Genomic DNA, 57,671 nt, shown 5'->3' on the forward strand with positions numbered 1-57,671 from the left:
GCATGACCTTCGTAGATAATGCGAGTGATCTTTTGATCACCACCAAGATCAAAACCGCACTGATGTTTGATGGCGATGTGTTCGCGATCAATTACAGCGTCGAGACCGTAAACGGGACAGTTCATCTTATGGGGATCGCGCAGGACGAACTTGAACGCAATCGCGTGATTTCGCATGCCCGAGACACCAGTTACGTCAAACGGGTTGTCAGTCACATCCGTCTGAAAGACGACGCCATCCGACAAGGAACCTGAACCATCAGCAGCGTCAGCCACATAACAGCACCGACCGATGCGGATCGCCAATGGCTTGTCGATTATGGCAAGGGCAAAAAGCCTGATGCCAGCGTGGCCGAGGCAGCCCTGCATTTTGCCCGCCTCAATCAGTCGAATGGAACACACAAGCGCGATATCGTGCCGTTTCTTGCCATCCTTGACGATCTGGCCGATCAGGTCCGGTCCGAGTTGGCGGGGCTTACCCTGCAACCCGATCTGGCAGTTGATGGCGGCAATCAGCCGCTTCCGGTCGATGACAAGGAAGCCGAACCGACCATTGATCAGGTTGTCCGCGCCCTGCAAACCGTGATTGCCGAACGCAATGGTTTTCAGGGGGATGCGGAAAACTACGACGACCTGGCCAATGCCGACCTGATGCAGGTGATTGAGCGCAAGCGCGGCCTGCCGGTTGCGCTTGGCATGCTGTATATCCACGCGGCACGGCGTTGTGGCATTGCCGTAACCGGAATTGATTTTCCGGGTCACTTTCTGCTGCGTGTTCAGGCCAATGGCAAACGCAAGATGATCGACCCGTTCCATGGCGCAATCAGCCTTGGTCCAGCGGAATTGCGCGAACTGCTGAAGTCTTTCAGTGGGCTGGATGCCGAATTGGCCCCGGAACACTACAAGCCATCATCCGACATCGATATTTTGTTGCGACTTCAAAACAATATAAAGGTACGGGCCCTTCGCGCCGGTGAATTGGAGCTCGCAACCCGTGTTATCGAGCACAGTCTGCTGATTGATCCGGAACATGAAGGCCTTTGGCACCAGCTTGGTGCGCTTTATGCCCGCCTTGATCAGGACCATATGGCCCTTGGTGCGTTTGAACAGTTCGTCAAACGTTGTGATGACCCGCTTCATCGCGCCCGGATCGAAGCCGTGATCGAAGAATTGCGGGATAGACTAACCCACAATACGGCCCACCAGAACGCCAATGGCAAATCCGGCGACGATGCGGCAAACCTGACCGCCGAGGACAGCACGGAACCACGGGAAAACAACGATCCGATCCCGCTTTTCCCCGATAAGTAGTCGCCGACTTCCCCCGGAAAATCCCCTGATTCATACTGGAACACCCCTTTTTGCGGGATGCTCATCATGGCGTCCTGTCGATGCTCCCGCACGCTTAAACTGCTATTTATCCAATATAGACATAATCATCATTGCCTATTAATAGATAATTAGCTGACTACATTTAGCTCTATTTCAAGACAAAACGGTTTGTCTTGAACACTGCTCTGCTGCGAAACGCCGAAATTGGCCTTTCAAAAACATGTAAGTTTGCTTGTTATGGTATTTTTGGCCACTTTTCCGGCGCCATGCGCGCCCTTATCTTCGAAAAGACTGAATAAAGCGCGACCCGTTGATTTCTGCGGCTTTGCGGCGGGTGGCTTTTGAACAGGCGAGCTCAGAAGCGATTTCCTCGACCCATGGTTTCAATTTCAAATCGCTCCGGGATCGAATTTCGTTGATCAACGCCCCAAAAAACATCTTTTGTAGTTTTTCCGGAGGTTAATGACCGGTTAAACGACCGGGGACGAAACAGTTGCAAGGCTTGCACCGCACAATGCATTCCCTATACTCCGCATCAGACAATATAGAAGGCAATCGAGCACGGCCTTGTGCTGTCTCTCTCGCCGCACGGCTTACCGGGAATATCACGGTGCCGTTCACACCGACTAACCGCAGGAAATTACTACATGAACGACACCAAATTCGACGTCGTTGGGATCGGCAACGCCATCGTTGATGTCCTTGCCCATTGCAAGGAAGAAGACCTTGTGCGCCTCGACCTTGTCAAAAACGCCATGACCCTGATTGATGCCGACAAGGCAGATGCGCTTTATGACCAGATGGGGCCGGGCCTTGAAATGTCGGGCGGTTCGGCTGGCAACACCATGGCAGGCATCGCAGCCCTTGGCGGCAAGGGTGCCTATATCGGCAAGGTCCGCGATGATCAGCTTGGTCAGGTTTTCCGCCACGATATCCGCGCGATTGGTGTCGCATTCGACACGGCAGCTGCCACCGAAGGTTCGCCGACGGCACGCTGCCTGATCTTTGTCACCCCGGATGGTCACCGCACCATGAACACCTTCCTTGGCGCCTGCACAGAGCTTGGCCCGGATGACATTGATGAAGATCTGATCAAATCCGCCAAGGTCACCTATATGGAGGGTTATCTTTGGGATCGCCCCGAAGCCAAGGACGCCTTCATCAAGGCTGCCAAGGTCGCCCATGATGCTGGCCGTCAGGTTTCGATCAGCTTGTCTGACTCTTTCTGCGTTGATCGCCATCGCGAATCCTTCCGCGAACTGGTCGATGACCATATCGACGTGCTGTTTGCCAACGAAGACGAGATCAAGTCGCTTTACGAAGTCGAGACCTTTGAAGAAGCGCTGGCCGAAGTCCGCAAGCATTGCCGTGTCGCGGCCCTGACCCGCAGTGAAAAGGGTGCCGTTATCGTAAGCCAGGACGAACTTTACGAAATCAGCGCCGAGCCGGTCACCAAAGTGGTCGATACCACCGGTGCCGGTGATCTGTTTGCTTCGGGCTTCCTGTTTGGCTACACGCAGGGTCATACCCTTGAGATTTGTGGTCAGCTTGGCGCGATCTGTGCGGCAGAAGTGATTTCGCATATGGGTGCGCGCCCGGATGCGGACCTTAAGGAGCTGATCGCAAAGGCGATCTGATCACTCTTTTATATAGAGCGTGCAAACGCTCGTAAGATTTCACGGGACGGCAACAATTCAATGCCGTCCCGTTTTTTGCTCACAAATGCAGGGTTTGCGCGGCGCTGCAGCGCAACACAAGCATTGACTTTGTCCAGAGTTTGGCGCAAACAGCCCGCATTGCAGAATAATCAACCCGACATGGCGCTTACAACGCTGGCCTTTCGCCTTCACATTGGCTATGACAGGGCGGCCTTCGGGCATATCTGCACGATTACGATCCGGGCCAGTAAACATTCAGCACATATGTTGATGTCGGGTTCCCGCCGGTGATACCGGCGTGTGGCAACCCCAAACCGTTTTGCTGAATATCTACTGGCCTTGAAACACTTACTTATTGACCGATGCGCATGGGCGTTTCCCGGCGCGCGGCATTTTTATTTCTGGAGTCCGCGCCAATGAGCTTGCGCAATATCGCCATCATCGCCCACGTTGACCACGGCAAAACCACGCTGGTCGATTCCATGTTCCGTCAGTCCGGTGTCTATCGTGACAACCAGCGCGTTGACGAACGCGCCATGGACAGCAACGACCTGGAACGTGAACGTGGCATTACCATCGTCGCAAAACCGACGGCTGTTCAGTGGGGCGACACCCGTGTGAACATCGTTGATACCCCGGGCCACGCCGATTTCGGCGGTGAGGTCGAACGTATCCTGTCCATGGTTGAAGGCGTTGTCTTGCTGGTGGATTCGGCCGAAGGCCCGATGCCGCAGACCAAATTCGTTCTGGGCAAGGCGCTTAAACTCGGTCTGCGCCCGATTGTCGTCATTAACAAGATTGACCGTCCGGACCAGCGCGCCGAAGAAGTTCTCGACGAGATTTTTGATCTGTTCGTATCGCTTGAAGCATCTGACGAACAGCTCGACTTCCCGGTTCTGTATGCATCCGGTCGTGACGGCTGGGCGGCTGAAAGCCCGGAAGGCCCGAAAGACAACCTGACCCCGCTGATGGAACTCGTTCTCAAACATGTTCCGGCACCCGACGTTGATGAAAACGCCCCGTTCGCCATGCTGACCACCATGCTGCATGCCGATAACTTCCTGGGCCGCATTCTGACCGGTCGTGTTTATCAGGGTCGTGCGAAACTCAACATGCCGGTGAAGGTCCTTCGCGAAGATGGCACGGTTGAAACCGGCCGCCTGTCCAAACTGATGGGCTTCCGCGGTCTGGAACGTGTCCCGCAGGACGAAGCCGTTGCTGGTGACATCATCGCGATTGCCGGTCTGACCGAAGCAACCGTGGCCGACACCATCTGTTCGACCGAAGTCACCAAGTCCATCGAAAGCCAGCCGATCGATCCGCCGACCCTGGCGATGACCTTCTCGGTCAACAACTCGCCGCTGGCCGGCCAGGAAGGTGACAAGGTTACCTCGCGCATGATCCGTGCGCGTCTGGAACGCGAAGCCGAAGGCAACATCGCGATCAAGATTGGCGAAACCGCCGACAAGGATGCGTTCGAAGTTGCCGGTCGTGGTGAATTGCAGCTTGGCGTTCTGGTCGAAACCATGCGCCGCGAAGGCTTCGAGCTTTCCATCTCGCGTCCGCGCGTTCTGTTCCAGGAAATCGACGGCGTCCTGTCCGAGCCGTTCGAAGAAGTCCAGGTTGACGTCGACGAGGAATATTCCGGCGTCGTGGTCGAGAAAATGAGCCTGCGCAAGGCTGAAATGACCGACATGCGCTCCAGCGGTGGCGGCAAGACCCGTATCATCTTCATCGCGCCGTCGCGCGGCCTGATCGGTTATCACGGTGAATTCCTGACCGATACCCGCGGTACCGGCGTTATGAACCGCGTGTTCCATTCCTATGGCCCGGTCAAGGGTTCCATTGCGGGTCGTCGTAACGGTGCGCTGATTTCCAACGATCAGGGCGATGCGGTTGCCTATGCGCTGTTTAACCTTGAAGATCGCGGCATCATGTTCATCGAGCCGGGCGAGCGTGTCTATCAGGGCATGATCGTTGGCGAACATAACCGTGACAACGATCTCGAGATCAACGTACTCAAGGGCAAGAAGCTGACCAACGTCCGCGCATCGGGCAAGGATGACGCCATCCTGCTGACCCCGCCGCGCCGCATGTCGCTTGAAGAAGCCCTGTCCTATATTCAGGACGACGAACTGGTCGAAGTGACCCCGCAAAGTGTGCGTATCCGCAAGCAACACCTTGACCCGAACGTTCGTAAGCGCGAAAGCCGCAAAAAAGAAGGCTAAGCCTTTCTTTCAAAACCACATGCAAAAAGGGCCGGTCCAAAAGGATCGGCCTTTTTTCTTGTCTGCCCGTCCAACGGGCATCCGCCCTTGGTTTCGGCTTTCATTAACCTGTTTGGCCTAGCTTCGTGCCAGCGTATTTCAACTCGGGGGAAATCAATGAACAGCATGGAAAAGCGAAGCTGGGGCGAGGCCTTTGGCGCCTTTATTCATCCGCGCGTGATTACGATGCTGTTTTTGGGATTGTCGGCGGGCATTCCCATCCTTTTGATTTTCTCGACCCTGTCGATCTGGCTGCGCGAAGCTGGCGTCGATCGCTCTACGGTGACCTATTTCAGTTGGGCCGCCCTTGGCTATTCCTTCAAGTTTGTCTGGGCACCGCTGATTGACCGGCTGCCCTTCCCGGTCCTGCACAGCCTTATGGGCAGAAGGCGCTCCTGGCTGATCATTTCCCAGATCGCGATCATTGCCGCCATCCTGTGGATGGGCCTGACCGACCCGGCGCAAAACCTGACCATGATGGCCTTTGCCGCCGTTGCCCTTGGTTTCGCCTCTGCCACACAGGATATCGTCATTGATGCCTACCGGATCGAGGCCGCAGATACCGACCTGCAGGCAATGATGAGTTCGGCCTATATTGGCGGATATCGCATCGGCATGATCGTCGCCGGTGCCGGGGCACTCACCATTGCTGGCCTGTTTGAGGCCGAAGGCGCCTATCAGCACTTTGCGTGGACCATGGCCTATGGCTGCATGGCGCTTGCCATGTGTATCGGGGTGATCACCACCCTCCTCGTCAGTGAACCCAGGTCGGTTAAGCTCGACAGCAAATATTTCCACGAAACATCTGACTATGTCCGGTTTCTTGCGATGTTTGCACTTACCGTGATCGCCTTCATCCTTGCCAATGTCTATGCGGGAAACATCACCGATCCACTCAAAACGGCCCTGACCGACAACGGGATGATCCGCGAACTGGCCGGCTTTATCGCAGGAACCCTCAAACTTGCGGTTTCGGTGGTATTTGCTGTCTTTGTCGCCTGGCTCACCACGCGGGTTGGCCTGACCCCGACCGGCATGGTTCAGGAAACCTATATTTCGCCGGTGAGGGACTTCATTGATCGCTATGGCAAGGCCGCCATCGTCATCCTCGCCCTGATCGGGGTGTATCGCATTGCCGACATCGTCATGGGCGTGATGGCCAACGTGTTTTACACCGACCTTGGTTTCTCCAAGGAAGAAATCGCCGCCGTTTCCAAGACATTTGGCCTGTTCATGACCATTGGCGGCAGTTTCCTGGGCGGGGTGCTGTCGGTTCGCTATGGCGTGGTACGGATCCTGTTTCTTGGCGCGTTGTTATCGGCAATCACCAATATCCTGTTTGCCTTCATGGCGCAGCTTGGCCCCGACACCACAATGTTTGTCGTGGTGATCATGGCCGACAACATGTCGGGTGGTCTCGCAACCGCAGCCTTCATCGCCTATCTGTCGGGCCTGACCAATATCTCGTTCACGGCCATGCAATACGCGATCTTCAGTTCGATCATGACCCTGTTTCCCAAAATCCTTGCAGGGTTCTCCGGCACGGTGGTCGATATGGTCGGCTATAGCTGGTTCTTTATCGGCACGGCCGTGATCGGCATTCCAGTTCTGTATCTTGTTGTTCTTGCCGGGCGCCTGACAAAGGTCAAGGAAGCAGAGGACGCCAGACAGGCCGGAGTCTGAGCCGCCAGGATGCCTGTAACCTGTAGCTGGTCAGAAACATCAATGACCCAAAACAAAACCGGACGCCTGATATGGCGTCCGGTTTTTTAAATCTTGTATCTGTTACGGGGACTACCCGCCGCTCACTGACCGTTTCACGCGGCCTGTTCGGCCTCGTCCTGGGTCAGCAGTGCGTAGATCGCGTCGGCTGAGCCAGCCCCGCGCAGTTTGTCACACATGCCCTGGTTACGCAGCAGGCGGGAAATCCGCGCCAGTGCTTTCAGGTGATCGGCCCCGGCTTCTTCAGGTGCAATCAGCATGCAGAACAGGTCGACCGGATGTTCATCCACGGCATCGAACTCGATCGGATTGCCTGCACGGGCAAAGACCATATGCAGACGGTCCAGATCATTGAGCTTGCCATGTGGAATTGCCACACCGCCACCAACGCCGGTGCTGCCAAGCTTTTCACGGTCAAGCAGGACAGAGAAAATCTCGCTCGCAGGGCGTCCGGTAACTTCGGCAGCCTTTTCGGCAAGTTCCTCAAGCACAGCCTTCTTCGCGCCGGAACGCAGTGCCGGGATAACTCCGGACGGAGTAAGAATCGATGATATGTCCATTTTTCGCGTTGCGTTGTTTGGCTCGGAATCTGTGTCAGTCACCCGCCGCTCGCCTCGCTATCGTTTGGATCCAGCCATCCGATATTACCGTCCGAGCGACGATAGACAACATTCAGTCCGCCATGTTTGCCATTCCGGAACATAAGTGCCGGAATGTCCCCCAAGTCGAGCCGCATGACAGCCTCCCCAACGGAAAGCGTATCGATGCGATCGGGTGTCTCGGCCACAATCACCGGTTCATAGCCGTTTACGTGATTGTCATCCGTTTGATCTTCATCTTCCTGTTCGATCACATAATGGATCGCTTCCAGGCGAGCCTCCTCATAGTGGTCCCGGGTTGCGTGATGATCACGCAGGCGTCGTTTATAACGCCGCAACTGTTTGGCTACTCTGTCACAGGCGGCATCAAATGCGGGATAAACCTCATTTGCTGATGCTTTTGCCTGAATCATCATGCCTTTGCCGACATGGACCGATATCTGCGCGTGAAAGAGATGTGCCTGTTTGGTGACGGTCACCGTGGCTTCGATCGCGTGATCGAAATATTTCTCTACTGCAGGGTCCAAGGTCTCGACGACGTGTTGGCGAAACGCTTCGCCTACGTCAAGTTGCTTACCGATAACCGTAATTTGCATGGATCGCCTATCCCCGGTTGAGTGACTTACCAGTACATTTGAATGTTCGGTGCCCCTCAGTCAGGTGGGCGCACCATATTCCCTCGTCATTACCAAGTCAAGATATGGGTATGTTCCCTTGAATTACAGCACCTTAAGGTACATTTTTTCGATAAAATCGTGCTAGGACGCACGTGATTTTTTCTCGCGCCGACGCTGGACTGACGAAGGAATGCGCATAGCTTCCCTGTATTTTGCCACTGTTCGGCGCGCAATGTCGATTCCTTCCTTGCCCAGAAGCTCAACCAGTTTGTCATCAGACAAAATCTTCTTAGGTTCTTCGTTGTCGATCAATGACTTGATCCGATGGCGCACGGCCTCTGATGAATAGGCGTCACCACCGTCAGAAGACGAGATGGCTGTGGTAAAGAAGTATTTCAGTTCGAACATCCCACGCGGGGTCGACATGAACTTGCCATTGGTCACGCGTGAAACCGTACTTTCATGCATGCCGATCGCCTCGGCAATGTCGCGCAGAATAAGCGGACGCAGATGCCCGACCCCGTGGGTAAAGAATCCGTCCTGCTGGCGCACGATCTCGCTGGCGACCTTCATGATGGTGGTTGCACGCTGATGCAGCGCCTTGACCAGCCAGTTGGCACTCTGCAGTTTTTCGCTCATGAAGCCGCGTTCTTCGCGGTCACGCAGCCCGGATCCGATTTGGGCGACATAGTCCTCATTGACCAGAACCCGTGGCAGGGCCTCGGAATTCAGTTCCAGATGCCAGTTGCCATTCCCTGCCGAACGCATCAGAACATCCGGGATCACAGGGGTTGCGATTTCGCCATCAGCGGTTTTACCCGGTCGCGGATCAAGGGTTTTGATCTCGTCGATCATGTCGTAAAGGTCATCCGAATCGACCCCGCAGACACGCCGCAAACGATCAAAATCACGCTTGGCCAGCAATTCCAGATTGGCCAGAAGGGCGGCCATCGCCGGATCAAAGCGGTTGAGTTCCCGCAACTGCAGTTCCAGACATTCCGCCAGATCACGGGCAAAGATGCCGACCGGATCAAAGCCCTGCATGATTTTCAGAACGCGCTCGACATCGGTCAAATCGCATTCAAGCGCCTCGGAAACTTCATCAAGCGCGCCGCTGATATAGCCATTCTCATCAAGCATATCGATCAGATAGCTTCCGATCATGCGCGACGTGGCATCGGCAAAGGCAATGTTGAGCTGATCATCAAGTGACTGGCGCAGTGTCGCCTCGTCCGCAAGGGTCTGTTCCAGCCCCGGCAGGTCATCGCCCCCGGCTGCCGAACCGCCGACACCGCCACCTGTCCCGCCGCCATAGGGCGCGGAATAATCGTGGCTGCCCGAAACCGGTTCGCCATTGCGGGTGATTTCGCCCTCGCCGCCATACAGCGCGTCACTTGAAACATCAAGCGGGCCATCATCGCTGCCCATGGATTCACTCGATGTCAGACGATCCGTGCCAAACTGGTCATCGCGATCTGCGAAATTGTCGTTGGAGCGACTATCAAGGCCTTCATCGCCATTGCCCACCGCACCGTCGCCGGCCTCGGCATAGGTTTGGCCGGGATCGGCCCGCTCGAGCAGCGGGTTTTCCATCAGTTCACTGTCGATGAAATTGGAAAGCTCAATATTATTGAATTGCAGCAGTTTGATAGCCTGCTGCAGCTGGGGAGTCATGACAAGTGACTGGGACTGGCGTAGATCCAGACGCGCCTTCAGGGCCATTTATGCACTACCCCGTGTCAATCCGAACTCTCCCCCCAAGACTTCATTGACGGCTGGCGGCGTTATCAAAGGCTGAAACGATCGCCCAGATAAACCCTGCGTACATCGTCATTTCGAACGATTTCCTCAGGTCCACCTTCCATCAAAACCCGACCATCATGCAAGATATATGCCCGGTCGATAATGTCTAGAGTCTCGCGCACATTGTGGTCAGTAATCAAGACCCCAATGCCACGATCTTTCAGATGACGTACAAGATCGCGAATATCACCCACTGCAATCGGGTCAATCCCGGCAAGTGGTTCATCAAGCAGAACAAAATTCGGATGGGCCGCAAGCGCACGCGCAATCTCGCAACGGCGGCGTTCCCCGCCCGAAAGGGCAAGTGCGGGTGTACGGCGCAAATGTTCGATCGCAAATTCTGCCAGAAGGTCTTCAAGGGATTGTTCGCGCTTAAGGCGGTCATCCTCGACCACTTCAAGAACAGCCATGATATTCTGTTCGACGGTCATACCGCGAAAGATCGAGGCTTCCTGTGGCAAATAGCCGATTCCCATGCGTGCGCGCTGATACATCGGCATCATGGTGATGTCACGCCCATCAAGGGAAATCGTGCCGCGATCTGCGGCAATAAGGCCGGTAATGATATAGAAACTGGTGGTTTTGCCTGCGCCGTTCGGGCCCAGAAGGCCAACCGCTTCACCGCGCTGTACCGACACCGAGACATCTTTGAGCACCGGACGCTTCTTGAAGCTTTTGCCAAGATTATGCGCCACAAGACCCTTGTTCGTGCTGATCAGGCGCGGACCGGTTGTCCCGCCGTCAGTTGGCTGTGCGCTGCCAGATGCAGCTGTCGCCTTGGCGTTGTCGGATTTTACGCTTTTGCGCGACCAGAACAAATGACCGACCTTTCTCAGTTACCGGTCCCGGCATCGGCCGGGCTGTTGTTTTCGTCTTTTTGCGGAACCAGAAGGCCCCGAACACGGGTTTTGCCATCGCCACTACCGTCGGCCGTCAGACGACTGATCCCGGTATTCAGGTCCACAACGGCACGATCCCCGTTCAACTGGTTTTCCCCGCGGGTGATCTTAACCGATCCAATAAGGGTCGCGATACCTGTTTTCGCATCATAAACACCCTGGTCGCCGACAACAAACTCTGTCGCTGTGCGAATATTCACATTGCCCTGGCCATCGATGCGGCGCAATTCGTTGGCCCCGCCCTCGCCGGCCTCAAAGCGCGCGGTCAATACATCCCCGCGCAGCGTGCGATCTTCGGCCACGGCAACCGCATCACCGCGTGCCACCGCCACACGCTCTGTTTCCCAATATTCAAGGCTGTCGCGTGCGGTCAGGGTTTCAGTGGGGGTGGTGTATTTAAGGTTATCCCCAGTCAGCACGACCACGGCCTCGTCAATGTCATAAACGGCGCGATCGCCAATGGCGACGTCGGTATCGGATGAAAGCTTCACATTGCCGGTCGCGATGATGCGGTAAATCTCGCTATTGCCGTCGCGGTCGCGATAAAGTGCCTGCAACTCGTCGGCATCAACACGCGATCCGCCACGTTTGGCCACCGCATTGCCACGCGCGATCAGAACCTGCTCGTTGCGGCGCCATTCGATGCCGTTATCAGACTCGACTTCAAGCCCGCCACTGCCATTCTGGGCCAAACCCAACGGATTGGCCGCAGCATCCTTGACCGTGCTGGACAGGCCGATCACGGCCGCACCCAGCATAAGCCCCCCCAGCACAAGGGGTGTCAGAACCGTTCCAGTCTTGCGGGCGAGATGCGGCATCGCAATCATGACTTCCCTCTCATTGCTCCGTCGAATTCATTGCACTGTCGAAAATCACCAGACGGGATTTCCCCAAAAAGCGGATCACCGCCCCCTTGTCTTCAAGCTCAAACCCGGAATCGGATGCAATGGTGCCAAACGGCCCCTGCCCGTCAACCGGCACATCACCGCTGGCACTGCCGGAATTCATGGCAATTTCAGCTTCTTCCGTATGAATTTCAAAGCCCTGATCGTGGTACATGTTCACCGTGCCCACCAGATCAAGTATCCCGTCAGCTTCAGTATAGAACCCCTCATTGGCGGTCATCGCGATCCACGATCCGTCATTAAGCGTGATATCGGCCTGCGGCGCTGACAGGTAAATATGGTCGGGTCGCGTTTCGGTTTCTGCGGTTTCAACGGCCTCACTGGCCGTGACGGTAAAGGGCTGTCGATTGCCATCCACGCCAAAGAAGCGGGGTTTGCTCATCGCAACATTTTCCATCAGATCTTCGGGCGAGGTGGAAAAGCCCAGCCGAAAGCCGCTTTCCTGCACCTGTTCGATCTGCGGCCACAGCACCACAAGGGCGAGGATCGTCATCGCGATCAGCGGCAGGACGAATTTCAGCATATTGACGATGACACGGCGGAACGGATTGATCCGCACATTACGCCGCGCCGAGGGCATGCGATCACGCGAAAAGCCGCGTGCGTGGCGTTGCTCACGTGCTTCGGCCTTCTGGCTTTCGTCGTGATCCTCGACCTGTGGCGTGCCCTCTGTGCTCATGCGTCAGGCCACTCCGACACGCAAAAGATCGTGGATATGAACCAGTCCGACCGGCACACCAGCGTCATCAAGGACAAACAATGACGTGATTGAACGATCATTCATGATGGCAAGGGCCTCAACCGCCAGCGCATCGGCACTGGTTACTTTCGGCCCGGCAGTCATGACATCACCGACCTTCATCGCCACCAGATTATCAGCCATGTGACGGCGCAAATCGCCATCGGTCACGATCCCGGCCAGGGCCCCGGCATCATCGACCACGCCAACACAGCCAAACGAATGGCTGGTCATGGTCACAAGTGCCTCGGCCATCAGCGCATCCGGTTTGACCAATGGCAGGGTATCGGCCCCATGCATGACATCCCCGACATGGAGCAACCGCTGACCCAGCTTGCCACCGGGGTGGAAGGTTCGGAAATCATCAGATGAAAAACCGCGCCGCTCCATCAATGTCACGGCCAGCGCATCGGCAAAGGCCAGCATCGCCGTGGTTGATGTCGTCGGCGCCTGCTTGTTCGGGCAGGCTTCCGGACTTGCCGGCAGAACCAGCGGGCAATCGGACTGCTTGGCAAGCGAGCTTTCCGGTTTGCGGGTCATGCCGATCAGCGGCACATTAAAACGCCGGGTAAAGGCAATAATATCGGACAGTTCCGGTGTTTCACCGGAATTGGACAGGGCCAGCACCGCATCATCCTTGCCAATCATGCCCAGATCCCCGTGGCTGGCCTCGGCCGGATGAACGAAAAAGGACGGGGTGCCGGTCGAGGCAAAGGTCGCAGCGATTTTCTTCGCGATATGGCCGCTTTTGCCCATGCCGGTCACAACCAGACGGCCTTTCAGGCCCTCGATCAGGTTGATGGCATCGCAGAACGCACCATTTAGCGATTCTGCAAGTTCGCGCAGCGCATTGGCTTCGATACCAAGAACACGGCGCGCAATGGCAAGATCGGCATCAGATGCCGGTGCCGGCAGGTTGGAGGACTCTTTGGACACGTCTGGGGTCACTGTCATTGTTTCTTGTTAGCGTTTTCCGCCCGGAGATAGCCTGTATCGCCCATCTTGCAAGATCATTGGGCCGAAACTATGAACCCGGTTGGCCTAGGGGTCAATTCCCTAGCACAGGCAATACAGGATCAATCTTCACAGGCGGTTAACCGACCTTATGCCGACCTCAGGAATGGGCAAAGATATCGGTTTCTTCCCAGCCCGCCAGATCAAGCGTCGCGCGCATCGGCAGGAAGTCAAAACAGGCCTGCGCCATCTCCATCCGGCCTTCACGGACGAGACGACGATCAAGCTCTTCTTTTGCCTTGTGCAGATACAGCACATCGGATGCGGCATAATCGATCTGTTCCTTGGAAAGCTCGGCTGCACCCCAGTCGGAACTCTGCTGCTGCTTGGAAATCTCGACCCCGACAGTCTCGCGCAGCACATCCTTCAGACCATGACGGTCGGTATAGGTGCGCACCAGTTTGGAGGCGATCTTGGTGCAATAGACCGGCGCACAGCGCACGCCGAGATATTTGTCCATCACGGCGATGTCAAAACGTCCGAAATGAAACAGCTTCAGGACCGACGGATCGGCCAGAAGCTTTTTCAGGTTCGGCGCGCTGTAATCTTCCCCATCAAACTTGACCAGATGGGCGTTACCATCCCCGCGTGAAAGCTGCACGACACACAAACGGTCGCGGTGCGGGTTAAGGCCCATGGTCTCACTGTCAATGGCCACAACCTTTCCAAGGTCAAGGTCATCAGGCAGATCTCCGAGATGGAGGAAATTGGTCATCGCGGTTCTCCAAATGTCAGAATTTGCCTGTTCTTAACACAGCAAACAGCGCATCGCACCGCAAAAGTCGTACCAATTGCGCGGTTTTCGACGCCACAAGCAGCGCCCATCAGACAAATTCGGAAAATGTAAGCCAAAACGACAATACCCCAGCACATCAACGATGTGCTGGGGTATGGTGCCCAGGAGAAGATTGAACAAAAATCACCTGAGAACCGCAGAAAACCTATGGATATTTCCTCACAAATTTAGATTTGTTTACCAGTAGTGTTACCGATGAGCAAACGAAGAATCGAAGTCCCCCTCATCGGTTCCCAGCTATTTATCATATCAGTTCACGGTCATGTGATGGCAGAGGGACGCCATAAGACTCTGATTCAGGGTTTGGGATGATAGGATTTGTGCTTCTAGCTCATCACACAAAGTCATGAGTTGATTGACTTTGGCGACGATGCGTTTTTGTTCTCCCTTGGGAGGCACGGTTACGATTATCGGATATACTTTTTTTCCAGATATAACTGGTTGGGCCGTCGCAGAATCTCTTTCCTTTAAGTTTGTGGTCCTCAACAACCAATACAAAAACTCAATGTCGAAACAGTATTCGGAAAACGTGGTGATAAAGGCATTATCTGTGACCCACGCTTGCGCGGGAGTAATATGTACACTGCCACAATAGAATCCTACTCTGCCAATAACTAAAGTAGGTTCAATGACGTTTGATGAAGAATGGTACCCTGTGATGCCATTCCCGCCAAAAACAGGAATTGAACCAAGCTCCATATTAGCTTTTGTCAGACCATCCCCTGATCTAATCGAAATAAGATTTCCCAATTCAGTGCGCGCCCAGCCTCTAGGTAATTGCGCGTCAACTTGTTGATTTGACGATTGGTATTTGTTTTTGGCGCATATACCTTCAGCTTTAACCTTCTCCAACAAAACACTAGCTGGCTCATCATTCGGGTCCTGCTCAACCAGTTTTCCCTGCACAGCCAATTGAAGAATTGTTGCCCTCAGATTTTTGACCGTTTCGAGGTCATCAAACCATTTGCCAAAATTGTTCTCAGCAATAGACCAATTGGATTTGATTTCATCTTTGTCACTGGCTTCGGATAGATGATGAAGGGTGGAGGCAACACAGTCACGTTTAAGGGTGACATTGGTTTCTTGAGATGCTTCCAGCTCATCACACAAAGCCATCAATTCATCGACCTTGGCAACGATGCGTTTTTGTTCGGCAAGGGGGGGGAGAGGAAAGGGAGAAGCAAAGAACTTTGAATCGTTAATTGCAGGGTATGCCATTCCCATCATTTGACTTTCGACGTGCCCAACAAAATCAGGGCTTCTGAGATAATGTTTGATGAAAGTTGCATCTATGCCTGAAAAAGGCGCGATTACTGCAAAGGCTGTGCTTGCTATAGGTTTTGGAGAATATTCCTGTTCAATCACAGCAATGTTTTTCAGATAGGGGCGAACGGTCGAATATATAACGGTTCCAGGTTTGACCAGCTTTCTTGCTCGAGACGGAGCATCTTCAGGAGTAATAAGAGGAACATTACTGCCAACTTTACCCAGAACATTGTCGATAACGCTGACATCAATATACAAAAAATCTTGAGACGGTTTTTCTTGGCCCCATTCGTGACCAGTTTCTGCCATAGAAATCCATTTCCAGCTTTTTGGAATTAGAAATAGTGGTGAAATCTCTTTAGGCTTTTGGCGAGATTTTTTAAATACACCTTTGGCAATCAGATTTTTCTTTTCAGCCTCAATTTTCTCCAAAAGCACACTAGCAGGCTCATCATCTGAGTCTTGCCCTACCAATTTCCCTTGAACAGCCAACTGCAAAATCAAGTCTCTGAGCTTCTTAACCCCATCGGGTCCTTGGGCGAGGTGGCCGAACTCGGTTAGAAAGATTTCTTTATCCATAGTTATTCTCCCGCCAAACGATTTAAGGCTTCAGCGAGAATGGATTTCAGCTTGTCCTGAGTTGCTGTCATGTCCTGCTGGTTCTTGTTGAACTTTTCCAACAGTTCGGCAGGGTCCATATGCGTGACATCTTGAATGTTGGGGTTCTTGATGTCCAAATTGAAGTTGTTCGCTTTGATGTCTTCAAATGACACCTTCCAAGCGTGGTCGTTTTCTTCCCTGTTATCCCACCAAGCCTTTTCAGGTTCGAACTCTTCAATCTTCATGGGCTTGGTTTTTGAATAGCTTTTGTAGCCTTCGGGGTACGGATGCTCATAAAACCAAACGTCTTTTGTCGGTTCGCCCTTGGTGAAGAACAATAGGTTGGTTTTGATGCCCGTATATGGATTGAAAACACCGTTCGGCAATCGGACAATGGTGTGCAGATTGCATTCCGTCAGGAGCTTTTCTTTGATGCGGGTTTTGATGCCCTCGCCAAAGAGAGTGCCATCAGGCAAAACAACGCCAGCCCGGCCACCATCTTTCAGAAGATGGATAATCAGCACAAGGAAGAGGTCTGCCGTTTCACGGGTTCGGAAGCTGGCGGGGAAATTATTTTCAATGCCGTCTTCTTCCATACCTCCAAAAGGCGGGTTGGTCAGGATCACTTGAACCCTGTCAGACTCTGAGTAATCCACCAAAGGACGGGACAAGGTGTTGCTGTGTCGAATGTTGGTGGGAACATCAATGCCATGCAGAACCATGTTGGTAACGGCAAGCAAGTGGGGGAGAGACTTTTTCTCAACGCCAAAGATAGACTTTTGCAAAGTTTCTCTGTCTTCGGCACTTTTCTCGTACTGAGCGCGTTTGTGGTCAATGGTGCAGGCTAAGAAACCACCTGTTCCACAGGCAGGGTCAAAGACCTTTTCATCCAACTTCGGGTCAAGAATATCCACCATGAATTGGGTGACGGCCCGTGGCGTGTAGAACTCACCTGCGTTTCCGGCACTTTGAAGGTCTTTGAGGATTTGTTCGTAAATGTCGCCAAAGGTATGGCGGTCATCACTTGCGTTAAAATCAATCTCGTTGATTTTGTTGATGACCTGGCGCATCAGGGTGCCAGACTTCATATAGTTGTAGGCATCCTCAAACACGTTTTTGATGACAGTGGCACGTTGCCCTTCTGCACCCGTTGACGGCAGTTCTTTCAGTTTGGGGAAAAGCTCGTTGTTGACAAAATCAAGCAAGGCATCGCCTGTAATGCCCTCAGCATCCTTCGCCCAATTACACCAGCGCAGGTTTTCTGGCATGGGGGAAGTGAAGTCATCATCAAGGAGCTCAAGCTCCTCTTCACGGTCATCAAGGATTTTCAGAAAGAACATCCAGACGAGCTGGCTAATCCTTTGAGCGTCACCATCCACACCAACGTCTTTTCTCATTATGTCTTGGATGGATTTGATGATGCCCGATACGTTACTCATGCAGGTTGGTCCTGTTTAAAAAGCTCGGTTTCAAGGTCATTGATGGCTTTGCCATACTGAGCCTTACCGCCGAAAATAGATTTAATGATTTCAGTGGGGGTACCGATTTGCGGGAAGGGGGCCATCATGAGGATTTTGTTGTCCTCCAATGTCGTCAAACCTTCATCGGCATATTTATCAAGTAGGGCTTCTAAAACTGCTCTGGCTTTGTCCTCGTACTTGGCAAAATAGTTTCGTTTTTTGACTTTCTCGGCACGTTCCTTCCGAGTCAGTGGGGGCTGTCCGTAAGCGACATGGCAGATCAAGTCAAAGGTGCTGTAAGACTCGCCATTGGGAACGGTTTCGCGCAAGACGTTGACGGGAACACCCTGTTCCTCAAGTTCCTTGATGATAGCGGTCTTCTTGTCTGCTTCGTTCCAGCGACGCAAAAAGGCATCCAAGGTTTCAAACTCCTTGGTGATGCTCTTGCGGGAATAGTCCTTCAAGGATTCCGTTATCAGATTGCCGTCGGCATCGAGATATTGAACCCGCTTTGAAAGGACATCCACTTCAACATCATTGATGTAGTATTTCTGCTGGCCTTCGTTGTCTTCGTGGTTGTCCCATGTGACATCCGGGGGGATTTCCTGCCCACTATCATCTACATTGTCTGGCGTTTCACCATCGTCAGGGACAACATTAGCATCTGGTTCTGGGGTATAGACTTGAACGGGTTGCCCATCAAAATCAGGGTCCGCAAAAAGCTCAGTGGCTTTTTTGAAATCCATGATGGTGAAAAACTTTTTACCGTGCTCTTCGTTGACCCGCGTGCCACGACCTATGATTTGCTTGAACTCGGTCATGGATTGGATGCGTTGGTCCAAGACAATCAATTTACAGGTTTTGGCATCCACCCCAGTGGTCATCAGTTTTGAGGTGGTAGCAATAACGGGGTATCTGGATTCAGGATTGATAAAATTGTCCAGCTCGGCTTTGCCTTCAGGATTGTCACCTGTAATCCGCATGACGTAACGGTGGTTTTCTGCCATGCGCTCCGGGTTGGCGTTGGCAATTGCTTGTCTCATGCGCTCGGCATGGTCGATATCTTCACAGAATATGATGGTCTTGTCATAGGGGTTTGTTTCCGTGAGGAACTCCGTCACCTTTTGAGCAACCTTTTCTGTGCGCTTTTCAAGAACAAGGGTTCTATCAAAGTCCTTGGTGTTATAGATGCGGTCTTCAATCAGATTGCCGAACTTGTCCGTCTTGCCCTTTTCAGGGCGATAGCCCTCTAGGTCCTTATCAAAATCAATGCGAATGACCTTGTAAGGCGCAAGGAAGCCATCGCTGATGCCTTGTTTCAGGGAATAGCTGTAAACGGGTTCGCCAAAGTAGGCGATGTTGGAAACGTCATTTGTTTCCTTTGGCGTTGCCGTCAAACCGATATGGGTCGCGCTTGAGAAGTAATCGAGGATTCTTCGCCATGCCGAGGCTTCGGATGCACTTCCACGATGGCACTCGTCAATGACAATCAAATCAAAGAAGTCCGGGGAGAACTGCTTGTATATGTTTTGCTCTTCTTCGGTCCCTGTGACTGCCTGATACAGAGACAGATAGATTTCATAGGACTTGTCTACTGTCCGATTATGAATCTTCGTCATCTTGTCGCCAAAAGGGGCGAAGTCCTGTTGTTTGGTTTGGTCAACAAGGATGTTTCTATCGGCAAGGAAAAGGATGCGTTTCTTTTGTTTGGCTTTCCACAAACGCCAGATGATTTGGAATGCCGTGTAGGTTTTGCCCGTTCCCGTCGCCATAACCAGAAGAATCTTGTTTTGCCCCTTGGCAATGGCTTCGATGGTTCTGTTGATGGCTATGGATTGGTAATAGCGGGGAGCACGACCACTGCCATCATCATAGTAATCTTGGGAGACAATTTCTGCGGCAGTGTCGGAAAGACCCTTCATGGCTTTGAACTTCTGCCAAAGCACATCAGGGGATGGGAACTCATCTAGGGTGAGTTCGGTTTCCAGCTTCTCCGAGGTTCCCGATTTGTCGTGAAACAAGAATCCCTTACCGTTGGATGAGAAGATAAACGGAATGTCCAGCATATCCGAATATTCAAGGGCTTGTTGCATTCCTGAGCCAACAGTGTGGGAATCGTCTTTGGCTTCGACAATAGCTAGGGGAATGTTCGGCTTGTGATAAAGGATATAGTCAGCACGCTTGGTTTTGCCTCGTGCCGTCATCTTACCACGCACAATGATGCGTCCGGCGGTGAAGGTAACTTCTTCCCGCATTTGGCTGTTAATATCCCAGCCTGATTTCATGATTGCCGGTGTGATGAGTTTGGTCTTCACATCGGCTTCAGACTTCTTCATAGCCAATGCTCCCCCGAACGTCTTTTCACCTCACAAATATGCTATGCTGAACAATATCTGCATTGTCATTTTAAGCAATAGGTTGCGGGAAAAAACACCATCATAGCGAGTTTCCGATGGTCGCAACTCTCGCATTTAGCTGGAGGCAAACAGATATTCATAGAATCAGTGGGCTATGACGGTCATAGGCCCATTTGTTATTTCTTTTGAAGACGTTCCAACAAACGCTTGACCTGCACAGCCTGCCAATCACCACCGCGCGGTGTGCTAATTCCTGCTGCATTCAAAGACGCGGCAATATCACGAAGGGTTGCCCCTTGTTCCCTGAGCGGTTTCACAATGCCTTCTAGCTTGTGCGCCCTACTATCAGCTTGTGCCTTGAGAGCCTCATTGCGCTTCATGGTCTTGTCTCTGAGTCCACCTAGCTTTTGACCACGCAGCTTGGCTTGCTTCAAAGCCGCCTTTGTCCGTTGCGATATGAAGTCACGTTCTTGCTCCGCCAATGCTGCATAGATATGAAGCTGGAACTTGTCAGCCGAAGGCATTGAAGCCACCCGGAAATCCAGCCTCTTGTCTTCCATGAGCTGCGATATAAAGGAGACCTTACGGCTCAGGCGGTCGAGCTTTGCAACCAGAAGAACGGCTTTGTCACGTTTGGCATGGTCAATTGCTTTGGTCAGTTCTGGACGGTCATCATCCTTGCCGGATTGCACATCAACGTATTCTGCAATGACCTCGAACGGTTCAGGGCTGTATGTCTCAAGATACAGGGCCAAGTCCCTCGCCTGAGCCTCAAGACCCAATCCACTTCGCCCTTGGTCTGTTGTACTTACCCGCTTGTAGATGACGTAACGTTCCATAAGCCTGCCCTTGCTAACTGGTTTGTAATTGCCAGTTAAATCGGTTTGTTACAAATGTCAACGTTCGTTGTGGTTGTAACAAAAAGGGGAAAACCGTTGGTAAGGACCGTGAAAATTGACAAGGCTGGGGCAATAGCCGGGACCACCCTATGGGGGGAAGTTTGCGCTAGCTCGTATACGAATGCCTGATCAGATTTGCGACCCAAAAACATCCGCGTTCAACCGGCACAATGGGACAACGAAAACATATTAAATATTATTAATATAAATAAAAAGCCCCCCTTCCCCCCATAGGTACTCCTAAAGAATTCCTTTAGTCATCCTAAGTCTGCTTTGGCTGTTTATGGTTTCTGAGACCCTCAAACAAGGAAGGAAAGAAGAACCAGTATTCAGAGTGTCCTAGAGTCGTCTTTAAGTAAGACCTAGGTAGTCTTGGATGCCATCACAGGAAGGAAAAACACTGCCACAAAACATGTGCCTCTTCCTTCTATGGTGGCACCCAATTGGAAGCCCGCAGAAACACTGTGGTTTCTGGTTCCTTCTTCCGGGTCAGGAAAACGAGGATCAACCCCTTAACTCCCACCCCTAAATTTTCAGGCATGAACTATTGATGCTGTTCCCTGCTGCTCCCGCCGCAAGCACATGAACTCGTTCATTTAGTTCGTCGCCGGAATGTCCTCTAACCCATTCCCAAGTTATATCGTGCCGGGTACTGAGTTCATCCAGTTCACGCCAGAGGTCTGTGTTCTTAACAGCCTTTCCGTTTGATCCACGCCACCCCTTGGCTTTCCAGTCACTTATCCAAGTAGTCATGCCCTTGCTCAGATATTGGCTGTCAGTCACTACCCGAACGCTTGACCTACTCTGGTCAAGTGCTTTGAGCGCAGCAATAGCTGCACTTAACTCCATTCGATTGTTCGTTGTCTCGGTCTCGCTCCCGGTAATGATACGCTCACGATCACCCTCGCAGATAATAGCAGCATACCCTCCCGGACCGGGATTCCCGGTACATGAACCATCGGTATAAATCGTAATCTGGTTGTTAGTTATCATCGTCGTCATTTTTGATTTGTTATTCATCCAGCCGATACAGGCCGACTATTTGGCAGCGCGAAGATCCCCTCACGAATGAGCCGATCAAGAATTGCTGCCTTCTGGTTTTGTGTAAGTTGGATCACCATGATCAGTCCTCCTTCTGCGTCAGTTTGGTAATCAGTTCAGGGTATTCGGCCATGCAGTAGCCAATGATCTGGATAAGTTGGGCGCGTGATTTCTTCCCAAAGGCTTGCTGAAGGAAGTCATCAACCTTTTCCTCAACTTCTGTCTTGGAGGGGTTCTTCTTCCCTGCCTCCTCCATCAGTTCTTCAGGGGTCTTTCCGAAGGATTTGGCGAAGGCTTCGAGTTTTCCCTTGGCAACCTCACGCTCATGCTCAGTGCCACGCACAGCCATTGCATGTAGCTTCTGTGCATATTCAGCGTCTGTCTGTGAGAAGGACTGAAGGTGGGCTTTGGGTTTGCGACTGTTAGCAACTTGGTCGAGGAAAGAGTTGATCCCCGCGTCCATATCAAAGGTGCCCTGCGGGGCACTTTTAGCGATCTGCATATACTTCGCTGCCTGCCGGTAGCTGAAGCTACAGTTCTCCTTGATCCACGGCTTGAACTCCCCGTGCTTCAAAGTCTTTTTCACACGGAGCAATTCCTCACCAGCAGCTTTCGCTTCACGGAGCATCCCCTTGCCATGCTCAAGGATGTTCTTGTGGTGGGTGTTGATTGTTTGGGCGCTGAGAGATAGTGGCGCGATTGTGACTGTGGTGTTGGTACCTCGGGTCATCATAAACCTCCATAGTCAAGCAAAGTGTGATTGGGCTATCTATGGAGGCACCTAATCAACATCGCCGTAGATGGCTATAATTTGACCACACAGAGGGTTTAAACTTTAATGCTCTTATGGTAGCGAAAAAAGATCAAGGGACGTCAGTGACGAAAAAATCGGCATTTACGTTGTTTTTTGGTTTCCTGATAAGTGTCGGTTTCGACTACAATCAAAATGGTGATAGTTGCCCGAGACCGTAAATACAGGAAGGCAACAATGATACCTCTCAACATTACTTCACGACAGGTACCGAGCTGATATTTGAATCCACCCATGCAGCTACCCCAGAACCCCAAGAATCTCTTGGTTCGGCTCGGGGTATTCAGACCTGATAACGAGGTATCTTGCAGATTTCCCGATAAAGCCCGGCGGGGTCACCATATTCCCGCTCATCGACCCCCGCACCTGTATGACCTGTGATCATCCGACGCAGTTCCTGAGACATACCGTATTCACGCGCCATCGTAACAAAACGATGCCGCCACCCGTGATTAGGCTTTACATTCGGGTCTGTAATCACCTGCCGTGCAAATTCCCGTAATCTGTTCTTTGCAGAATTCCACGACCCCCTGATCTCACCTTTGGCATTTGGCTTAAGGAACAAATAGCCGTCGTCCTGAGACCGCACAAAGTCAATGAACCCGGTCTCGACAAGGTGGGGGTGTATCGGGACCTCTCTGTATTCGCCATCCTTCACAGTTACTGTCCCATCAGGCGTTATGAAGATCGCGAAATGTTTGCCATGGTCGATCAGATCAGACTTGCGTAACTGAACAATCTCACCCACCCGCGCCCCTGTATAAGCGCAGACCCAAGGCACCCATCGCTTTGCATTGAGAAGCTTTTGCGTCTCATTTGGCTGTGTCCGTGAATAGTTCAGGGAATGACGCAACAAAGCAACGGCCTCAGCTTCGGTAAAGCCTTTGGGCCTACTACGTTTGACCTTGGGCAGAGCAACAGTCACCCCCTTGGCAGGGTTATCTGCGATCAGGTGCTGACTTACACCCCAGTTAAAGACGGACTTCAAACCTGCCAACTCAGAATCCTTGATTGTCCGTGCTGAGATCGGCTTTCCGGTTCGGGGGTTTACATCTGAAAGTCGTTTGTCCTTGTAGCCAACAACATCACGAGGCGTTACCTTGGTTGCGTCATCATGTCCAAGGTAGTCGATAAAGTATCGAACGGCTTTGCTGTAACTCTCGTATGTACTTACGGAGCGACCACCATCTCGGCCAGCTTCTTTCCACCAGCCCTCCAAAAGCTGGGTGATGGTAACTTGGGGCGCGGCCTTTGTCTCAGGAGCCTTACGGTCTTCCCAGTCTGGAAAACGAGATTCGTAACTGTCAGGTGTGTAATCACCAAAGCTGTGACGTTGCAGTTTTTCTGCTGCAAGATCCATCGCAACAGCAACCTGCTCCAGTAGCTTTGCGCGGCTATCGTCATCGACAACGAGCCCACGCTTGGATAATGCAACGTCCGCAAATGCACCAAAGCGATCTTCTAGGCTTTTTCTGGTCTTAGAGGGACTAGGGATCATCAGTTGGGCCACGCCAAACTCACCACGCAGGGCAGCTTTGTCATCAGCTTTTACCCTTCCCCATAACGATGGGGAACCCGGATCGTCTTCAAGTGCGCCTACCCAAGCCCTGTATATTTCTCCGGCAAGCGCAACAGCCTGCTTCATTGTCAGTTTTTCAGGTCCGCTCCGAATCGACTGCCAAACCCCTTCGAGATAAGCGGCAATCTGTGCCTGTCTGATTTTGGCTTCATGAGGATCACGAGTGGCAAGCGATACCTTAACGACCGATGCAGATGCACTAACCGTGCGAGAGACGATTTTGTCACCCACAGGGATAGAAAGTTTCGTACCGGAAATCTTTGGACGTATGTCAGCCGGAATACGCTGAACAAAGTATAGGATGCTTGAATCTTTACGCCGCATCGGACGGACCAACCGGAAAAGCATTGTTCCCCACCATTGTGTACCAGTTTGGTGAGGAATAACCATTTGTTTTCGGGAGGTTCCCGGTATCTCTAGGATACGCGGGAGAATGGTGCCCAGGAGAAGACTCGAACTTCCACGACCTAATGGCCACTGGCACCTGAAGCCAGCGCGTCTACCAATTCCGCCACCTGGGCATAGGGGCTTGTGGTATTTGTTCGGGCGGTGTCCGCCGGAACGGGGCGGAATATACGCGGTCAGGCTTAAGTGTCAACCAACTTTTTGATGGTTTGGTGAAACTTCCTGCGCCCGATTGCAGGCACCCGCCAATTGTGCGGTTTTTCGTGGTGTTTTGCGGGTTTCGGGCTTACACCGCGTGGTCGAACAAATAGGCCAGAACACCGTTCAAACGGTTCCTGCCCTGATCGGTGGCGCGTAGTCCTGACGAATCACAGATCAGATCACCGGACTCGATCAGGGTTTCCAACCGGTCACCTGCCAGAACATCACGCGGTCCCTTGCCGATAATGCGCTTAAACCGTTCCGTCGGGATGGTTTCGTTAAGCCTGAGGCCCATCATCACCATTTCAAGCAGGCGTTCATCAGCCTCGAGCGCGGTTTCTTCCTGTGTGCCATGACCATGCTTTTCCACCCGGTCCAGCCAGATATCTGGCGCACGGTGACGCCTAACCGCCATCGGCGTGGTGTTGCCACTGGCCCCGACCACCGCTTCGCGGCCATGTGCGCCGGGGCCAATGCCCAGATAATCGCCATAGCGCCAGTAAACCAGGTTATGGCGGCTTTCCTGCCCCGGTTTGGCGTGGTTGGACACCTCGTAACAGCGATAGCCGGCACGCTCGGTTTCTTCCTGGGTGATCTCATAAAGTTCGGTCGCAAGATCTTCGTCCGGCACGACCAGATCACCGCGCTGATGCAGGGTATAGAACTGTGTGCCCGGCTCGATGGTCAGCTGATAGAGCGAGATATGGCCATTGGCGATGCCAAGCCCTTCGCGCAGCTCCGCCCGCCAGGCCTTGGGATCGTGTTCCGGGCGGGCATAGATCAGATCAAACGAAAAACGATCAAACACCGATGTCGCAACATCCAGGGCCCGCATGGCTTCCTCGGCACTGTGCAGGCGACCAAGGAACTTCAGATCGCGGTCATTAAGCGCCTGAATGCCAATCGATACCCGGTTGATCCCGTTGGCGGCAAAGGCCGAAAACCGGTCAATTTCGACCGTGCCCGGATTGGCTTCCAGCGTGATTTCCAGATCATCCGTCACCGACCAGAAAGATTTGATGTCCTCGATCAAGGCCCCGGCGGTTTCCGGGTCCATCAGGGAGGGTGTGCCGCCACCAAAAAAGACAGATCCCACCGTCCGCCCCGGATGGCGGGCCGCACCATGGGCAAGCTCGGCCCGGAGTGCGGTGCGCCAGCGCGCATGATCAACACTGTTCGCAACATGACTGTTGAAATCGCAATACGGGCATTTCGACAGGCAGAACGGCCAGTGGATATAGATGCCAAACGGCACGGTTTCACTTGAGGCTGCGGACACGCGGGACTCTTTTCAAACGCGGAAATGTTGGCCAATAAATTAACACGCACCGCCGATGATGACATCCGCGATGCGTGCATGGGTTTAATGCGGGGAAATGCCCCGGATCAGTCTTCGAAGCAGGCCTTGACCAGCTGGGCAAAGGCATCGGCCCGGTGGCTCATTTCATGCTTTTTCGCCGGGTCCATTTCGCCAAAGGTTTCCTCGAAACCATTTGGCTGGAAGATCGGGTCATAGCCAAAGCCGTGAGCACCGCGTTTTGGCCAGACGATTTCGCCTTCAACCCGGCCTTCGAAATTCTCGACATGCCCGTCCGGCCAGGCCAGCGACAAGGCACAAATAAACGACGCACGACGATCCGGATGGTTGCCAATGCCGTTCTGGACCTTTTCCATCGCCATGTCGAAATCCTTGTCCGGCCCGGCCCAGCGCGCGGAATAAATCCCCGGTGCGCCATCAAGGGCCGAAACCGCAAGACCACTGTCATCGGCAAGGGCCGGAAGATTGGCGCCATTGGCCGCAGCGGTTGATTTCAGCTGCGCATTGCCAATGAAGGTTTTTTCGGTTTCTTCGGGTTCTGGAAGATCAAGTTCACCGGCCGAGAACACCTCGATCCCGAGCGGTGCAAGCAGTTCGGCGATTTCCTTGATCTTGCCTTTGTTGTGGCTGGCGATGACGAGTTTTTTTTCCGTGAAACGACGGGCCATGGTCTTGCCTGAAATACGATATCCAACAGATGCGAGAAGCGGCAGGTGGGTGCCTGCCATTGAAATTACTCTGCCCTAAAGGCCAAGGGCCTCTCGCTGTTTGGCGAACAATTCCTTGCAGCCTTTTTCGGCCAGCGCGAACATTTGGTCATAGGACGCGCGATCAAACGGAACGTCTTCGGCGGTTGCCTGTACCTCGACGATGCCGCCATTGCCCGCCAGCACGAAGTTGGCGTCAGCCCCGGCATTGCTGTCTTCGGCGTAATCAAGGTCGAGTACCGCTTCACCTTCATAGATACCGCACGAAATGGCAGCAACCGGCTGGGTCAGCGGGATTTCCTTGATCAGGCCAAGGCGGCGCACGCCCTGAAATGCCAGATGGGCAGCAACATACGCGCCCGTGATCGATGCGGTACGTGTACCGCCATCGGCCTGAATGACATCACAATCAAGGCGCATCTGCATTTCACCCATCGCCTTCATGTCGGCAACCGCACGGATCGAACGACCGATCAGACGCTGGATTTCCTGGGTACGGCCAGACTGGCTACCGCGCGCTGCTTCGCGGTTCATGCGGCTATCGGTTGCGCGTGGCAGCATGCCGTATTCCGCAGTGATCCATCCCTTGCCGGAATTGCGCATCCAGCCCGGCACCTTGTCTTCGACCGTGGCGGTACAGATCACATGCGTGTCGCCGAATTTGATCAGGCAGGAGCCTTCGGCATATTTGGAAATGCCGGTTTCAATCGTCACATCGCGAAGCTGATCGGGGGTACGGCCGGAAGGGCGCATAAGATGGAACCTCTTGGTTGTTTTAGCGGTGTTCAGAGATCTGAACACCGCAAATTTGTCCTGTGAAATTTGGCCCAAAGTAAGATGTGACCTGGCAAACGTCCAGCAGTTTCCCCGCATGTTTTTATCCGTTCTGGTGCAATGCAGACAAACCAACACCTTGAGGCAATTTCGCAAGCCCGGCGTTGTATTCGGTCGTGCAATTGACGCAATGCGTTTGCCTGACTAAATTCTGTTCAGTTTCACGACAATAGGGCCCGAAGCAAACCAGATGGCGCATTTTGACGATACATTGCTGGGCGACATGAATGCGCGGTCACGTGAAGTGTTCCGCCAGATTGTCGATGCCTATGTCGAAACCGGCGAACCGATCGGCTCGCGGTCCATTGCGCGGCGCATGTCGGAAAACCTCTCGGCTGCGACCATTCGCAATGTCATGTCCGATCTTGAGGAAATGGGTCTGCTGGTCGCACCGCACATTTCGGCCGGTCGCCTGCCCAGTGAAAAGGGCCTGCGTCTTTTTGTGAATGCATTGATGGAGGTCGGCGACCTTCCCAATGCCGAACGAGACCAACTGACGAAAAACTGCGAACAGGCGGGTTATTCCCTTGATCAGATGCTGGGCGAAGCAACCACGATGTTGTCGGGCCTGTCGCGCTGTGCCGGACTGGTGGTCGCACCCAAGACCGATGGCATTCGCTTAAAACAGATCGAATTTGTCGCCCTGTCACCGGGCAAGGTTCTGGCCGTTCTGGTCTCGGAAAACGGCAATGTGGAAAACCGAATCCTTGATGTCCCGGCGGATTTGCCCGCCTCGGCATTGACAGAAGCAGCAAATTATCTAAATACCCGGTTGGCTGGAAAGACGCTTGATGATGCGCGCCTTCTGATTACCCAGGAGCGTGATCGCCTCAAACAAGAGCTTGATGATCTTTCCGCCAATCTGATTGATGCGGGCCTGGCAACATGGGCTGGCGGGGTCAAGGGATCGTCCCTGATTGTGAAAGGGCAATCCCAGCTGCTGGAAAATATCGATACGATTGAACAGCTTGAGACCGTCCGCCGTTTGTTCAACGTGCTTGAAGCCCGCGATCAGATGATAGAATTGCTCGATGTGACGACGGATGCCCAGGGCGTTCAGATTTTCATCGGGTCGGAGAACAAACTGTTCGGCGGATCGGGTCTTTCGATGGTGATTTCGCCCTATCAGAATGCTGAAGGCAGCATTGTGGGTGCAATCGGGGTTGTCGGACCGACCCGGATCAATTATGCCCGGATCATTCCGCTGGTCGATTACACCGCCAAGCTGGTCGGTCGACTGATTGGATAAATCGCGGCGCTGCGTGTCAGGCCGCATAACGTGAAAGTAGCAAGGTTAGCCATGTCGGAAACCGCAAAGAACACTCCGGAAGATCTGCACGACGTCAATGCAGAGGAAACCGCTTCTGAAGAGGTCGCAGCAGAGGCGACCGAGGAAGAGCTCGAAGATGCCGCCCTTCAGGACCCGGTCGAGGCGCTTGAAGCCGAAGTCGCAGAACTCAAAGACCGTCTGCTGCGTCAGGCCGCCGAGGTGGAAAACACCCGCCGCCGCGCCAAAAAAGACGTCGAGGATGCCGGCAACTACGCCATCACAAAATTTGCCCGCGACCTTCTGGATGTCAGCGACAACCTGCGTCGCGCCCTTGATGCCGCCGGTGACACGTCAGATGCCGATCCGGCAATGAAAACGCTGGTCGATGGTGTCGAGATGACCGAACAGGCCCTGCAAAAGGCCCTTGAAAAGAACGGCATCGAAAAGCTCGAGCCGCTTGGCGAAAAGCTTGATCCGAACAAACATCAGGCCGTGTTTGAACTGCCGCATCCGGAATATCCGGACGGCCATGTCGCACAGGTCATGCAGGCCGGTTACGTGCTCAAGGGGCGCTTGCTGCGTCCGGCCATGGTTGGTGTCACCAAAAACCCGGCCGGCGAAAAACCAAGCCAGGACGATACCCCGGGCGGCAATGTCGATACCTCTGCCTGATCGGCAGAAAAATCTCAGATAAACCGGTTAAAGCGGATCGGTTTCGCATTCACCCCTGCCAGACAGACTTGGCGGGGGTGTTTTGTTTGCATTAGGCTACCGCTACCCGACACCAGCACAGGACCGCACCCCATGCCGCTTCGTCCCAACTTGATCGACATCCTGCGCGATGAAAACGCCCCGATTGTCATCCTTACGGGGGCGGGCATTTCCAAGGAAAGCGGGTTGCATACTTTCCGCGACGCGGACGGTATCTGGGCGAAATACGATATTTCCGAGGTCGCAACGCCCGAGGCCTTCATTGCCAATCCCGATCTGGTGCATCATTTCTATAATGACCGCCGTTCCGGGTTACATGACCCCGATGTCGTGCCCAATGCCGCCCATCTGGCCCTGGCACGGCTGGAGGCCGAATGGCCAGGTGATGTGTTGCTGGTGACGCAAAACATCGACGATCTGCATGGCCGGGCCGGGTCAAAAAACCTGATCCACATGCATGGTGAACTTCTGAAAATCCGCTGTAATCACTGTGATCTGCTTACCGATTGGCCGGGCGACCTTGCCAAGGAAACGCCATGTCCAGGTTGCAGCAAAGCCGGTGGATTGCGCCCGCATGTCGTGTGGTTTGGCGAAATGCCCCTTGAGATGGAACGCATTTATGCCGCCCTTGGCGCATGCGGGCTTTTTATCTCGATCGGGACATCAGGCAATGTCTATCCGGCAGCCGGGTTCGTTCAGGTCGCCCATGAAGAAGCCGGTGCCGAAACGGTCGAGCTCAATCTCGAACCCAGTTCGGGTGCCACCAGTTTTGATCACAGCACCTATGGCCCCGCCACCGAACTTGTCCCGGCCTTCGTTGCCGCCCTGCTCGGTGATTGATAGCTGGCCTAGGGGTTTATCAAGTCCCGAAATGACTTCTCGCCGGTATCACTGAATCGCACGATCCGCGACTCCGGCACCCGCCGGGCCCAGCCAAGGTCATAAAACCGGTCCAGCAGGGCCGCCCCAAATGACCCCGCCAGATGCGATTGCCGGGCACTCCAATCCAGACATTCCCGGCACAACGGCCGACGCTTGGCGCGCAAGCCATCCAGATCGATGCCAAACATGGTGGCAAAATCTATGCCGGCCGGGGTCAGGGCAACCCCATTCACATCGCTTGCAATCAGCTTGCGTTTGGCAAGGCCATCAAACAGCGCAACCCCCATATCCCCGGCCAGATGGTCATAACAAACGCGTGCCTTGCGCAGTTCCGGGTACTTGGGCCCGGTACGCACGCGGTTATGCCCGACCCGGTTGGCAATCCCCATCAGGACTTCCAATGCCTCGACAATATCGGGGCCCGAAAGCGTGAAATAACGATGCCGCCCCTGTTTGCGCGGCACAACGATCTGCCCGCTCTCAAGCTTTGCCAGATGCGAGCTGGCGGTTTGTGGCGTTACACCGGCTTCTTGCGCCAGCTCGGCCGCGGTCAATGCCCGGCCACTCATGAGGACTGTCAGCATGTTTGCGCGCGCCGGATCGCCAAGCAATGCGGCCACGCGGGCGATATCGGGTCCTTCTTTCATAGTTCGATGCTAATCGAAGCATTGATGCACAGCAATCGGGATAATGGGCCGCGTCACCAAACAAGATGTTTCTCCTGAAAGGACGCTGTCATGATCACCTGTTTCATTCGCTATGAAATCGACCCGTACAAAAAAGATGCCTTCATGGAATATGCCCGCAACTGGGGGCAGGCCATTCCGCGCTGCGGGGCCGACCTTGTCGGCTATTTCGCCCCGCATGAAGGTTCGGTCTCAACCGCTTATGGTATCTATCATCTGCCCGATCTGGCATCATACGAAGCCTATCGTGCGCGGCTGAAGGACGATCCGCTGGGACGGGAAAACTATGAATTTTCCCAACGCGAAAAATTCATCCTGCGCGAAGAACGCCAGTTTCTGAAAATCGCCTCGACACCACACGCTGGCCCGCATAAGGAGTTGATCAAACCATGATTGCCGTCATTTTCGAAGTCACACCGCGCGAAGGGCACTATGACGATTACCTTGCGATTGCCGGCGATCTCAAACCCGTGCTTGAAACCATGGATGGCTTTATCTCGATCGAGCGATTTCAAAGCCTGACCAATCCGGGCAAGGTTTTGTCGCTGTCCTTCTGGCGCGATGAGGACGCCATTGCCGCCTGGCGCAATCTGGGCGAGCACCGCACAGCCCAGATCAAGGGACGGCACAAGATTTTTGAAGATTACCGTTTGCGGGTGGCTGGCGTGATCCGGGATTACGGCCTTCATGACCGTGATCAGGCCCCGGATGATTCCCGCGCACAACATGATCGCTGATTTGTAACGTCGGTCATCGGGGCTCAGGCCTTTGCCGGTTTCGGGGATGCTTCTTCATCCCCGATTTCGCTACTCTCGGCAAATTCGGCAAATTCTTCTTCCACAGCATCTTCCACCGCTTTGGCACCGCCCTTGTAATCAAGCAGCATCACGGCAAGCACCACGATGCCTGCCCCGATAAAGATGAACGGCACCGGCAGCATGTCAAAGAAGATCAAATCCATCGCCACCGAAAACGGAAGGGCGGTGTATGCCGCAGGCGACACCACACTGGCATCGGCCACACGCACGGCACGCAGCACCATGTAATTGGTCAGCATGGCAAAGAAGCCAGCACCCGATGAATAAAGCCAGTCGACCAGTGACGCCGGATACCAGGTGATCATGGCAATCGGCACCCAGATCGCAACCGCGATGATTTGTGGCCAGAACAGCATGGAAAAATTGGTTTCAGTACGGGTCAGCACCTTGGCAAACAAAGTCTGGGCTGAAAAACAGAACGCCCCGATCAGGGCCGCGGCAACACCAAGCGGCACACCAAAGCCATCCATGCGCGGCACACACATCACCCACACGCCAACCAGCCCCAGAAGGGTTGCAATGATTTTGCGCGGGGTCAGTTTCTCGCCCAGAATCACCACCGCCAACATCACGGTCAGCAAGGCTTCGATAAACAGATAGGCATTGACCTCGGCGATGCTCATCTGGCGGAGCGCAAAGAACACAAAGAACAGCGATCCGTACCACAAAACGCCGCGCGCAATATGCGCCACCGGGCGGCGCGTACGGATCTGGCGCGTGCCGATAAACATGATGATGATCAGGAACACGGTGACCGTGGTCAGGGCGCGCATCGCCAGAATTTGCGATGTCGGTACATCATGGGAAACAAGCTTGGCACAGACATCAACAAAAACGCCCGATGCCATGGCAGCCGTCATCCACAGAACGCCGCGGAAATTTCCGCTCAGTCGCGTTGCGGTCATGGTCAATCCCGGTTTTGAAAAAGAAGTACTGGGGTTTCCGGCCGTCAGGGAGTGACGGGCTTACGTGGTGGCGCAAGGGGACATCAAAGAAACATGGCCGGAAACCCTGTATGACGATGATATTGCCTGCTTGTTTGGAAAAATACGAATGAAGCTTTTTCAGCCATTGTTGAGATTTTTTTGGCCCAATTTCGCGCAAGGCCTGATAGACAGAATAAAAGCCTTTAATACCGCCTGGATGGAAACCCCGATGCGCAGAAAGCTCCCCCCATTGCGCGCCCTTGTCGCCTTCGAAGCCACCGCACGCCATCAAAGCGTAAAAGGGGCCGCCGAAGAATTGCATGTCACGCAAAGTGCCATCAGCCATCAGCTCCGCCAGCTTGAGGAAAATCTCGGCGTGGTGCTGTTTACCCGCAAGGGTCGGGGATTGAGCCTGACCAAATCGGCAAAGCTTCTTCTGCCGCGCCTGACAGAGGCACTTGACGGGATTGCCGATATCACCGGCGAAGTCGGCCCGGACAAGGGCAAGGCCATCCGCATTGGCGCCCTGGCCACCCCGGCACTGACGGTATTGCTCTATGAGCTTGATAACCTGCGCGACCGGTTGCCCGCCGATATCCCTGTTCAGTTTCGCAAGATCGAATTTGATGATGGGCTTGATCCGCTTGAGATTGATCTTGCCCTTCAGATCGCGCCAAAGGACCTGCCCGGCCCGGAAGACTGGATTACGGAACTTCTGACACCCGAAGTCTATACGGCCTTTGCCGCCCCGGAATGGCTGGCAAAGCGCGGCTATGATGCCAGCAATGTTGATGTCGGCAATCTTGGCCCGCGCGATATCCTGTTGATTGACAGTGACAGCGAACAATTCTCCCAGATCGAACAATGGTTCAAGGATGCCAGCTTTTCGCTGACCGATTGCTGGACCTTCAGCCACCATATCTGGGCACTTGAAGCTGCGCGCGCCGGTCAGGGCATTGTTGCCAGCACCGATGTCGTTGCGCGCAACTATGTCGAACGCGGTGAACTGGTCGCGCTCAACTTCCCGGATTTCATTTCACACTGGTGGTATCGCCTGCTGATCCGCCCGGCCCGCGAAAAAGACCCGATCGTGATCGAAGCCGCCAACTGGATCCGCGAACTGATCAACCCGAAAACCGCATCGCTTGCGCGCAAAAAGGTGATGTGAGCATATCGTCTGCAATGGCTTCAGAAAGTAAAGCGTCTCACGTACATGCAGAATATTTTGATAACAGGTGGTGCGGGCTATATCGGTTCGCACATTTGCCTCAAACTCATGGAAAACGGCTACCAACCGGTGGTATTCGACAACCTATCGAACGGGCACAGAGATGCCATCCCGGTCGAAACCCCGTTCGTGCAGGGCGATATCCGCGACAGTGCGGCACTCGACGCCACGTTTAACAAGTTCAAACCAGCTGCTGTTATTCATATGGCCGCACTGATCGAAGCTGGTGCGTCGATGGTCGAGCCGGCCCGTTTCTATGAGGTCAATACTGCAGGGTCACTCAACCTGCTTGAGGCCATGCGCCGCAATAGATGCAGGCATATCGTGTTCTCATCCACTGCCGCAGTCTATGGTAACGCAGATTTCGATCTGCTCGACGAAACGATACCGGTTCAGGCAGAAAACCCCTATGGGCGCTCAAAGGCAATGGTTGAAACCATGCTTTCAGACTATGCGACTATTTATGATTTTCGTCCGATTGCCTTACGGTATTTCAATGCGGCTGGGGCCGATCCGGCGGGCCGTACAGGCGAGCGTCATGACCCGGAAACCCATCTTATTCCGCTGGTCCTGCAAACCGCGGCGGGGCAACGTGATCACATAAAGATCTTTGGCACCGACTATGACACCCCGGATGGAACCTGCATTCGCGATTACATTCATGTCGATGATCTTGCGACAGCACATGTTAAGGCGTTGGAATTTGTATTGACATCTGACAGGGCTGCGCTCGAAATTGCCAACATCGGCACAGGTGCTGGCTGCTCGGTCAATGAAATTATCGAGCTTTGCAAGGAAATCACCGGGGTGGATTTCAAGGTGATAAAGGATTTACGCCGCCCCGGCGACCCGGCCAAACTCGTTGCCAATCCGCAAAAGGCAAATACCCTGCTCGGTTGGCAACCAGTCTACCCGTCACCAAGCCAAATCATCAACCATGCTTGGCACTTCCATCTTCAGAACTTGCAGAACACCGGCCAAACCAGTTGATCGGCATATGACGTTGCGTGCCTGAGCAAGAATTCGCTATTGATCGGTGGGCTGGGCAAACATACTGTTTGCGCACTTCGTCTGTATCTAGGTCTGGTATATCCAGATTTGGGGAAATGGACGGCATGAATACCAAAAGGGGAAATATACGTGCATAAGGTCTCAGTCATTGTTTCGACCTATAATTGGCCCGAAGCACTCGAAATGGTTTTGCAATCGCTGATCGACCAGAAGGACGATAATTTCGAGGTGATTGTTGCAGATGATGGCTCCGGACCAGAAACTGCCGAAACCATCGCCAGAATGCAGGAAAAGTCCCCTGTTCCGATCAAGCATTTCTGGCAGGAAGATCAGGGTTATCGTTTGTCACGTGTGCGCAACGGCGCGATCGCAATGTCTGAAGGCGATATCATTGTCTTCACTGACGGAGATTGCTGCCTGATGCCCGATTTCGTCTCCAGACATCGCAAGGCCGCAGAGGAGAACTGTTTTGTCACTGGAAAACGGGTTTTTCTGAAGAACCGCTTTACCAAACTCGCGATGAAAAACCGGCTTCGGTTCCATAAATGGCCTCGCGGGATCCTCTTCATGCTGGGCCTGACGGGAAATTGTAACCGCCCATTTCAGTTCATTCCGATTCCGCAAAGCCAGAAAAGCCTTTGGGAACATGCTGATTGTTGGAAAAAAGCACAAGGGTGCAACATTGCAGCCTTCCGCAAAGACATCTTGAAAGTTGGTGGCTTTGACGAAGCCTATGAAGGACACGGACTGGAAGACTCGGATTTTGTCTTGCGCATGATCCGGTCTGGTCTGAAGCGCAAGAATGTTGAGTACGACTCTCCGGTCCTGCATCTATTTCATGGGCGTTCGATGCCCAACCGCCATGCAAAAGCTTCCAAGAACCCCGGCTATTTCAAAAGTCTTGAGGCGGACACAGATCGCTTCGTTCCGATCAAAAGCTCGTTGTTGCCCGTAGCCAAGACTGCCTAGGGTTTCTGATCAAAAGTATCATTTCCAACCCCCTTGGAAGCAGCCGCGTTTCGCGATAAAAGGTCGGCATCATTTTCCTTCGGGTGCATCTGTGCATCTTCGAAACTTATATCAGCCGCCCTGTTGATCGGGGCATGCGTTCAAAAAGCGAAAGGGATTTTCCCAGATGGATCTCAGCAAGATTGCCGTTGGCAAGGATGTTCCGTGGGACGTAAACGTCGTCATCGAAATTCCGCAGGGCGGACCGGTCAAATACGAAGTAGACAAGGACTCCGGTGCTGTCTTTGTTGACCGTTTCCTGCACACCTCGATGTACTATCCGGTCAATTATGGCTTCATCCCCAACACGCTGGGCGAAGATGGTGACCCGGTTGATGCCATGGTCATGTTCCGCGAGCCGGTCGTTGCCGGTTCCGTCATCCGCGCACGTCCGATCGGTGTTCTGATCATGGAAGACGAAGCCGGTCAGGACGAAAAACTGATCTGCGTGCCGCATGACAAGATTGACCCGTACTACACCGACATCAAGTCCCACGAAGATCTGCCGCAGATCCTGCGTGACCAGATTCAGCACTTCTTCGAGCGTTACAAGGATCTCGAAAAAGGCAAATGGGTCAAAGTCACCGGTTGGGAAGGCGCAGAAGCTGCTGCCAAACTGATCGAAGAAGGTGTGACTCGCCTCGGGAAATAAGCCGGCGCAGATCCCGTCTTCGGACCGGTTACCGATTTCACGCACAACGCCCCGTTAAATGTGACGGGGCGTTGTTTTTTGACTTATCAGTCGCGTAACAATACTTTGGTGCAGGGGGTCTACCCTTACAGGGTGGAAAAGACGGCAAAGTTCACGTTTCAGGATATTATTCGTGACCGGCGATACAGACACCGACAAGACCCGCACCATCAAAATCATCTCTGGCGACATCACCACGCTTGACGTGGATGCCATCGTCAATGCCGCAAACGAGGCCCTTTTGCCGGGCGGCGGCGTTTGCGGTGCCATCCATCGTGCGGCGGGGCCCGAACTGGCAAATGCCTGTCGTGCGCTTGCCCCCTGCCCGACCGGCCACGCCCGGATCACACCGGGATTCGGATTAAAGGCAAAACACGTCATCCATACGGTCGGGCCGGTCTGGCACGGCGGCAATCAGGGGGAGGCCGATTTGCTGGCGAACTGTTATCGCAATTCAATCTTGCTGGCGCTTGAGAACAAACTGGCATCTGTCGCGTTTCCTGCCATATCCACAGGCATATTCGGGTATCCGGAAGACCAGGCCGCCAAAATCGCCGTATCAACGATTCGTGACCTGACTGGCGAAGTGCCCCGAATGCCACAAATTTACCTTTGTTGTTTTTCACCATCGGCGCGTCAGCACCTTGAGACCGCCTGCAACCAATTCAGATAAGGTCCGCGAACAGAATGCAAAGCGACGCTGTTGCACAGTCTTCATCCCAAGCACTTGAACTGTCTGCCTCGGCTGACGGGATCTTGCGTGTGGGCGATCACAGTTTTCGCTGTGCCCTTGGCGTCAACGGCGTCATTGATGCCGACAGCAAAACCGAAGGCGATGGCAAAACGCCCGCCGGTCGCTGGCAGCTGCGCTATGTCATGTATCGTGCTGATCGCAGGCCCTGCCCGCGTACCAGGCTTCCGGTCACCACCATCTCCTTCTGGGACGGCTGGTGTGATGACCCAAAGCATCCGGACTATAACTGCCCGGTCCGCCTGCCCTTTGACGCCAGCCATGAAAAGCTGTTTCGCGACGATGACCTCTACAACATCATCGTCGTTCTTGGTCATAATGACGACCCGCCCGTCCCCGGAAAGGGGTCGGCGATCTTCATGCATATCGCCAAACCCGATTATGCCGGTACCGAAGGCTGTGTTGCCCTGGCCGAAGATGACCTTGAAACACTCCTTGGATTGGCAGCCTATGAGACGTTCATCACCATCACTGCGTAAAATCATGGACTTGCCGTTTCGCTGCACAGCGCCTAGGTTCAATTGCCCGATCAATTCACAGGACAGGCCATGATTGAAGACGATTATCTCTACAAAAAAGGCGGCGTTGCAGGATTTGGCGCACGACTCAAGGCCATTTTCGGGTCGGGCAAGTTCTGGGCGCGCAGCCTTGGTGTGATCGTTCTGGTTGCCGTGATCTATTATCCGGCTGGCATGGCGATTGTGCATCATATTGATGACAACCCTGACTTTTCCGGCAACTACCAGGGCGGCAGCCACGCGGTTAGCACTGCGGCGGGCCTGATTGATCGCGAGGTCAACCAGAACCGCTGGACGGCCAATGACCCGTTCTTCCTGCCAAGTGCCGCACTTGATAACATGCCGAACTTCCAGACCGGCATCGTCTATGCCCTGTCGCGCTTTGCCATCGAACTGTCCGATCAGATCGGCCGCACCCGCGGGTCAAGCCAGGTTGACCCGGATCTTGATGATGCTGCCGGTCTTTTGAAATTCCGTGGCGACAAATGGGTGTTTGATCCGGGTGTTTCGCTGCTGCCCGGCGTTACTTCCGAACAGCAATACCGTCAGGCCATCCGGTCGCTTGAAAGCTATAATGCGCGCCTGATGAATGGCGAGGCCGTCTTTGAACGCCGCGCCGACAACCTGCAGGAAACACTGAACCGCTTTGCCAATGATCTTGGCTCGGCTTCGGCACTGATTGATGACAAGGTCGAAAACCCGTCGATCTTTGATCGTACGGCCGATGATGTTTTCTATGCCACCAAGGGCCGTCTTTATGCCTATAGCCTGATCTTGCGTGATCTTGGCACCGATTTCGAACAGATCATCAATGAACGCCAGATCGCGTCGGTCTGGGCGGAAATGATCGGCTCGCTTCAGGCCGCCGCCGCCCTTGATCCGATGGTGGTCGTCAATGGGTCGGCCGATGGCATCGTCTTCCCGAACCATCTTGCCGGTCTTGGTTTTTATCTTCTGCGTGCGCGTACGCAGATGCGCGAAATCAGCAGTATTCTGCAACGCTGACGCCAAAGTGATCACAGATTGCGGCTCATGGAATACCTGAGTTGCGCACTGCGACTTGATCTTTTGTGTTTTTTACCCCATTTAGGGCCTAACCAAATGAAATAGAGATTGTTGAGCGGGCAGCATAAGCCCCGACAATCAGAGTGAGAGGACAAGCCGACAATGTTCATTCAGACAGAACCGACCCCGAATCCGGCGACACTCAAATTCCTCCCGGGTGAGGAAGTCATGGGCCGCCTTGGCACTGCGAACTTCGTCAAGGGTGACGAAGCCATCAAATCACCGCTTGCCCGCAAGCTTTTTGAAATTGATGGCATTGCTGGCGTTTTCCTCGGCGGTGATTTCATCACCATCACCAAGGATGACTCCAAGGACTGGCAGACCCTGAAACCGCAGATTCTTGGCGGAATCATGGAACATTACACCTCGGGCCAGCCGGTGCTTGACCAGGATTCGAATGCGGCTACCGGCACCAGCTCTGCGGCCGAGGGCGATGATGAACTGGTCAGCCAGATCAAGGAACTGCTTGATACCCGTGTGCGCCCGGCGGTTGCACAGGACGGCGGTGATATCGTCTTCCACCGTTTTGAAGACGGCGTGGTCTTCCTTGAAATGCACGGCGCATGCGCCGGTTGCCCAAGCAGCACCGCGACGCTGAAGATGGGCATCGAGAACATGCTGCGCTATTACGTGCCCGAAGTTCAGGCCGTCGAACCGGTCATGGCCGAATAAGACCGGTTCACCCGGATCTGGCCTGTCCGTCATGTTACCGCGCCAAATGGCAAAAGCCAGCCGGTGAACTGACCACGGGCATTTTTACGAGTCGTTAACAAATTCGAACGCCCGGCGCGAACATATGCCCGCGCCGGGCGTTAAAAATTTGCGCCCAACGAAAAGGTTTTCTTGGCGTTTTCAACTCTTGGGGATATTGCCCGTTGCGATCACTGGCTGCGGCAGGCATAGATAACCTCCACTTGGGATGGACAGTTTGACTGATCCAGGAGATTCAACAATGACTAGCGCAAAAACAAATAACTACAGGAATACTGCGCTTGCCTCGATTTTCGGGGCAATATTTTTCCTGTATATTGGTATTTTCGCCGGAATTGATCTCTCGCCAACTCCGGAAGGTCTCGACACCGAGACGGCTGAAGTCACAGCAAAAGACACCAAAACCAAGAAAAAGAAACCGGTTTATCGTCGCGGCCCTGAAGTGGTCGCGCTTAACCAGTATTTCAAAAGCATCGATTATCATCTGCCCGAAGTGGGTGAAGTGCCGCGCGTCTATATCAAGCGCGTCCCGAAAGGTCTTGGCGAACTGGCATCGGTTGATGAACGCAAACAGCTGTTCCTGCGCATCATGCTGCCGCTGGCCATGCGGGTGAACGAAGAAATCACCGCGCGCCGCGAACGTCTGATGGCCATTCAGGCCAAGGGTATTTCCGGCACCCCGGTCAGCGCGAAGGACCAGCAATGGGTCAATCAGCAGATGAAACGCTATCGCGTCACCGATGGCGGCATCACGGCCCTGCTTGAACGCATTGATGTGATCCCGACCTCGCTTATTCTTGCCCAGTCGGCCGAGGAAAGCGGTTGGGGAACGTCGCGCTTCGTGCGTCAGGGCAACGCCCTGTTTGGCCAGTGGGCCTGGGGCGATGACGAGGGCATCGTGCCAAAGGGCCGCGAAGAGGGCAAAACCCATGTCATCAAGGCATTCGGAAGCCTTATGGACAGTGTGCGGGCCTATGCACGCAACATCAATTCCCATCCGGCCTATCAGTCACTGCGCGAACGCCGTGCAGCACTGCGCGCCGATGGCCAGATGATTACTGGCTGGGAACTGGCCGAAACCCTGACGAAATATTCCGAACGCGGGGCTGAATATGTCGACAGCCTGCACGCGATCATGAGCGTCAATGACCTCAACGAACTTGATGGCCTGACCTTCGCGGTTGGTGATGTGCCACCCCCGCCCAAGGTTCTGGCCGCACTCGAAGAGTAACCGGAAACCATATCTATAAAAAAGGGACCCAAACCGGGTCCCTTTTTTGTGTCACGTTCCGGGATCGAAGCTATCGAAGCTTACGACCCGCCGCGATAAATCCAGCCATTCTCGGATTTCAGCAGGCGGATCTCGTCTTCGATCACCCGGCGGTCGCCAACAGTGTACTCGCCTTCCTTAAGGGTCAGCATCTTGGTCTTCACCAGATCAAGCGCATCGCGCACCGTATTGCCGACTTCATCCATCGACCCGGCTGCCTTGCCTTTTTCCGACACGTCATCGGCAAATTCCGCGACCGTGCGGTCAAAGACAAGTTCATAGCGAACCATGACAATCACTTCATTGTCTTCTTCGGAAATGCTGTTGGTCTTGGTCACGTTTTCCACATGGCCGACCTTGGCATAGGGATCGTCGCGAAACCGTTCGATGACGGCCGTGGTGATTTCGTCAGCGGTCGGCCCGCTGACCTGTTCATCTTCACAGGCCGCAAGCAGCGGGAAAAACATGATAACGGCAAAAAATCGGGTCAACGGGCCCATAAGCGGTTCCTGTTTTCTTGGTTTTGGTCTGAATTGCCAAGTTTTGCCCGGATGATGTGGCAAAAATCGGGTCAGATGTCACATGCAAACTTCAAAAGCATCCATATGGGCATCGAGGTGTCAGGATATCACCTGCTTGCGCAAAATGCGCCGGACGAATTTATGGCCTGAACGTGCCCATGGCCTCAATACAGGCCGGGTTTGATATGCCAGGGTCAGCTCCCTATTGACCGCAAACCGGTTTTCAGTCCTTGAAGATCAGCACACCACCTTCCAAAGGTCCGAGCAAGAAACGTGATATTCGATCTGATCATTGCCATCTTTGGGCAGGCTGTTGAATAACCCCCGAACGCCCGCCTGACAGACCGCGAATAGACCCCGAACAGAAAAAAGGCGGAGACTGAAAAACCAGCTCCGCCTTTTTGTTGTGTTTTCCTGGCCGGATTAGCCGTGCTCTGCCTCGTGGGCGGCAAGGGCAGCGAGGTTGACCAGATCGTTCACGGTCGCCCCCATCTGGGCGATCTGGGCCGGTTTTTCCATGCCGATCATCACCGGACCAACCACCGTCCCACCGCCAAGCTTGTCAAGCAGCTTCGATGCCGTGGTCGCCGCATGCAGTGCCGGCATGACCAGAACGTTGGCCGGGCCCGACAGCCGGCAGAATGGATAAAGCTTCAGAAGCTCGGTATCGAGCGCGACATCAACCGCCATGTCACCATCGTACTCGAAATCAACATTGCTGTTTTCCAGAATGCCAACCGCTTCACGGATACGGTCGGTATCCTCGCTATACGGGTTGCCAAAGGTCGAGTGCGAAACCATCGCCACACGCGGCTCATGGCCCATCTGGCGGGCTTTCTCAGCGGCCTGAATGGCGATCTCTGCCAGTTCTTCAGCATTGGGCACGTTATGAACGCGGGTATCGGCGATGAACACCGTCCGGCCCTTGGCAATCGCAATCGAAAGGCCCATCGGGATTTCGCCCTCTTTGGCGTCAATCACGCTGGCGATATCCGCAAAGCTGCGATTGAAGTTCCGGGTCAGACCAGTGATCAGACCATCGGCATGGCCCTTGGCGACCATCACGGACGCAAACACGTTACGCTTCTGGTTCACCATGCGCTGGCAATCGCGCCACAAATACCCTTTGCGCTGCAGACGTTCATACATGAACTCGGCATATTCGCTGTTATGGGCCGAAAGTGCCGCGTTATTGATCTCAACCCCGTCAAGGCTCTCGATGCCAAGCTTTTTGGCACTTTCAGCAATGCGGTCCTCACGGCCGATCAGGATCGGCGTGCCATAGCCCGAATTGCGATAGGCCACCGCCGCACGGATCACGGTTTCTTCCTCGCCCTCGGCGAACGCAATGCGTTTCGGGTGCGCACGGACATAGTCGGAAATCAGCTGCAAGTGTGCCGCGGTCGGATCAAGGCGACCACGCAGCTGGTTTTCATATTCTTCCATGTCAATGATCGGGCGACGCGCCACACCGCTATCCATGGCGGCCTGGGCCACGGCCTTGGGCACGGCCATGATCAGACGCGGGTCAAACGGTGCCGGGATGATATATTCCGGACCATATTGCAAACGACGCCCGGAATAAGCCGCCGCCACTTCATCGGGCACATCTTCACGGGCAAGGGATGCCACGGCCTGTGCGGCGGCAATCTTCATTTCCTCGTTGATCGTGGATGCCTGCACATCAAGCGCACCGCGGAAGATATAGGGGAAGCCAAGCACGTTGTTGATCTGGTTCGGATAGTCCGAACGCCCGGTCGCGCAGATCGCGTCATTACGGATGGAGGCAACCTCTTCCGGGGAAATCTCCGGATCCGGGTTGGCCATGGCAAAGATGATCGGTTGTTTGGCCATGCTTTTGACCATGGCCGACGTCACCGCCCCCTTGACCGACAGGCCAAAGAACGCATCCGCACCAGCCATTGCATCTTCAAGCGAACGTGCATCGGTATCTGCCGCATGGGCCGATTTCCACTGGTTCATGCCGTCTTCACGGCCCTTGTAGATCACACCGCGCGAGTCACACATGATCACGTTGTCATGGGCGACACCCATGCTTTTGACCAGCTCGCAGCAGGCAATGGCGGCTGCACCGGCACCATTGATGACAAGCTTGATGTCTTCAAGCTTGCGCCCCGTCAGGTCACAGGCATTGATCAGGCCCGATGCCGCAATGATTGCGGTGCCATGCTGGTCATCATGGAACACCGGAATGTCCATGACCTCGCGCAGACGCTGTTCGATGATGAAGCATTCCGGGGCCTTGATGTCTTCAAGGTTAATCCCGCCGAACGATGCGCCAAGGAAACGCACGCAATTGACGAACTCGTCAACGTCTTCGGTCGAAACTTCAAGATCAAGCCCGTCCACATCTGCAAAGCGCTTGAACAGAACCGCCTTGCCTTCCATTACCGGCTTGGAGGCCAGCGCCCCCAGATTGCCAAGGCCAAGCACGGCCGTCCCGTTGGAGATAACCGCAACGATATTGCCCTTGGAGGTATAATCATAGGCAGTCGCCGGGTTCTTGGCGATTTCAAGACACGGCACCGCAACACCCGGCGAATAGGCCAGCGATAGGTCGCGCTGAGTGGTCAGCGGTTTGGATGCGGTGATTTCGATTTTGCCGGGGCGCCCGCTGGAATGGAACAGCAGCGCTTCACGGTCACGAACCTTGATTTCTGTATCTGACATTATGTTTTCACTGACGCTTGCGTGGTGAGATGGAAATCGACCTGATCGGTCTGTGTTGTTCTTGAGTGTAGATTTTCCTGATCGACAAATTTCCGGTGTGGGACCGTCATGTCGGACCGCCCAATAAATCAGGCTTCGGGTCGCGGGTCAAAGGCGACGTTAACGGCAACCGCAAAATTACGTAGCGTTTTCCGTATGTTGCGCCGCACCATCAACACCAGAACGCATCTGTTTAGCGACGATGTTTTACCCGCCAAACAGATATGACCGATCACCCATCAAGGCATGGATTGGCAATAAGCCTTGGTTTTTCAGCATTGTAATCCGGTATCGCCAAATAACGGGATGCCACGCATGATCTGTTGCACTGCGCAATCGCGGCCACGGCAATCGCAATAACGTGAATTTTCCATGATACGAAAAACGGGGGCTCTGGCCCCCGCATTCCTGTATCGGCATCTGTCAAAGTCCTGCAAAGCCGCCAGACTCTGTCGCCTGACAGTTCGTCAGCTTATTTCGGCATATGCATATGGATGTTGGTCGCCCCGTTCTTTTCAAGAATGGCGCGTGCCTTGTCCTCGGCACCGTCATGGTCCGGGTCAATCCGCACCCAAAGGATGACAGACCCGGCATCAACCGCGCGGGCGAAATCCTCGGTATGCGGGGTGGATGTCACTTCTTCGATAAATTCACGAAGTGCGACTGCGCCAACACCGGCCCCGACCGCGATCGCAGCCGCCGCGGTTGCCGCGCCACCAAACAATGCAATCGCACCGGACGCCACCAGCGGCACTTCATATTTGGCTTCACCCACAAGTGCTGTCAGCACATCGGACCAGGACCGACCATCCTTGCCAGCCACGTCGATGGATTCATGGGAGCTCAAAACCGACAGATCGGTGCGCTCAAACCCGGCATCGCGGAGCGCACGCAGAGCCGCATCGAAACCGTCCTTGGTATCAAACAGTCCGACCAGTTCCGGGGCCTGCGGGATGGTCTGTTCTTCTGCCATTTTGTACGCTCCTTGCTCACTGTTATTCTGTCGCGGGAAACGACAGTTGGTTGTTGGTCACGATCTTTATATATTCGCAGAAATTCAGGCGTTGCAATGGCATAGATCAAGTTTTATCACCCCGCCAGTTTCCTGCTCTCGTCTTTGCCTTCAGGGTTTGCTATCAAGTCATTATGAACCAGATCGCCGATACTTCCGATACCACACCTACCGCACCTTCTTTCTCCAAGGAAGGCGCGACGCCGATGATGATGCAGTTCCTTGAAATCAAGGAACAGTATCAGGACTGCCTGCTGTTCTATAGGATGGGCGATTTCTACGAGCTGTTCTTTGACGATGCGGTCAAGGCCGCCGAAGCCCTTGATATTGCCCTGACAAAACGCGGCAAACATCAAGGTAACGAAATTCCCATGGCCGGTGTTCCCGTCCATAGTCACGAAACCTATCTGCAGCGCCTGATCCGCAAGGGCTTCCGGGTGGCCGTCTGTGAACAGATGGAAGACCCGGCCGAAGCCAAGAAACGCGGTGCCAAATCCGTGGTCAAACGCGGTGTCGTGCGCCTGATCACGCCGGGCACCCTTACCGAAGACAGTCTGCTTGATGCACGGCGCCACAATTATCTGGCTGCCGTATCGGAAGTCCGTGGCAAGATCGGGCTGGCGTGGCTTGATATGTCGACCGGTGATTTCTTTGTGCAGCCATCCGATATGGCGGGCCTCGGTGCCGCCCTTGCCCGCCTTGATCCGGGCGAGATCCTGTTTTCGGAAAAGATGCTGAACCGTTCCGAAGTGTTCGACATCTACGGCGAATATAAAAACATCATCACCCCGCAGCCGACCGCACGCTTTGATGCCGAAAACGCCCAGCTCAGGCTTAAAAAGCTCTATGAGGTCGAGGCCCTTGATGCCTTTGGCGGTTTTGAGGTCGCCGAGCTTTCAGCCGCTGGCGCGCTGATTGATTATGTCGAACTGACCCAAAAGGGCCAGATGCCCCGCCTTGCCCCGCCGACCCGCGTGGCAGAGGGGGCAGCGATGGAAATCGATGCTGCCACCCGTAGATCCCTTGAACTGATCCAGACCCAGTCGGGCGAACGCAAGGGATCGTTGCTGTCGGTCATTGACCGTACCCGCACCGGTGCCGGGGCACGCTTGCTGGCCGCCCGCCTGTCCGCCCCGCTGACCAACGCGGACGAGGTCAACAAGCGCCTTGATCTGGTGGAATATTTCCATGATCGCGATGGGTTGCGATCAGATCTGCGTGCTGCCCTTGGCGAATGCCCCGATATCGAACGCGCGTTGTCCCGCCTGTCGGTCGGGCGTGGTGGTCCGCGTGATCTGGCCGCGATGCGCGATGGCCTGTCCTGTGCCTTTGCGATTGGCAATCTTCTGAATAAACCCGATGGTGGCAATGACGGCCTGACCGCACAGCCCGAAGCCCTTTCTGATCATTTGACCATGATGGGCCATCACGGCGATCTGATTGATCTGTTGCGCCGGGCAATCGCCGAAAGCCTGCCGCTTCTGGCACGTGATGGCGGCTTTATCGCCGGGGGGTATCACCCGCCGCTTGATGAGCTGCGCATGCTTTCAAGCGAAAGCAAAAAGCTGATCGCCAATCTCCAGGCCCGCTATACCGAACAGACCGGGATTTCCAACCTCAAGGTCAAGCACAACAACGTTCTGGGCTATTTCATCGAAGTATCGGCCAAGACCGCCGACAAGATGATGGAGGTCGATGAGTTCATCCACCGCCAGACCATGGCCAATGCGGTGCGCTTTACCACCGTCGAACTCTCCGAACTTGAAAGCAAGGTTTCCAAGGCAGGCGATCAGGCGCTTGCCCTTGAACTTGAACTGTTTGACGAACTTGTCGCCGCCGTTCTTGCCAAGGCCGATGACATCGCCAAATGTGCCCAGGCCCTGGCCGGGCTTGATGTATCTGCCGCCCTGGCCGAACTGGCCCGTGATCAGGGTTGTATTCGCCCGAACATTGATGACAGCCTTGCCTTTGACATCACCGCTGGCCGCCATCCGGTGGTCGAGGCCGCCTTGCGCGAAAATGGCGACGCACCCTTTGTCGCCAATGACTGCCGCCTTGAAGATGAACAAAGCCTGTGGCTGATCACCGGTCCGAACATGGCTGGTAAATCGACCTTCCTGCGCCAGAATGCATTGATTGCGGTTCTGGCCCAGATCGGCGCGTTCGTTCCGGCGGCCAAGGCCCATATCGGGGTGATTGACCGGCTGTTTTCGCGTGTTGGCGCGGCCGATGATCTGGCACGCGGGCGATCCACCTTCATGGTCGAAATGGTCGAAACCGCATCGATCCTTAATCAGGCAACAGATCGTTCGCTGGTTATCCTTGATGAAATCGGGCGTGGCACCGCGACCTTTGATGGCCTGTCGATTGCCTGGGCCGTGGTTGAAAACCTGCATGAAATCAACCAGTGTCGTGGTCTTTTCGCCACCCACTATCACGAACTGACCGCGTTGGCTGCCAAGCTCAAACACCTGTCGTGCCATACCATGCTGATCAAGGAATGGCAGGGCGAGGTCGTCTTCCTTCATGAAGTTGGCGCTGGCAGTGCCGATCGGTCATATGGCATTCATGTCGCCCAGCTCGCCGGTCTGCCAAAACCCGTGATCAAGCGCGCCGAACAGGTTCTCAAGACCCTAGAAAAGGGCGAACAGGGGGGCGCTGTTTCCAAACTGGCAGATGACCTGCCACTGTTTGCGGTTGCGATCGAGCAAGCCGCCAAGGAAGAACGTGCAAACACCCCCGCCCTGTCTGAGGATCAAAAGGCAGTTCTTGATGCGGTTACCGATCTTGATCCCGATAACATGACCCCGCGCGAAGCGCTTGATGCGCTATATCGGCTTCGGGCGCTTAAAGGAAACTGATCCTCGTGACCTACAAGATCAAAAAGCAGCGCGAAATCATCGACCGCAAAAAGGTCTTTGCCGAGCTTGAGGCCATCGCCAACGATCCCGCACTCAAGAGTTTCAAGCGGCGCACCGCCGTTCTCAATAAGCTGAAATCGGTGCTGGAGTCCGGGCGAGCGGTTATCCGCGCGCGTTTTGAAGAAAGCAATTCCGGGCAGGACACGGTCTTTTCCAACAGTTTCCTGATGGATCAGATCGTGCGTCTGATCCATGATTTTGCCACCACATTTGAATATCCCCTGCACAATCCGACCAATGAACAGCGCATGTCGGTGGTGGCCGTCGGCGGCTATGGCCGGGGCGATATGGCGCCGCATTCGGATGTCGATATCCTGTTTCTGTTTCCCTACAAACAGACTGCGCATGGTGAACAGGTTGTCGAATTCATCCTTTATATGCTGTGGGATCTGGGCCTTAAGGTCGGCCATGCGACGCGCTCGGTCGATGATTGCCTGCGCATGGGCAAACAGGACATCACCATTCGCACCAATCTGCTTGAAAGCCGCTTTGTCTGGGGGGATGAAGAAACCTATCACCTGTTCCGAACCCGCTTCATCGAAGAGCTGGTCAAGGGCAGCGGCATCGAATTCATCGAAAAGAAGCTTGGCGAACGTGACGAACGCCATACGCGAATGGGGGATTCACGCTATGTGGTTGAACCCAACGTCAAGGATGGCAAAGGCGGCTTGCGCGATCTCCATACCCTGTTCTGGATCGGCAAATACCTTTATCGGGTCAACTCCCCGATGGAGCTGGTCGAACTCAAGGTCCTGACCCGCAAGGAGGCGCGCGGCTTCCTGAAGGCACAGAACTTCCTGTGGGCGGTGCGTTGCTGGTTGCATTACCTGTCTGATCGCGAAGAAGACCGTCTGACCTTTGACATGCAGCGCGAAATTGCCGAACGGCTTGGCTATACCGATCATGCCGGGGCATCTGGCGTCGAACGCTTCATGAAGCACTATTATCTGATGGTGAAGCATGTCGGGAATCTGACGCGCATCTTCTGTGCCGCCCTTGAAGAAAGCCATCAGCGCCGCCCGCTGATCCGCTTTCCCGGCAAGCTGTTTGGCACCAAGGAAATTGACGGATTTGAATTGCGCAATGACCGCCTGACGGTCGAAAGCCTTGATGTCTTCAAAAAGGACCCGATCAAGATCCTGCGCCTGTTTCTGGTCGCCCATCAAAACGGTGTGGGCATTCACCCCGAAACGCTCCGCTGGGTGACACAAAGCCTGAAATACGTTGATCACAAGCTGCAAAACGATCCCGACGCCAACGAGGTTTTCCTTGAAATCCTCACCCAGCGCGACAGCCCGGATGTTGCGCTTCGTAAAATGAACGAGGCCGGGGTTCTGGGGCGTTTCATCCCCGATTTCGGGCGTGTCGTTGCCCAGATGCAGTATGACATGTACCACACCTATACCGTGGACGAGCATACCATCCGCGCCATCGGCATCCTCAATCAGATTGAAAGTGGCGAACTTGCCGAAGACGCCCCTGTCGCGACCCGCATCATGGGTCAGGTGATTTCACGGCGCGTCCTTTATGTCGCTGTGCTCTTGCATGATATCGCCAAGGGACGCGGTGGCGATCATTCCGAACTGGGTGCCGAAGTCGCTGAAAAGCTGTGCCCGCGTCTGGGGCTGTCCCCGGCTGATACCGAGGCGGTCGCCTGGCTGGTCAAGGCGCATCTGTGGATGAGCCTGACGGCGTTCAAGCGTGATCTGAATGATCCCAGCACCATTCGCGCCTTTGCCGATCTGGTGCAATCCCAGGAACGCTTGCGCTTGTTGCTGTGCCTGACGGTGGCCGATATCCGTGCGGTCGGTCCCAATGTCTGGAATGGCTGGAAGGCGACCCTTCTGCGCGAACTTTATTACGCCACTGATGACATGCTCTCGGGTGGTCTGAATGCCGATAGCCGCGATTCGCGCGTTGCAAATGCACAAGCAGCGCTCCGCGATGCGCTGAAAGACTGGCCGGAACAGGATATCGAAGACTTTATCGAGCGCGGTTATCCGTCCTATTGGCTGAGTTTCGATACCGATATTCACGTTCATCACGCACACCTGACGCACAAGGCCCGTGAATCCGGGGCCGATATCACGGTCGATGTGCGAATCGATACAGAAATCGACGCCACCGAAATCACTGTGCATTGCACGGACCATCCCGGCCTGTTTTCCCAGATTGCAGGCGCAATGGCGCTGTGTGGGGCCAACGTGGTCGATGCAAAGATCCTGACCCTTGCCGATGGCATGGCACTTGATACCTTTTTCGTGCAGGACACCAATGGCGAGGCGTTTAACGACTCCACCAAACTCGAACGCCTGCGCGAAACCCTGGAAAAGGTCATTTCCGGGCAGATTCGCCCCAGTCAGGAAATCGAACGCCGCCAGACCAAGGACAACAAGCACCGCACGGCCGTGTTCAAGGTCGAGCCCAATGTCATTATCGACAACAAGGCCAGCCGCACCCATACGGTGATTGAAATCACCGCGCGCGACAGACTGGGACTGCTCTATGACATCACACGTGCGCTGCGCGATCTGTCCATGCAAATCGCCTCGGCCCGGATTTCCACCTTTGGCGAGCGCGCGGTTGACGTTTTCTATGTAAAGGATGTGTTCGGGCTCAAGATCGACAGCCGCACCAAGTTTGTCCAGGTCAAGGAAACCCTGACACAGGCGATTCGCAACGACTGATCCCGATCTTTCAGCATAAAAGATGCGCACAAACCGGATCGACCCAATACCCATGCGCTACCATCAGCAACGCCACGGTATGGGTCAGATCCGGCTGTCCCGACCAATTTGGCCGGTACGGTGCTCGAATTATGTTTTGGAAATTGCGACGGACGAGGAAGGGTAAAACCAAATCCGACAGCGTGACCTGTTATCCACGGTGTCGAAATCCTCGGAGTGCAGCAGGTTGAGGTGGATCCCTGTATTCCCCGCCCGTCCAATATCGAGGCTCGCGTCCCAACGAATCCTCAGCGAGATCGAATTTAGGTCCTCTGCAACGCTTTTTCTGTGACGGCTGTCACAGGAGCCGCAAAAAAATCACCTGATTCAATCACTTTCACAAAAATGCGATATAAGCGCCGCCTGTAAGTGCCCGTCATTACGACTTCTTCACTTTCGGCTGTCAGATTTTCTCACACATGCGGGACCGCCCGCAAAATTCGCCGCAATTGCCAGACACCTTGTCGGCCTTTTTACAGACGCCCTGTTTCGGAACGCCAACGCATGTCGCTTGTCCGCTCTATTGCCACCGTCAGTGGTTTTACCTTGCTGTCCCGTTTGCTGGGATTTTGCCGCGACATTCTGATCGCCGGGATGCTCGGTGCCGGGGGCATGGCCGATGCGTTCTTCGTGGCGTTCAAGTTCCCCAACCTGTTTCGCCGCCTGTTTGGCGAAGGCGCGTTTTCCGCAGCCTTCATCCCGCTTCTGGCTGGCGACATTGAAAAACGCGGTCTGGATATCGCCCGCGAATTTGCTGCGCGCGCCATGTCGATGCTGGTTCTGATCACCGGCTTTCTGGTCGCAATCATCGAAATCCTGATGCCCTGGGCGATGTATGTGTTTGCGCCGGGTTTTGCCGAAGACCCGGAAAAATTCGCGCTCGCCGTCGAACTGTCGCGCATCACCTTCCCGTATCTTGCGTTTATTTCCGCCGTTGCGCTGATGTCAGGCGTGATGAATACGCTTCATCGCTATGCTGCGGCCGCAGCCGCGCCGATCATTCTCAATATCTGTCTGATCGGTGCCTTGCTTGGCCTGACACCGGTCACCGAAACACCGGCCCATGCCCTTGCTTGGGGGGTCGCGATTGCAGGCGTGGCACAATTCGTTGCCATGGTGATTGCCTGCAAGCGGGCCGGTTTTGCCATCAAATGGCAGCTGCCACGCGTTGACGACCGGATCAAGCTTCTGGGCAAACGCATGATTCCGGGCATGATCGGGGCAGGCGTTTATCAGATCAATCTTCTGATCGACACCATGCTGGCGTCCCTTGTATCTGATGGCGCAGTTTCGTGGCTGTATTACGCCGATCGCGTTCAGCAACTGCCGCTTGGCGTAATTGGCATTGCCATTGGCACCGCCCTTTTGCCGACGCTTTCGCGCCAATTGCAGGGCGATGATCCCAAAACCGCCATGTATAGCCAGAATCGCGGCATTGAAATCGCCCTCCTTCTGACCCTGCCGGCGGCGGTTGCCCTTGGTGTCATGGGCCTGCCGGTGATCAATGTCCTGTTTGAACGCGGCGCCTTTGGATCCGAGGAAACCCTTATGACCGGCATGGCGCTGACCGTTTTTGCCTTTGGCTTGCCGGCCTCGGTTCTGGTCAAGGTGCTGGCACCGGGCTTCTTTGCGCGCGAAGACACCAAAACACCGATCCGCATTGGCATTTCCTGCATGGTGCTCAACATCGTTCTGATCGTGGTTTTGATGCCATGGTTCGGGCATCTCGGTATTGCAGCGGCCACCTCTGTCTCGGTGTGGGTCAATGCGATGTCGCTTGGCTTCCTTTTGCGTCGGCGCGGTGACCTGACATTTGATGCCCGCCTTTTAAAACGTGTGCCGCGCATTCTTCTGGCTTCCGCCCTGATGGGATCGGTACTTTGGTTTGCCATTGATGCCTTCTGGCAAAATGACGCGCTTTCGATCACACGCATCATCACCATGGCGATCTGTGTTGGCGGGGGCATGGCGGTCTATGCGGTCAGCGCCCAACTGCTTGGCGCGACCAGCTTTTCCGAGCTCAAGGCGACGCTCAGGGCCAAGAACCGATAATCTGGCGGGAATGGTCAATCAGATTTGTGCGGATACGCGAAGCAAAACCGCAGGAAGATACATATCTTTCAAGGATTTGCGACAAAGTAGCCCGTGCCAATCTGATTGATCCAAAGGACAGTCGTTCTAATTGCCAACTCCTGCGTCTAACCCCTTGCACGTGATGCCGACCCGCGCGACGGGGTTTTTCTTGGATTTAGAAATTAGAACGACTGCCATTCCTGTCAGATTATCGGTTCTTGGCCCTACACGCGGAAAACCCGCCTGATCGCAATTAATCGACACGTTTCCAGACAAGCAGCTTGACCAAATCGGGCCAGACCCTAAACTCGCGCGCTGTTTGCTTGCATGCTCGTCCGCCGGCGGGTGTCCAAAACCTGGCGGAGTATGCAGGCCCTGTTAAACATAGATTGAAATGGACGACGACGTTATGGAACGTGTGTTTTCGGGCGCTCAGCCCACCGGTAACCTTCACCTTGGCAACTATCTTGGCGCGATCCGCAACTGGGTCGAACTGCAGAAGAAATATGAATGCATCTTCTGCGTGGTCGACATGCATGCCATCACGGTCTGGCAAGACCCCAAGGAACTGCGTTCCAACATTCGCGAACTGGCGGCCAGCATGATTGCTTCGGGCATTGATCCGGAAAATCAGGTGCTGTTTAACCAAAGCCAGGTTTCCGCCCATGCCGAACTGGCCTGGATCTTTAACTGTGTCGCGCGCATCGGCTGGATGAACCGCATGACCCAGTTCAAGGAAAAGGCGGGCAAGCATCGCGAAAACGCGTCGCTCGGTCTTTACGCGTATCCGAGCCTGATGGCGGCTGACATTCTTGCCTACAAGGCGACCCATGTACCGGTCGGCGAAGACCAGAAGCAGCACCTTGAACTGGCACGTGACATCGCCTTGAAATTCAACACCGATTACGAGGTCGAAGGCTTCTTCCCGCAGCCCGAACCCCTGATCCTGGGTCCGGCGACGCGTGTGATGTCACTGCGTGACGGCTCGAAAAAGATGTCAAAGTCCGATGCATCGGACATGTCACGCATCAACATGACCGATGATGCCGAAACGCTGGCCAAAAAGATCCGCAAGGCAAAAACCGATCCGGAGCCGCTGCCATCCGAGGCCGCCGGTCTTGAAGGCCGCCCGGAAGCCAAGAACCTGATCACCATTTATGCTGCGCTTACCGACAGCACGGTCGATGCGGTTCTGGCAGAACATGGCGGCACCCAGTTCTCTGGCTTCAAACAGGCGCTGACCGACGTGGTTGTCGAAAATCTGGCACCAATTACCGAGGAAATGGCACGTCTGAAAGCCGATCCGGCCTATATCGATTCCGTTCTGGCCAAGGGCGCGCAACGGGCTGACACCATCGCCCAGCCGATCCTCAAAGAGGTCAAGGAAATCGTCGGTTTCCTGAATGGCTGATCGCGCATAAACGATCTGAATATCAGAAAGCCCGCCGGTTGAACCCGGCGGGCTTTTTTGTTTTGATTTCGAAACGTGGCTTATCAGATGGCGTTTCCAGACTGTGTCGGGTTCTGCTGCATCGCCTGATATTTTTTCAGGCCATCCATCATCGTCTGGCTGAACCATGCCCCCACCGGGGCATCGCCGTTCATGTTACTCGTCGCCTGCTGCAACAGGGGATGGTTGGCAGGATCATCTTCAGCTGGCGCACTGGCCGGCATGGCAGATCCGCCCTCACGATTTGCATTGGCAACATCATATCCGCCATAGGCCTTTGCCGGGCGATCATCGGCGACGGCATTGTTGCCGGCAACCGCATCTGCGGCCATGGTCTGGGCCTTGTCACGGCCAAGGGCGGCGTTAAAGCGCGCGGCCATTTCAGCCGCCGAAAGGGGCGTGCCATCCGCTGACGTCGTCTGAATTTCGGACGCTTTTCGTTCAGCAGCTTCGGCCTTCACCGCGTTTATCTTGGCATACTTGGTTTCATGGGCCGCCATTTCAGCAGAAATGGCAAACTGATTGGTCTGGCGGCTGAATCTCCCGCTGCTTGCTGCTCGTCCCCAGACGGTATCAGCATCTTTGGGAGTCGGACGACGCACCGGTTCGTTCGCAGCCGAGCTTGAAGATATGGTCTGGCTCAGAGTCGAAACCGGGTTGGTGGTTCCGGCCGAGGCCATGGCAACAGTCAGTTCTGCCGGATCGGATGCCTGGGTCGCTGCGGCAGAAGCCAAGGCAAGTTCCGCCTCGGGTTGCGCGGACGGCTGGGATGCGGCGGCTGTCGGGTTTGCCGGATTCTGGCTGGCTTGCGCAACCTGGGTTGCCTGCACGCCCTGCGTCGCCTGCATACCTTGCGCCCACGGCACATTCAAATCCGATGCCCGAACGCCAACGCTGCCCACGGCATCGGCCGAGGCCAGCATAGTCTGATCAACCGGTGTGGTCGGGGCGGACTGCACGATGGTCGCCTGTTCGGCCGTACTGGCCGGGTTGGCCTGATAGCCGTTCATCCATGGCAGAACCAGATCGCCTTGATAGGCACCGTTTTGCGCCACGGTTGTCTGCGGGTTTTTGGTTGCAGCCGTCGCATCAGCCACCGCCGTTCCATCGTCGATGCCACTGCCGCCAAAACTGTCTTCAACAAAGGCCATGACGTGGCTGCCGGTATCGTCACCCGTGACGGCGTCCACCACAGCATCAATTGCCGCACCGGCAAGGCCAAACACCCCGCCAAACAGACCACCGCCCGCGACGCGCGCGCCATTGCCGATCTCGTCCCCGGTGAGCGAGCGATATATCATCCCGACACCGGGAATATGTTGCAAAGGATTGATCACATCGAGGACATCGGTGAACTCGAAACCGTCCTCGCCAAACATGTATTGCGAGAATGTCCGGCCTTCGCCGTTGCCCGACAATTGATCGGCCGCATTGGACTGGGCAAACTTGCTGTCTGCCAGACCGTTCGCGCCACCTGCGCCACCAGATACGTTACCGGGCGAAATTTGCCGCCAATTCTCACCAATCGACATGTCTGTCCTCCTCTTGCGATCTATTTTGCAAAAGGAGTGCCAGTTTTAGTGCGCGCTAACGCTTTGAATTATCGTAATTTTCTTGGGAAAGAATTTCGCCAGACTTGCCTGTCGGAATCTTCTGCCGGGTAGCATCGGCATCTTCAAGACTCGCAGCTTATAAGAGCGGCTTAGAACAAATGGCCCGCCCGGTCCTTTTTGGTCTGCAGATAAAACTCGTTATGACCATTGGACGGGAATTTGTGCGGGACACGCTCGGAAACCGTAACACCCCAGCTTTCAAGCCCGGTCAGCTTTTCGGGGTTATTGGTCAACAACCGCACACTTTCAAAGCCCATCTGACGCAGCATTTCGGCTGCCGGGCGATACACGCGCTCATCGGCGTCAAAGCCAAGTTCCTCGTTGGCATCAAGGGTATCAAACCCCCGATCCTGCAGGGCATAGGCGCGCAACTTGTTCACAAGCCCGATGCCACGCCCTTCCTGACGCAGATAAAGCACAACGCCGCCCTGCCCGCTTTTGGCGATTTCCGAAATCGCACCACGCAGCTGCGGTCCGCAGTCACAGCGCAGCGACCCGATCAGATCGCCGGTAAAGCATTCAGAATGCAGACGAATAAGCACCGGTTTGTCCCGGACCGGTTCATCAATCACAATCGCCAGATGTTCCTGCCCGCCATCTTCCGGGCGAAACGCAATCACGGTGACGTTTTCGGCATCTTCAAGCGGTACGCGCGCTTCGCTGACCTGGCGCAAGGATGCGGCAGAGGCATTCTCATAGCCATTGATGCTTTCAGACTGCAAAACCAGCAAATTCTGCGCCCGCGCCAGCGTTTCAAGCTGATCGGCACTGACCGGCACGGTCACAACAGCAGGCAACAGGCGCGCAAGCTTTGCCAACCGGATGGCGGCATGTTCGGCCATGCTGATGGGGCGCCAGTCACCATCGGGAAGCGCATCCAGATCAAGCAACGGATTGGCAATTTCACCCAGACGATCGGCGTCCACGCCCGATTGCGTAGCACTAACAAAGGCAATGAACGGGTCATTTTTACACGCTTGGCCAAGCGATTTGGCGCGCACACGCGGGATCACAATTGCTGGTGCTGTATCGTTTCCGGCGATGTCGCACAGACGTTCCAGACCATGCTGGGAAAGCGGCTCCGCCGCAATCACCGCCACACTGTGGGCTTCGCCATTGTCGTGCCCCTGAACCAGAACGATCTCGCCACGGCGCAAATCTGCCACAGCGCGGGAAACCGTCACCAGATCGGTCGCCGGGATCAGATTGCTGTCATTTTGGGCCGTCACGGCGGAGCTTTGGGTCATCGGC

The 57,671-nt window shown here is 54.6% G+C and carries 48 protein-coding genes and 1 tRNA gene (1 of these 49 running past the window's edge); 23 read left to right on the forward strand and 26 right to left on the reverse strand.

The window, feature by feature from the left end; all coding sequences use genetic code 11:
* The 5 genes from AUQ43_RS14985 to AUQ43_RS15005 form a co-directional block, all read left to right on the forward strand.
* Positions 1-254, forward strand: partial view of a BON domain-containing protein gene (locus AUQ43_RS14985; RefSeq protein ID WP_232310695.1) — the end only. Its footprint begins 379 nt before the window's first position; the window shows 254 of its 633 coding nt (coding positions 380-633); its start codon lies beyond the left edge, outside the window; its stop codon occupies positions 252-254.
* A gap of 93 nt (positions 255-347) precedes the next feature.
* Positions 348-1,310: a SirB1 family protein gene (locus tag AUQ43_RS14990; protein WP_062957004.1), complete on the forward strand. Its 963-nt coding sequence runs from the start codon at positions 348-350 to the stop codon at positions 1,308-1,310.
* A gap of 668 nt (positions 1,311-1,978) precedes the next feature.
* The gene (locus AUQ43_RS14995) at positions 1,979-2,968 is read left to right on the forward strand and encodes an adenosine kinase (RefSeq protein ID WP_062957005.1); all 990 of its coding nucleotides are present in this window, start codon (positions 1,979-1,981) and stop codon (positions 2,966-2,968) included.
* Positions 2,969-3,405: 437 nt separating this feature from the next.
* On the forward strand, positions 3,406-5,217 hold the full coding sequence (typA, locus tag AUQ43_RS15000; protein ID WP_062957006.1) for a translational GTPase TypA: 1,812 nt from the start codon (positions 3,406-3,408) through the stop codon (positions 5,215-5,217).
* A 156-nt stretch (positions 5,218-5,373) separates the two neighbouring features.
* Positions 5,374-6,939 carry an MFS transporter gene (locus AUQ43_RS15005; protein WP_062957007.1) on the forward strand — a complete coding sequence of 522 codons (1,566 nt, stop codon included), beginning with the start codon at positions 5,374-5,376 and terminating at the stop codon, positions 6,937-6,939.
* Between the two features lie 134 nt (positions 6,940-7,073).
* Here AUQ43_RS15005 and ptsN read toward each other — a convergent pair whose 3' ends face one another.
* From ptsN to rph, 19 genes are all read right to left on the reverse strand, one after another.
* Positions 7,074-7,538, reverse strand: coding sequence for a PTS IIA-like nitrogen regulatory protein PtsN (ptsN, locus tag AUQ43_RS15010; RefSeq protein ID WP_062957008.1), 465 nt, complete (start codon positions 7,536-7,538; stop codon positions 7,074-7,076).
* 38 nt (positions 7,539-7,576) lie between these two features.
* The gene (gene hpf, locus AUQ43_RS15015) at positions 7,577-8,173 is read right to left on the reverse strand and encodes a ribosome hibernation-promoting factor, HPF/YfiA family (protein ID WP_062957009.1); all 597 of its coding nucleotides are present in this window, start codon (positions 8,171-8,173) and stop codon (positions 7,577-7,579) included.
* A 162-nt stretch (positions 8,174-8,335) separates the two neighbouring features.
* Entirely contained in the window at positions 8,336-9,916 is a 1,581-nt protein-coding gene (rpoN, locus tag AUQ43_RS15020) for an RNA polymerase factor sigma-54 (RefSeq protein WP_062957010.1), read from the reverse strand.
* A 65-nt stretch (positions 9,917-9,981) separates the two neighbouring features.
* On the reverse strand, positions 9,982-10,815 hold the full coding sequence (gene lptB, locus AUQ43_RS15025) for an LPS export ABC transporter ATP-binding protein (protein ID WP_062957011.1): 834 nt from the start codon (positions 10,813-10,815) through the stop codon (positions 9,982-9,984).
* A 14-nt stretch (positions 10,816-10,829) separates the two neighbouring features.
* Positions 10,830-11,723, reverse strand: a complete 894-nt coding sequence (locus AUQ43_RS15030) for an LptA/OstA family protein (RefSeq protein WP_062957012.1) — start codon at positions 11,721-11,723, stop codon at positions 10,830-10,832.
* 10 nt (positions 11,724-11,733) lie between these two features.
* The gene (gene lptC / locus AUQ43_RS15035; RefSeq protein WP_062957013.1) at positions 11,734-12,480 is read right to left on the reverse strand and encodes an LPS export ABC transporter periplasmic protein LptC; all 747 of its coding nucleotides are present in this window, start codon (positions 12,478-12,480) and stop codon (positions 11,734-11,736) included.
* 3 nt (positions 12,481-12,483) lie between these two features.
* Entirely contained in the window at positions 12,484-13,494 is a 1,011-nt protein-coding gene (locus AUQ43_RS15040; RefSeq protein ID WP_062957014.1) for an SIS domain-containing protein, read from the reverse strand.
* A 160-nt stretch (positions 13,495-13,654) separates the two neighbouring features.
* The gene (locus AUQ43_RS15045) at positions 13,655-14,269 is read right to left on the reverse strand and encodes a ribonuclease D (RefSeq protein WP_062957015.1); all 615 of its coding nucleotides are present in this window, start codon (positions 14,267-14,269) and stop codon (positions 13,655-13,657) included.
* A 330-nt stretch (positions 14,270-14,599) separates the two neighbouring features.
* Positions 14,600-16,195: a restriction endonuclease subunit S gene (locus tag AUQ43_RS15050; protein WP_062957016.1), complete on the reverse strand. Its 1,596-nt coding sequence runs from the start codon at positions 16,193-16,195 to the stop codon at positions 14,600-14,602.
* Between the two features lie 2 nt (positions 16,196-16,197).
* Positions 16,198-17,655: a class I SAM-dependent DNA methyltransferase gene (locus AUQ43_RS15055; RefSeq protein WP_062957017.1), complete on the reverse strand. Its 1,458-nt coding sequence runs from the start codon at positions 17,653-17,655 to the stop codon at positions 16,198-16,200.
* Positions 17,652-20,012 (reverse strand): EcoAI/FtnUII family type I restriction enzme subunit R, encoded by a 2,361-nt coding sequence (gene hsdR / locus AUQ43_RS15060; protein WP_062957018.1) that lies wholly within the window; start codon positions 20,010-20,012, stop codon positions 17,652-17,654. Before hsdR ends, AUQ43_RS15055 begins: the two co-directional genes overlap by 4 nt.
* Positions 20,013-20,209: 197 nt before the next feature.
* Positions 20,210-20,872: a recombinase family protein gene (locus tag AUQ43_RS15065; RefSeq protein WP_062957019.1), complete on the reverse strand. Its 663-nt coding sequence runs from the start codon at positions 20,870-20,872 to the stop codon at positions 20,210-20,212.
* A 585-nt stretch (positions 20,873-21,457) separates the two neighbouring features.
* Positions 21,458-21,952 carry a ribonuclease HI gene (rnhA, locus tag AUQ43_RS15070; RefSeq protein WP_232310696.1) on the reverse strand — a complete coding sequence of 165 codons (495 nt, stop codon included), beginning with the start codon at positions 21,950-21,952 and terminating at the stop codon, positions 21,458-21,460.
* Positions 21,953-22,055: 103 nt separating this feature from the next.
* Positions 22,056-22,703, reverse strand: coding sequence for a DUF3102 domain-containing protein (locus AUQ43_RS15075; protein WP_181838542.1), 648 nt, complete (start codon positions 22,701-22,703; stop codon positions 22,056-22,058).
* 364 nt (positions 22,704-23,067) lie between these two features.
* Entirely contained in the window at positions 23,068-24,753 is a 1,686-nt protein-coding gene (locus tag AUQ43_RS15080) for a DUF6538 domain-containing protein (protein ID WP_114129815.1), read from the reverse strand.
* A gap of 44 nt (positions 24,754-24,797) precedes the next feature.
* Positions 24,798-24,884: transfer RNA gene (locus AUQ43_RS15085), tRNA-Leu, on the reverse strand.
* A gap of 170 nt (positions 24,885-25,054) precedes the next feature.
* The gene (hemW, locus tag AUQ43_RS15090; protein WP_062957022.1) at positions 25,055-26,248 is read right to left on the reverse strand and encodes a radical SAM family heme chaperone HemW; all 1,194 of its coding nucleotides are present in this window, start codon (positions 26,246-26,248) and stop codon (positions 25,055-25,057) included.
* Positions 26,249-26,355: 107 nt separating this feature from the next.
* Complete coding sequence (rdgB, locus tag AUQ43_RS15095; RefSeq protein ID WP_062957351.1) at positions 26,356-26,955, reverse strand: RdgB/HAM1 family non-canonical purine NTP pyrophosphatase; 600 nt, start codon at positions 26,953-26,955, stop codon at positions 26,356-26,358.
* 75 nt (positions 26,956-27,030) lie between these two features.
* Positions 27,031-27,747 (reverse strand): ribonuclease PH, encoded by a 717-nt coding sequence (rph, locus tag AUQ43_RS15100; protein ID WP_062957023.1) that lies wholly within the window; start codon positions 27,745-27,747, stop codon positions 27,031-27,033.
* A gap of 271 nt (positions 27,748-28,018) precedes the next feature.
* Between rph and hrcA the strand changes: the two genes are divergently transcribed.
* The 3 genes from hrcA to cobB all read left to right on the forward strand — a co-directional run bounded on the left by hrcA (position 28,019) and on the right by cobB (position 30,649).
* Positions 28,019-29,077, forward strand: a complete 1,059-nt coding sequence (hrcA, locus tag AUQ43_RS15105) for a heat-inducible transcriptional repressor HrcA (protein WP_062957024.1) — start codon at positions 28,019-28,021, stop codon at positions 29,075-29,077.
* Between the two features lie 51 nt (positions 29,078-29,128).
* Positions 29,129-29,770: a nucleotide exchange factor GrpE gene (gene grpE / locus AUQ43_RS15110; RefSeq protein WP_062957025.1), complete on the forward strand. Its 642-nt coding sequence runs from the start codon at positions 29,129-29,131 to the stop codon at positions 29,768-29,770.
* Between the two features lie 132 nt (positions 29,771-29,902).
* Positions 29,903-30,649 (forward strand): Sir2 family NAD+-dependent deacetylase, encoded by a 747-nt coding sequence (cobB, locus tag AUQ43_RS15115; protein ID WP_062957026.1) that lies wholly within the window; start codon positions 29,903-29,905, stop codon positions 30,647-30,649.
* Between the two features lie 8 nt (positions 30,650-30,657).
* Here cobB and AUQ43_RS15120 read toward each other — a convergent pair whose 3' ends face one another.
* Positions 30,658-31,338, reverse strand: coding sequence for a helix-turn-helix transcriptional regulator (locus tag AUQ43_RS15120; RefSeq protein WP_062957027.1), 681 nt, complete (start codon positions 31,336-31,338; stop codon positions 30,658-30,660).
* 90 nt (positions 31,339-31,428) lie between these two features.
* On the opposite strand from AUQ43_RS15120, the gene AUQ43_RS15125 reads away from it, so the two are divergent.
* Both AUQ43_RS15125 and AUQ43_RS15130 read left to right on the forward strand, forming a co-directional pair.
* Positions 31,429-31,770 carry an NIPSNAP family protein gene (locus AUQ43_RS15125; protein WP_062957028.1) on the forward strand — a complete coding sequence of 114 codons (342 nt, stop codon included), beginning with the start codon at positions 31,429-31,431 and terminating at the stop codon, positions 31,768-31,770.
* Positions 31,767-32,114 (forward strand): antibiotic biosynthesis monooxygenase, encoded by a 348-nt coding sequence (locus AUQ43_RS15130; protein ID WP_062957029.1) that lies wholly within the window; start codon positions 31,767-31,769, stop codon positions 32,112-32,114. Before AUQ43_RS15125 ends, AUQ43_RS15130 begins: the two co-directional genes overlap by 4 nt.
* Before the next feature lie 23 nt (positions 32,115-32,137).
* Here AUQ43_RS15130 and AUQ43_RS15135 read toward each other — a convergent pair whose 3' ends face one another.
* The gene (locus tag AUQ43_RS15135) at positions 32,138-33,100 is read right to left on the reverse strand and encodes a DMT family transporter (protein ID WP_062957030.1); all 963 of its coding nucleotides are present in this window, start codon (positions 33,098-33,100) and stop codon (positions 32,138-32,140) included.
* A 250-nt stretch (positions 33,101-33,350) separates the two neighbouring features.
* On the opposite strand from AUQ43_RS15135, the gene AUQ43_RS15140 reads away from it, so the two are divergent.
* From AUQ43_RS15140 to AUQ43_RS15180, 9 genes are all read left to right on the forward strand, one after another.
* Positions 33,351-34,289, forward strand: coding sequence for a LysR family transcriptional regulator (locus tag AUQ43_RS15140; protein WP_062957352.1), 939 nt, complete (start codon positions 33,351-33,353; stop codon positions 34,287-34,289).
* A 45-nt stretch (positions 34,290-34,334) separates the two neighbouring features.
* Positions 34,335-35,339 carry a UDP-glucose 4-epimerase GalE gene (gene galE, locus AUQ43_RS15145; protein ID WP_062957031.1) on the forward strand — a complete coding sequence of 335 codons (1,005 nt, stop codon included), beginning with the start codon at positions 34,335-34,337 and terminating at the stop codon, positions 35,337-35,339.
* A 150-nt stretch (positions 35,340-35,489) separates the two neighbouring features.
* On the forward strand, positions 35,490-36,329 hold the full coding sequence (locus AUQ43_RS15150; protein WP_062957032.1) for a glycosyltransferase family 2 protein: 840 nt from the start codon (positions 35,490-35,492) through the stop codon (positions 36,327-36,329).
* A gap of 166 nt (positions 36,330-36,495) precedes the next feature.
* Positions 36,496-37,020 carry an inorganic diphosphatase gene (gene ppa / locus AUQ43_RS15155; protein ID WP_062957033.1) on the forward strand — a complete coding sequence of 175 codons (525 nt, stop codon included), beginning with the start codon at positions 36,496-36,498 and terminating at the stop codon, positions 37,018-37,020.
* A 172-nt stretch (positions 37,021-37,192) separates the two neighbouring features.
* Complete coding sequence (locus AUQ43_RS15160) at positions 37,193-37,732, forward strand: O-acetyl-ADP-ribose deacetylase (RefSeq protein WP_232310697.1); 540 nt, start codon at positions 37,193-37,195, stop codon at positions 37,730-37,732.
* 14 nt (positions 37,733-37,746) lie between these two features.
* On the forward strand, positions 37,747-38,289 hold the full coding sequence (locus tag AUQ43_RS15165) for a L,D-transpeptidase (RefSeq protein WP_062957034.1): 543 nt from the start codon (positions 37,747-37,749) through the stop codon (positions 38,287-38,289).
* A 69-nt stretch (positions 38,290-38,358) separates the two neighbouring features.
* Complete coding sequence (locus AUQ43_RS15170) at positions 38,359-39,333, forward strand: DUF2333 family protein (protein WP_062957035.1); 975 nt, start codon at positions 38,359-38,361, stop codon at positions 39,331-39,333.
* A gap of 162 nt (positions 39,334-39,495) precedes the next feature.
* Positions 39,496-40,065, forward strand: coding sequence for a NifU family protein (locus AUQ43_RS15175; protein ID WP_062957036.1), 570 nt, complete (start codon positions 39,496-39,498; stop codon positions 40,063-40,065).
* A gap of 280 nt (positions 40,066-40,345) precedes the next feature.
* Positions 40,346-41,335, forward strand: coding sequence for a glucosaminidase domain-containing protein (locus tag AUQ43_RS15180; RefSeq protein WP_062957037.1), 990 nt, complete (start codon positions 40,346-40,348; stop codon positions 41,333-41,335).
* Positions 41,336-41,415: 80 nt separating this feature from the next.
* On the opposite strand, the gene AUQ43_RS15185 is transcribed toward AUQ43_RS15180, so the two are convergent.
* The 3 genes from AUQ43_RS15185 to AUQ43_RS15195 all read right to left on the reverse strand — a co-directional run bounded on the left by AUQ43_RS15185 (position 41,416) and on the right by AUQ43_RS15195 (position 45,598).
* Positions 41,416-41,874 (reverse strand): hypothetical protein, encoded by a 459-nt coding sequence (locus AUQ43_RS15185; RefSeq protein ID WP_062957038.1) that lies wholly within the window; start codon positions 41,872-41,874, stop codon positions 41,416-41,418.
* Positions 41,875-42,318: 444 nt separating this feature from the next.
* On the reverse strand, positions 42,319-44,586 hold the full coding sequence (locus AUQ43_RS15190; RefSeq protein ID WP_062957039.1) for an NADP-dependent malic enzyme: 2,268 nt from the start codon (positions 44,584-44,586) through the stop codon (positions 42,319-42,321).
* 511 nt (positions 44,587-45,097) lie between these two features.
* Positions 45,098-45,598: a hypothetical protein gene (locus AUQ43_RS15195; protein ID WP_062957040.1), complete on the reverse strand. Its 501-nt coding sequence runs from the start codon at positions 45,596-45,598 to the stop codon at positions 45,098-45,100.
* 173 nt (positions 45,599-45,771) lie between these two features.
* Here AUQ43_RS15195 and mutS point away from each other — a divergent pair, with 173 nt between their 5' ends.
* The 4 genes from mutS (at position 45,772) to trpS (ending at position 54,768) form a co-directional block, all read left to right on the forward strand.
* Complete coding sequence (gene mutS / locus AUQ43_RS15200; RefSeq protein ID WP_062957041.1) at positions 45,772-48,498, forward strand: DNA mismatch repair protein MutS; 2,727 nt, start codon at positions 45,772-45,774, stop codon at positions 48,496-48,498.
* Positions 48,499-48,503: 5 nt separating this feature from the next.
* A complete protein-coding gene (locus AUQ43_RS15205) occupies positions 48,504-51,245 on the forward strand; it encodes a [protein-PII] uridylyltransferase (protein ID WP_062957042.1) in 2,742 nt (913 codons plus the stop codon).
* A gap of 543 nt (positions 51,246-51,788) precedes the next feature.
* The gene (gene murJ / locus AUQ43_RS15210) at positions 51,789-53,336 is read left to right on the forward strand and encodes a murein biosynthesis integral membrane protein MurJ (protein ID WP_062957043.1); all 1,548 of its coding nucleotides are present in this window, start codon (positions 51,789-51,791) and stop codon (positions 53,334-53,336) included.
* A gap of 430 nt (positions 53,337-53,766) precedes the next feature.
* Positions 53,767-54,768, forward strand: coding sequence for a tryptophan--tRNA ligase (gene trpS / locus AUQ43_RS15215; protein ID WP_062957354.1), 1,002 nt, complete (start codon positions 53,767-53,769; stop codon positions 54,766-54,768).
* Positions 54,769-54,851: 83 nt separating this feature from the next.
* Here trpS and AUQ43_RS15220 read toward each other — a convergent pair whose 3' ends face one another.
* Both AUQ43_RS15220 and ribA read right to left on the reverse strand, forming a co-directional pair.
* On the reverse strand, positions 54,852-56,339 hold the full coding sequence (locus tag AUQ43_RS15220) for a hypothetical protein (RefSeq protein WP_062957044.1): 1,488 nt from the start codon (positions 56,337-56,339) through the stop codon (positions 54,852-54,854).
* A gap of 170 nt (positions 56,340-56,509) precedes the next feature.
* Positions 56,510-57,667: a GTP cyclohydrolase II gene (gene ribA / locus AUQ43_RS15225; RefSeq protein ID WP_062957355.1), complete on the reverse strand. Its 1,158-nt coding sequence runs from the start codon at positions 57,665-57,667 to the stop codon at positions 56,510-56,512.
* Positions 57,668-57,671: the final 4 nt, after the last annotated feature.

The sequence above is a fragment of the Thalassospira sp. MCCC 1A01148 genome, from assembly GCF_001613795.1.
Lineage (GTDB): Bacteria > Pseudomonadota > Alphaproteobacteria > Rhodospirillales > Thalassospiraceae > Thalassospira.

What these genes read in the sequence shown, in the direction of transcription:
- AUQ43_RS14995 (WP_062957005.1), top strand. Translation starts at nt 1,979, where the DNA reads ATGAACGACACCAAATTCGACGTCGTTGGGATCGGCAACGCCATCGTT.
- typA (WP_062957006.1), top strand. Translation starts at nt 3,406, where the DNA reads ATGAGCTTGCGCAATATCGCCATCATCGCCCACGTTGACCACGGCAAA.
- AUQ43_RS15005 (WP_062957007.1), top strand. Translation starts at nt 5,374, where the DNA reads ATGAACAGCATGGAAAAGCGAAGCTGGGGCGAGGCCTTTGGCGCCTTT.
- ptsN (WP_062957008.1), bottom strand. Translation starts at nt 7,538, where the DNA reads ATGGACATATCATCGATTCTTACTCCGTCCGGAGTTATCCCGGCACTG.
- hpf (WP_062957009.1), bottom strand. Translation starts at nt 8,173, where the DNA reads ATGCAAATTACGGTTATCGGTAAGCAACTTGACGTAGGCGAAGCGTTT.
- rpoN (WP_062957010.1), bottom strand. Translation starts at nt 9,916, where the DNA reads ATGGCCCTGAAGGCGCGTCTGGATCTACGCCAGTCCCAGTCACTTGTC.
- AUQ43_RS15030 (WP_062957012.1), bottom strand. Translation starts at nt 11,723, where the DNA reads ATGATTGCGATGCCGCATCTCGCCCGCAAGACTGGAACGGTTCTGACA.
- lptC (WP_062957013.1), bottom strand. Translation starts at nt 12,480, where the DNA reads ATGAGCACAGAGGGCACGCCACAGGTCGAGGATCACGACGAAAGCCAG.
- AUQ43_RS15040 (WP_062957014.1), bottom strand. Translation starts at nt 13,494, where the DNA reads ATGACAGTGACCCCAGACGTGTCCAAAGAGTCCTCCAACCTGCCGGCA.
- AUQ43_RS15045 (WP_062957015.1), bottom strand. Translation starts at nt 14,269, where the DNA reads ATGACCAATTTCCTCCATCTCGGAGATCTGCCTGATGACCTTGACCTT.
- AUQ43_RS15050 (WP_062957016.1), bottom strand. Translation starts at nt 16,195, where the DNA reads ATGGATAAAGAAATCTTTCTAACCGAGTTCGGCCACCTCGCCCAAGGA.
- AUQ43_RS15055 (WP_062957017.1), bottom strand. Translation starts at nt 17,655, where the DNA reads ATGAGTAACGTATCGGGCATCATCAAATCCATCCAAGACATAATGAGA.
- hsdR (WP_062957018.1), bottom strand. Translation starts at nt 20,012, where the DNA reads ATGAAGAAGTCTGAAGCCGATGTGAAGACCAAACTCATCACACCGGCA.
- AUQ43_RS15065 (WP_062957019.1), bottom strand. Translation starts at nt 20,872, where the DNA reads ATGGAACGTTACGTCATCTACAAGCGGGTAAGTACAACAGACCAAGGG.
- rnhA (WP_232310696.1), bottom strand. Translation starts at nt 21,952, where the DNA reads ATGAATAACAAATCAAAAATGACGACGATGATAACTAACAACCAGATT.
- AUQ43_RS15075 (WP_181838542.1), bottom strand. Translation starts at nt 22,703, where the DNA reads ATGACCCGAGGTACCAACACCACAGTCACAATCGCGCCACTATCTCTC.
- AUQ43_RS15080 (WP_114129815.1), bottom strand. Translation starts at nt 24,753, where the DNA reads ATGGTTATTCCTCACCAAACTGGTACACAATGGTGGGGAACAATGCTT.
- rdgB (WP_062957351.1), bottom strand. Translation starts at nt 26,955, where the DNA reads ATGGCCCGTCGTTTCACGGAAAAAAAACTCGTCATCGCCAGCCACAAC.
- rph (WP_062957023.1), bottom strand. Translation starts at nt 27,747, where the DNA reads ATGCGCCCTTCCGGCCGTACCCCCGATCAGCTTCGCGATGTGACGATT.
- hrcA (WP_062957024.1), top strand. Translation starts at nt 28,019, where the DNA reads ATGGCGCATTTTGACGATACATTGCTGGGCGACATGAATGCGCGGTCA.
- grpE (WP_062957025.1), top strand. Translation starts at nt 29,129, where the DNA reads ATGTCGGAAACCGCAAAGAACACTCCGGAAGATCTGCACGACGTCAAT.
- cobB (WP_062957026.1), top strand. Translation starts at nt 29,903, where the DNA reads ATGCCGCTTCGTCCCAACTTGATCGACATCCTGCGCGATGAAAACGCC.
- AUQ43_RS15120 (WP_062957027.1), bottom strand. Translation starts at nt 31,338, where the DNA reads ATGAAAGAAGGACCCGATATCGCCCGCGTGGCCGCATTGCTTGGCGAT.
- AUQ43_RS15125 (WP_062957028.1), top strand. Translation starts at nt 31,429, where the DNA reads ATGATCACCTGTTTCATTCGCTATGAAATCGACCCGTACAAAAAAGAT.
- AUQ43_RS15130 (WP_062957029.1), top strand. Translation starts at nt 31,767, where the DNA reads ATGATTGCCGTCATTTTCGAAGTCACACCGCGCGAAGGGCACTATGAC.
- AUQ43_RS15135 (WP_062957030.1), bottom strand. Translation starts at nt 33,100, where the DNA reads ATGACCGCAACGCGACTGAGCGGAAATTTCCGCGGCGTTCTGTGGATG.
- AUQ43_RS15140 (WP_062957352.1), top strand. Translation starts at nt 33,351, where the DNA reads ATGCGCAGAAAGCTCCCCCCATTGCGCGCCCTTGTCGCCTTCGAAGCC.
- galE (WP_062957031.1), top strand. Translation starts at nt 34,335, where the DNA reads ATGCAGAATATTTTGATAACAGGTGGTGCGGGCTATATCGGTTCGCAC.
- ppa (WP_062957033.1), top strand. Translation starts at nt 36,496, where the DNA reads ATGGATCTCAGCAAGATTGCCGTTGGCAAGGATGTTCCGTGGGACGTA.
- AUQ43_RS15165 (WP_062957034.1), top strand. Translation starts at nt 37,747, where the DNA reads ATGCAAAGCGACGCTGTTGCACAGTCTTCATCCCAAGCACTTGAACTG.
- AUQ43_RS15170 (WP_062957035.1), top strand. Translation starts at nt 38,359, where the DNA reads ATGATTGAAGACGATTATCTCTACAAAAAAGGCGGCGTTGCAGGATTT.
- AUQ43_RS15175 (WP_062957036.1), top strand. Translation starts at nt 39,496, where the DNA reads ATGTTCATTCAGACAGAACCGACCCCGAATCCGGCGACACTCAAATTC.
- AUQ43_RS15180 (WP_062957037.1), top strand. Translation starts at nt 40,346, where the DNA reads ATGACTAGCGCAAAAACAAATAACTACAGGAATACTGCGCTTGCCTCG.
- AUQ43_RS15185 (WP_062957038.1), bottom strand. Translation starts at nt 41,874, where the DNA reads ATGGGCCCGTTGACCCGATTTTTTGCCGTTATCATGTTTTTCCCGCTG.
- AUQ43_RS15190 (WP_062957039.1), bottom strand. Translation starts at nt 44,586, where the DNA reads ATGTCAGATACAGAAATCAAGGTTCGTGACCGTGAAGCGCTGCTGTTC.
- AUQ43_RS15195 (WP_062957040.1), bottom strand. Translation starts at nt 45,598, where the DNA reads ATGGCAGAAGAACAGACCATCCCGCAGGCCCCGGAACTGGTCGGACTG.
- mutS (WP_062957041.1), top strand. Translation starts at nt 45,772, where the DNA reads ATGAACCAGATCGCCGATACTTCCGATACCACACCTACCGCACCTTCT.
- murJ (WP_062957043.1), top strand. Translation starts at nt 51,789, where the DNA reads ATGTCGCTTGTCCGCTCTATTGCCACCGTCAGTGGTTTTACCTTGCTG.
- trpS (WP_062957354.1), top strand. Translation starts at nt 53,767, where the DNA reads ATGGAACGTGTGTTTTCGGGCGCTCAGCCCACCGGTAACCTTCACCTT.
- AUQ43_RS15220 (WP_062957044.1), bottom strand. Translation starts at nt 56,339, where the DNA reads ATGTCGATTGGTGAGAATTGGCGGCAAATTTCGCCCGGTAACGTATCT.
- ribA (WP_062957355.1), bottom strand. Translation starts at nt 57,667, where the DNA reads ATGACCCAAAGCTCCGCCGTGACGGCCCAAAATGACAGCAATCTGATC.